The organism is Haloferax sp. Atlit-10N (assembly GCF_003586325.1).
Taxonomy (GTDB): domain Archaea; phylum Halobacteriota; class Halobacteria; order Halobacteriales; family Haloferacaceae; genus Haloferax; species Haloferax prahovense.
Genome location: NZ_PSYX01000003.1, coordinates 380893 through 436297 on the forward strand (window position 1 = coordinate 380893; position 55405 = coordinate 436297).

General features: G+C 66.3%; 58 protein-coding genes, 3 tRNA genes and 1 pseudogene (2 of these 62 running past the window's edge). 30 read left to right on the forward strand and 32 right to left on the reverse strand.

Translation table 11 applies throughout. The annotated features are described in order from the left end of the window. From C5B91_RS12745 to C5B91_RS22120, 3 genes are all read right to left on the reverse strand, one after another. A protein-coding gene (locus C5B91_RS12745) for a hypothetical protein (RefSeq protein WP_008095422.1) crosses the window boundary here: on the reverse strand, positions 1–335 show its 5' portion. Its footprint begins 61 nt before the window's first position; 335 of the gene's 396 nt are visible here — the first part of the coding sequence; it begins with the start codon at positions 333–335; its stop codon lies beyond the left edge, outside the window. Positions 336–425: 90 nt separating this feature from the next. Then, positions 426–1445, reverse strand: coding sequence for a YeiH family protein (locus tag C5B91_RS12750; protein ID WP_008095423.1), 1020 nt, complete (start codon positions 1443–1445; stop codon positions 426–428). Then, on the reverse strand, positions 1442–1588 hold the full coding sequence (locus C5B91_RS22120) for a hypothetical protein (RefSeq protein ID WP_156037881.1): 147 nt from the start codon (positions 1586–1588) through the stop codon (positions 1442–1444). Before C5B91_RS22120 ends, C5B91_RS12750 begins: the two co-directional genes overlap by 4 nt. Positions 1589–1796: 208 nt before the next feature. Between C5B91_RS22120 and C5B91_RS12755 the strand changes: the two genes are divergently transcribed. The 4 genes from C5B91_RS12755 (at position 1797) to C5B91_RS12770 (ending at position 5066) form a co-directional block, all read left to right on the forward strand. Next, entirely contained in the window at positions 1797–2423 is a 627-nt protein-coding gene (locus tag C5B91_RS12755; protein WP_008095425.1) for an adenylate kinase, read from the forward strand. A 121-nt stretch (positions 2424–2544) separates the two neighbouring features. Next, the gene (locus C5B91_RS12760) at positions 2545–3465 is read left to right on the forward strand and encodes a DUF106 domain-containing protein (protein WP_008095426.1); all 921 of its coding nucleotides are present in this window, start codon (positions 2545–2547) and stop codon (positions 3463–3465) included. 150 nt (positions 3466–3615) lie between these two features. Continuing rightward, positions 3616–4194, forward strand: a complete 579-nt coding sequence (cmk, locus tag C5B91_RS12765; RefSeq protein ID WP_008095427.1) for a (d)CMP kinase — start codon at positions 3616–3618, stop codon at positions 4192–4194. Between the two features lie 2 nt (positions 4195–4196). Further along, a complete protein-coding gene (locus C5B91_RS12770) occupies positions 4197–5066 on the forward strand; it encodes an RNA-guided pseudouridylation complex pseudouridine synthase subunit Cbf5 (protein ID WP_115819408.1) in 870 nt (289 codons plus the stop codon). Positions 5067–5078: 12 nt separating this feature from the next. Here C5B91_RS12770 and C5B91_RS12775 read toward each other — a convergent pair whose 3' ends face one another. Further along, positions 5079–5363 carry a hypothetical protein gene (locus C5B91_RS12775; protein ID WP_049967732.1) on the reverse strand — a complete coding sequence of 95 codons (285 nt, stop codon included), beginning with the start codon at positions 5361–5363 and terminating at the stop codon, positions 5079–5081. A gap of 173 nt (positions 5364–5536) precedes the next feature. Here C5B91_RS12775 and C5B91_RS12780 point away from each other — a divergent pair. Continuing rightward, positions 5537–5607, forward strand: a tRNA-Pro gene (locus C5B91_RS12780). Positions 5608–5875: 268 nt separating this feature from the next. Then, positions 5876–6241, forward strand: coding sequence for a hypothetical protein (locus C5B91_RS21930; RefSeq protein ID WP_147298771.1), 366 nt, complete (start codon positions 5876–5878; stop codon positions 6239–6241). Between the two features lie 492 nt (positions 6242–6733). On the opposite strand, the pseudogene C5B91_RS12795 reads toward C5B91_RS21930, so the two are convergent. The 4 genes and pseudogenes from C5B91_RS12795 to C5B91_RS12805 all read right to left on the reverse strand — a co-directional run. Further along, positions 6734–7993, reverse strand: a pseudogene (locus C5B91_RS12795) (RNA-guided endonuclease InsQ/TnpB family protein); the annotation flags it as partial. 81 nt (positions 7994–8074) lie between these two features. Next, on the reverse strand, positions 8075–8200 hold the full coding sequence (locus C5B91_RS22980) for a hypothetical protein (protein ID WP_255409923.1): 126 nt from the start codon (positions 8198–8200) through the stop codon (positions 8075–8077). Positions 8201–8313: 113 nt separating this feature from the next. Beyond that, positions 8314–8583, reverse strand: coding sequence for a hypothetical protein (locus C5B91_RS12800; RefSeq protein WP_004042445.1), 270 nt, complete (start codon positions 8581–8583; stop codon positions 8314–8316). 326 nt (positions 8584–8909) lie between these two features. Beyond that, positions 8910–9431 carry an HPP family protein gene (locus C5B91_RS12805; protein ID WP_008095434.1) on the reverse strand — a complete coding sequence of 174 codons (522 nt, stop codon included), beginning with the start codon at positions 9429–9431 and terminating at the stop codon, positions 8910–8912. A 136-nt stretch (positions 9432–9567) separates the two neighbouring features. On the opposite strand from C5B91_RS12805, the gene C5B91_RS12810 reads away from it, so the two are divergent. Beyond that, on the forward strand, positions 9568–10152 hold the full coding sequence (locus tag C5B91_RS12810; protein WP_049913608.1) for a GNAT family N-acetyltransferase: 585 nt from the start codon (positions 9568–9570) through the stop codon (positions 10150–10152). 1 nt (position 10153) lies between these two features. On the opposite strand, the gene asd is transcribed toward C5B91_RS12810, so the two are convergent. Further along, the gene (gene asd, locus C5B91_RS12815; RefSeq protein WP_008095439.1) at positions 10154–11188 is read right to left on the reverse strand and encodes an aspartate-semialdehyde dehydrogenase; all 1035 of its coding nucleotides are present in this window, start codon (positions 11186–11188) and stop codon (positions 10154–10156) included. 197 nt (positions 11189–11385) lie between these two features. Between asd and pccA the strand changes: the two genes are divergently transcribed. Beyond that, positions 11386–13188: a propionyl-CoA carboxylase biotin carboxylase/biotin-carboxyl carrier subunit gene (gene pccA / locus C5B91_RS12820; RefSeq protein ID WP_049967696.1), complete on the forward strand. Its 1803-nt coding sequence runs from the start codon at positions 11386–11388 to the stop codon at positions 13186–13188. 66 nt (positions 13189–13254) lie between these two features. Beyond that, a complete protein-coding gene (locus tag C5B91_RS12825) occupies positions 13255–14331 on the forward strand; it encodes a biotin--[acetyl-CoA-carboxylase] ligase (RefSeq protein WP_115819410.1) in 1077 nt (358 codons plus the stop codon). Positions 14332–14379: 48 nt separating this feature from the next. On the opposite strand, the gene C5B91_RS12830 is transcribed toward C5B91_RS12825, so the two are convergent. From C5B91_RS12830 to C5B91_RS12850, 5 genes are all read right to left on the reverse strand, one after another. Further along, a complete protein-coding gene (locus C5B91_RS12830) occupies positions 14380–14934 on the reverse strand; it encodes a universal stress protein (protein WP_008095442.1) in 555 nt (184 codons plus the stop codon). 132 nt (positions 14935–15066) lie between these two features. Continuing rightward, on the reverse strand, positions 15067–16080 hold the full coding sequence (locus C5B91_RS12835; RefSeq protein ID WP_008095443.1) for an amidohydrolase family protein: 1014 nt from the start codon (positions 16078–16080) through the stop codon (positions 15067–15069). A gap of 52 nt (positions 16081–16132) precedes the next feature. Continuing rightward, positions 16133–17356: an HD domain-containing protein gene (locus C5B91_RS12840; protein ID WP_049967694.1), complete on the reverse strand. Its 1224-nt coding sequence runs from the start codon at positions 17354–17356 to the stop codon at positions 16133–16135. A gap of 69 nt (positions 17357–17425) precedes the next feature. Beyond that, a complete protein-coding gene (locus C5B91_RS12845; protein ID WP_008095445.1) occupies positions 17426–18598 on the reverse strand; it encodes an HD domain-containing protein in 1173 nt (390 codons plus the stop codon). A 93-nt stretch (positions 18599–18691) separates the two neighbouring features. Further along, positions 18692–19288: a hypothetical protein gene (locus C5B91_RS12850; RefSeq protein WP_115819411.1), complete on the reverse strand. Its 597-nt coding sequence runs from the start codon at positions 19286–19288 to the stop codon at positions 18692–18694. Positions 19289–19482: 194 nt separating this feature from the next. Here C5B91_RS12850 and C5B91_RS12855 point away from each other — a divergent pair, with 194 nt between their 5' ends. The 8 genes from C5B91_RS12855 to C5B91_RS12890 all read left to right on the forward strand — a co-directional run bounded on the left by C5B91_RS12855 (position 19483) and on the right by C5B91_RS12890 (position 24660). Continuing rightward, the gene (locus tag C5B91_RS12855; RefSeq protein WP_115819412.1) at positions 19483–19692 is read left to right on the forward strand and encodes a hypothetical protein; all 210 of its coding nucleotides are present in this window, start codon (positions 19483–19485) and stop codon (positions 19690–19692) included. Between the two features lie 206 nt (positions 19693–19898). After that, the gene (locus tag C5B91_RS12860; protein ID WP_008095449.1) at positions 19899–20159 is read left to right on the forward strand and encodes a hypothetical protein; all 261 of its coding nucleotides are present in this window, start codon (positions 19899–19901) and stop codon (positions 20157–20159) included. 102 nt (positions 20160–20261) lie between these two features. Then, entirely contained in the window at positions 20262–21254 is a 993-nt protein-coding gene (gene cofD / locus C5B91_RS12865; protein ID WP_115819413.1) for a 2-phospho-L-lactate transferase, read from the forward strand. Continuing rightward, positions 21254–22045: a tRNA-dihydrouridine synthase gene (locus tag C5B91_RS12870; RefSeq protein WP_115819414.1), complete on the forward strand. Its 792-nt coding sequence runs from the start codon at positions 21254–21256 to the stop codon at positions 22043–22045. Before cofD ends, C5B91_RS12870 begins: the two co-directional genes overlap by 1 nt. Continuing rightward, positions 22045–22905 (forward strand): triphosphoribosyl-dephospho-CoA synthase, encoded by an 861-nt coding sequence (locus tag C5B91_RS12875; protein ID WP_115819415.1) that lies wholly within the window; start codon positions 22045–22047, stop codon positions 22903–22905. Before C5B91_RS12870 ends, C5B91_RS12875 begins: the two co-directional genes overlap by 1 nt. Beyond that, on the forward strand, positions 22902–23591 hold the full coding sequence (locus C5B91_RS12880) for a DUF447 domain-containing protein (RefSeq protein ID WP_115819416.1): 690 nt from the start codon (positions 22902–22904) through the stop codon (positions 23589–23591). The genes C5B91_RS12875 and C5B91_RS12880 overlap by 4 nt, the downstream gene beginning before the upstream one ends. 24 nt (positions 23592–23615) lie before the next feature. Then, complete coding sequence (locus tag C5B91_RS12885; RefSeq protein WP_004042417.1) at positions 23616–23804, forward strand: 30S ribosomal protein S17e; 189 nt, start codon at positions 23616–23618, stop codon at positions 23802–23804. A 199-nt stretch (positions 23805–24003) separates the two neighbouring features. Next, the gene (locus tag C5B91_RS12890) at positions 24004–24660 is read left to right on the forward strand and encodes a glycerophosphodiester phosphodiesterase family protein (protein WP_008095462.1); all 657 of its coding nucleotides are present in this window, start codon (positions 24004–24006) and stop codon (positions 24658–24660) included. Between the two features lie 36 nt (positions 24661–24696). On the opposite strand, the gene C5B91_RS12895 is transcribed toward C5B91_RS12890, so the two are convergent. From C5B91_RS12895 to C5B91_RS12925, 7 genes are all read right to left on the reverse strand, one after another. Further along, entirely contained in the window at positions 24697–25005 is a 309-nt protein-coding gene (locus C5B91_RS12895) for a hypothetical protein (RefSeq protein WP_115819417.1), read from the reverse strand. 64 nt (positions 25006–25069) lie between these two features. Then, entirely contained in the window at positions 25070–25339 is a 270-nt protein-coding gene (locus tag C5B91_RS12900; RefSeq protein ID WP_008095466.1) for a hypothetical protein, read from the reverse strand. Next, entirely contained in the window at positions 25336–26880 is a 1545-nt protein-coding gene (locus C5B91_RS12905) for an acyl-CoA carboxylase subunit beta (RefSeq protein WP_004975110.1), read from the reverse strand. Before C5B91_RS12905 ends, C5B91_RS12900 begins: the two co-directional genes overlap by 4 nt. A 232-nt stretch (positions 26881–27112) precedes the next feature. Further along, the gene (locus C5B91_RS12910) at positions 27113–28531 is read right to left on the reverse strand and encodes a sodium-dependent transporter (RefSeq protein ID WP_115819418.1); all 1419 of its coding nucleotides are present in this window, start codon (positions 28529–28531) and stop codon (positions 27113–27115) included. Between the two features lie 172 nt (positions 28532–28703). Next, positions 28704–30041, reverse strand: a complete 1338-nt coding sequence (locus C5B91_RS12915; RefSeq protein ID WP_008095471.1) for a sodium-dependent transporter — start codon at positions 30039–30041, stop codon at positions 28704–28706. 251 nt (positions 30042–30292) lie between these two features. Then, on the reverse strand, positions 30293–31000 hold the full coding sequence (locus C5B91_RS12920; protein WP_008095472.1) for an SDR family oxidoreductase: 708 nt from the start codon (positions 30998–31000) through the stop codon (positions 30293–30295). A 90-nt stretch (positions 31001–31090) separates the two neighbouring features. Next, positions 31091–32056, reverse strand: a complete 966-nt coding sequence (locus C5B91_RS12925; RefSeq protein WP_115819419.1) for an NADPH:quinone reductase — start codon at positions 32054–32056, stop codon at positions 31091–31093. 185 nt (positions 32057–32241) lie between these two features. Between C5B91_RS12925 and sucC the strand changes: the two genes are divergently transcribed. Further along, on the forward strand, positions 32242–33387 hold the full coding sequence (gene sucC, locus C5B91_RS12930; protein WP_049968576.1) for an ADP-forming succinate--CoA ligase subunit beta: 1146 nt from the start codon (positions 32242–32244) through the stop codon (positions 33385–33387). After that, positions 33384–34253 (forward strand): succinate--CoA ligase subunit alpha, encoded by an 870-nt coding sequence (sucD, locus tag C5B91_RS12935; protein WP_115819420.1) that lies wholly within the window; start codon positions 33384–33386, stop codon positions 34251–34253. The genes sucC and sucD overlap by 4 nt, the downstream gene beginning before the upstream one ends. A 48-nt stretch (positions 34254–34301) precedes the next feature. Here sucD and C5B91_RS12940 read toward each other — a convergent pair whose 3' ends face one another. Then, positions 34302–34595, reverse strand: coding sequence for a hypothetical protein (locus tag C5B91_RS12940; RefSeq protein ID WP_008095476.1), 294 nt, complete (start codon positions 34593–34595; stop codon positions 34302–34304). 142 nt (positions 34596–34737) lie between these two features. Here C5B91_RS12940 and C5B91_RS12945 point away from each other — a divergent pair, with 142 nt between their 5' ends. The 3 genes from C5B91_RS12945 to C5B91_RS12955 all read left to right on the forward strand — a co-directional run bounded on the left by C5B91_RS12945 (position 34738) and on the right by C5B91_RS12955 (position 38086). Continuing rightward, positions 34738–37044 (forward strand): methyl-accepting chemotaxis protein, encoded by a 2307-nt coding sequence (locus tag C5B91_RS12945; RefSeq protein WP_115819421.1) that lies wholly within the window; start codon positions 34738–34740, stop codon positions 37042–37044. A 1-nt stretch (position 37045) separates the two neighbouring features. Further along, positions 37046–37483 carry a CBS domain-containing protein gene (locus C5B91_RS12950; protein ID WP_008095480.1) on the forward strand — a complete coding sequence of 146 codons (438 nt, stop codon included), beginning with the start codon at positions 37046–37048 and terminating at the stop codon, positions 37481–37483. A gap of 93 nt (positions 37484–37576) precedes the next feature. Further along, the gene (locus C5B91_RS12955; protein WP_008095483.1) at positions 37577–38086 is read left to right on the forward strand and encodes a DUF2062 domain-containing protein; all 510 of its coding nucleotides are present in this window, start codon (positions 37577–37579) and stop codon (positions 38084–38086) included. Positions 38087–38088: 2 nt separating this feature from the next. Here C5B91_RS12955 and C5B91_RS22455 read toward each other — a convergent pair whose 3' ends face one another. The 3 genes from C5B91_RS22455 to C5B91_RS12965 all read right to left on the reverse strand — a co-directional run bounded on the left by C5B91_RS22455 (position 38089) and on the right by C5B91_RS12965 (position 38659). Further along, on the reverse strand, positions 38089–38238 hold the full coding sequence (locus C5B91_RS22455; RefSeq protein ID WP_004975129.1) for a hypothetical protein: 150 nt from the start codon (positions 38236–38238) through the stop codon (positions 38089–38091). Between the two features lie 226 nt (positions 38239–38464). Further along, positions 38465–38539, reverse strand: a tRNA-Val gene (locus C5B91_RS12960). Positions 38540–38584: 45 nt separating this feature from the next. Further along, positions 38585–38659 (reverse strand) — tRNA-Val (locus C5B91_RS12965). 239 nt (positions 38660–38898) lie between these two features. Between C5B91_RS12965 and trpD the strand changes: the two genes are divergently transcribed. The 4 genes from trpD to trpG are packed head-to-tail and all read left to right on the forward strand — an operon-like array spanning position 38899 to position 42743. Further along, positions 38899–39894, forward strand: a complete 996-nt coding sequence (gene trpD / locus C5B91_RS12970) for an anthranilate phosphoribosyltransferase (RefSeq protein WP_049967684.1) — start codon at positions 38899–38901, stop codon at positions 39892–39894. A gap of 1 nt (position 39895) precedes the next feature. Continuing rightward, complete coding sequence (gene trpF, locus C5B91_RS12975; protein ID WP_008095489.1) at positions 39896–40561, forward strand: phosphoribosylanthranilate isomerase; 666 nt, start codon at positions 39896–39898, stop codon at positions 40559–40561. After that, complete coding sequence (trpE, locus tag C5B91_RS12980) at positions 40558–42132, forward strand: anthranilate synthase component I (protein ID WP_008095491.1); 1575 nt, start codon at positions 40558–40560, stop codon at positions 42130–42132. Before trpF ends, trpE begins: the two co-directional genes overlap by 4 nt. After that, positions 42129–42743 carry an anthranilate synthase component II gene (trpG, locus tag C5B91_RS12985; RefSeq protein WP_008095494.1) on the forward strand — a complete coding sequence of 205 codons (615 nt, stop codon included), beginning with the start codon at positions 42129–42131 and terminating at the stop codon, positions 42741–42743. Before trpE ends, trpG begins: the two co-directional genes overlap by 4 nt. Positions 42744–42813: 70 nt before the next feature. Here the strand turns inward: trpG and C5B91_RS12990 are convergent, their stop codons facing one another. Next, positions 42814–43026, reverse strand: coding sequence for a hypothetical protein (locus C5B91_RS12990; RefSeq protein ID WP_004975139.1), 213 nt, complete (start codon positions 43024–43026; stop codon positions 42814–42816). 535 nt (positions 43027–43561) lie between these two features. On the opposite strand from C5B91_RS12990, the gene C5B91_RS12995 reads away from it, so the two are divergent. Next, positions 43562–46663 (forward strand): adenosylcobalamin-dependent ribonucleoside-diphosphate reductase, encoded by a 3102-nt coding sequence (locus C5B91_RS12995; RefSeq protein ID WP_008095496.1) that lies wholly within the window; start codon positions 43562–43564, stop codon positions 46661–46663. 778 nt (positions 46664–47441) lie between these two features. On the opposite strand, the gene C5B91_RS13000 is transcribed toward C5B91_RS12995, so the two are convergent. Further along, positions 47442–50183 (reverse strand): BGTF surface domain-containing protein, encoded by a 2742-nt coding sequence (locus tag C5B91_RS13000; RefSeq protein ID WP_115819422.1) that lies wholly within the window; start codon positions 50181–50183, stop codon positions 47442–47444. 782 nt (positions 50184–50965) lie between these two features. Between C5B91_RS13000 and C5B91_RS13005 the strand changes: the two genes are divergently transcribed. Beyond that, positions 50966–51394, forward strand: a complete 429-nt coding sequence (locus C5B91_RS13005; protein ID WP_008095501.1) for a type IV pilin — start codon at positions 50966–50968, stop codon at positions 51392–51394. Next, a complete protein-coding gene (locus tag C5B91_RS13010; RefSeq protein ID WP_008095502.1) occupies positions 51395–51868 on the forward strand; it encodes a type IV pilin in 474 nt (157 codons plus the stop codon). A 162-nt stretch (positions 51869–52030) separates the two neighbouring features. Here C5B91_RS13010 and C5B91_RS13015 read toward each other — a convergent pair whose 3' ends face one another. The 4 genes from C5B91_RS13015 to C5B91_RS13030 form a co-directional block, all read right to left on the reverse strand. After that, positions 52031–52219 carry a hypothetical protein gene (locus C5B91_RS13015; protein ID WP_004975161.1) on the reverse strand — a complete coding sequence of 63 codons (189 nt, stop codon included), beginning with the start codon at positions 52217–52219 and terminating at the stop codon, positions 52031–52033. A 52-nt stretch (positions 52220–52271) separates the two neighbouring features. Then, positions 52272–52832: a DUF1684 domain-containing protein gene (locus C5B91_RS13020; RefSeq protein ID WP_049967681.1), complete on the reverse strand. Its 561-nt coding sequence runs from the start codon at positions 52830–52832 to the stop codon at positions 52272–52274. Between the two features lie 60 nt (positions 52833–52892). After that, a complete protein-coding gene (locus C5B91_RS13025) occupies positions 52893–53876 on the reverse strand; it encodes an aldo/keto reductase (protein WP_008095505.1) in 984 nt (327 codons plus the stop codon). Between the two features lie 298 nt (positions 53877–54174). After that, positions 54175–54441: a hypothetical protein gene (locus C5B91_RS13030; protein WP_008095506.1), complete on the reverse strand. Its 267-nt coding sequence runs from the start codon at positions 54439–54441 to the stop codon at positions 54175–54177. 351 nt (positions 54442–54792) lie between these two features. Here C5B91_RS13030 and C5B91_RS13035 point away from each other — a divergent pair, with 351 nt between their 5' ends. Continuing rightward, a complete protein-coding gene (locus C5B91_RS13035; RefSeq protein WP_049967680.1) occupies positions 54793–55074 on the forward strand; it encodes a hypothetical protein in 282 nt (93 codons plus the stop codon). A 9-nt stretch (positions 55075–55083) separates the two neighbouring features. Here the strand turns inward: C5B91_RS13035 and C5B91_RS13040 are convergent, their stop codons facing one another. Continuing rightward, positions 55084–55405, reverse strand: partial view of a DMT family transporter gene (locus tag C5B91_RS13040; RefSeq protein ID WP_115819423.1) — the 3' portion only. Its footprint extends 614 nt past the window's final position; the window shows 322 of its 936 coding nt (coding positions 615–936); its start codon lies beyond the right edge, outside the window; its stop codon occupies positions 55084–55086.

Genomic DNA, 55405 nt, shown 5'->3' on the forward strand with positions numbered 1-55405 from the left:
CGGTCTGCGAAGCCGGCGAGGCGGTTCGCGTCCGAGCGGGCGGTGATGCGGACGTTCGTCCCCTCGGCCTCCTCGGGGCTCTCCAGTTGGTCGATTCGGAACTCGGGGAACTCCGTGAGCAGCCCCTTGAGCCGGTCGAGTTCCTCGTCGGTCACGTCCATGTTGAACGTCTGGTCGGCGAACTGAATCCACGGGCCGGGCCCCTCGCCGTCGACGTCGGCGAGGCGTTCGGCCTCGATGGTGAGAAAGGCGCTGCCGCGGTCGCGGTGCGCCGACACGGCGTCGGCGAAGAGCTTTCGGCGCTCGCGCGCGGTGTCGGCCTCGAATCGGGTCATGCGACCTGCTACACCCGCGCGGTACAAAAACGGCCCGCGTCGGGGCGGTGAGTCTCGGACGGCGGAGCGACCGGAACGGCCGTCAGCGCGTCAGAACAGCGCGAGAACCGCGGCGAGCGCGAGCGCGCTGATGGTGAGCAGTTGCAGTCCGAGGACGGCGAGCGGAGCCGCGCCCGTCTGTCGCATCGCGTCGAGCCGAACGTCGAGGCCGAGGCCGACGAACGCGAGCGCGAACAGTGCGTCGCTGGCGGTGCCGACGGTCGCGAGCGTCGCCTCCGAGAGGAGGCCGAGGTTGGCGACGGCGGCGACGGCGACGAAGCCGACGAGGAACCGGGGAACGCCGTCGAAGACGGCGCGCAGACCGGTGGCTGCCTCCTCCGCCCGGCCGGCGTAGCGAACCGCGTAGGCGACGGCGACGAAGCCGAGCATGGAGTTTCGCGCAAGTTTGGTCACGGTCGCCCAGCGACCGGCGACCTCGGAGTGGGCGAAGCCGGCCGCGGTGACGGGGCCGGTGCTGAACATGCTCAGGCCGGCCCAGATACCGAACTGGCGACCGGACAGCGGAAGCAGGTCGCCGGCGATGGGGAACACCGCGAGGGTGAGCGCGTCGAACAGGAGGACCGCGGCGACGACGTGGGTGAGGGACTCACCGTCGGCGTCGATGGTGCCGGCGATGGCGGTGGCCGCGGAGACGCCGCAGACGCTCGCGCCGGCCGCGAGGAGCGACCCGGTCTTGTCGGCGAGGCCGAACACGCGCCCGGCGACGGCCTCGACGAGGAGGACGCCGGCGGCGACGGTGACGACGACGAGCGCGACGAGCACCGGTCCGGAGGCGACGAGTTCGTCGATTGCGATGCGAGCGCCGAGCAGGACGATACCCGTTTCGAGGAGGAGCTTCTGCGTGTCGACGCCGGGGCGCACCCAGTCGGGAACGCCGACCGTGTTGGCGACGACAGCCCCGAAGAGCACGCCGAGCAGGAGCGCGTTGACGCCGGGGACGAAGCCGGCGACGAGCGCCGCCGCCCCCGCGAGGACGACGAGGAGGCCGACGCCCGGTGCGAGTCGCGCGAGCCGGCCGATGCCGGCGTCCGAGCTCTCCCCGGCGCTCACGGCCCGAGCGTCGCGAGGACGGTCACGACGACGAGACCGAGGGCGGTCGCGCGCCAGCCGCGTTCGAGCGTACACCACAGACCGTACGCGCGCTCGACGGTGGCCGCGCCGAACGCGTCGCGCATGAGGGACGAATCGCGCATCTGTCGGTGCCACGAGGGCCGCGCCGTTGAACGTGTCGCTTCCGTCTGCGAAACCGGCAACAAAACCCGCCAACACCGCGGTGGGACGGCCGTGAGAGCTGTAGAACGACGAACAAGGAGCAACATTGTCTCATTCCTCTGACCGCCGCCGTCGCAGAACTCAGTACGTATCTTCAACACTATATGCTCTCGCCGGATGGGGTCAGATATGGGAAAGCGCATCCTCCTGCTCGGAGCGCCGGGCGCAGGTAAGGGCACACAGTCGAAGCGGCTCGCCGAGACCTACGGCGTCGAACACGTCACCACCGGCGACGCGCTGCGCGCGAACAAGGACATGGAGACCGAGTACGGGACGCCCCGCTCGTTCATGGAGAAGGGCGAACTCGTCCCCGACGCGGTCGTCAACGAAATCGTCGAGGCCGCGCTGGAAGACGCCGACGGCTACGTCCTCGACGGCTACCCGCGGAACCTCTCGCAGGCGGAGTACCTCACCGAGATCACCGACCTCGACGCGGTCATCTACCTGAAGGTCGCCGAGTCCGAACTCGTCGAGCGCCTCACCGGCCGCCGCGTCTGCGACGACTGCGGCACGAACTTCCACGTGAAGTTCAACCAGCCCGAAGCGGAGGGCGTCTGCGACGACTGCGGCGGCGAACTCGTCCAGCGCGACGACGACACCGAAGAGACGGTCCGCGAGCGTCTGTCGGTGTTCAAGGAGAACACCGAGCCGGTCATCGAACACTACCGCGACGAGGGCGTCCTCGTCGAGGTCGACGGCGAACAGACCCCCGACGAGGTCTTCGAGGACGTCCGGACCGTCGTCGACGACGCGTAAGCGCGCACACGGAACGACGCTTTTCACCGACTATACTCGGAGCGCCGGCGCTGTCGCCGGCGCGCCCGCTCTCGTCTCCAGAGTAAAACCTTGATAACAGCCGGTTGCTAAAGGGCCGGTAATGGCACGAATCGAATCTCGGGTGCGCGACCTCGTCGGCTCCGACGCCGACATGCGCGCCGCCGTCGAAACCGTCCTCGAACGGGCGGACGACGGAGAAGTCGAGTGGGCCGACGTTCGCGACGAGCTCACGAGCGGCCAGTGGGGTCGCCTCATCGAGAAAGGTATCCTCGTCGACGGCGACGAGGGGTTCCGGCTCGCCGACGCGGCGGAGACCCGCGCCGGCCTCGAAGACGACACGTCCGACTCCGGCGGCTCGTCGTCGTCCTCGTCGGCCGACACCGACACCGGCGACTCCTCGTGGTCGAAGTACGACAAGGGCGCGGCCGTCGTCACGGTCGGCCTGTTCCTCGGCTACTCGGTCGCCGAGGTTCGGAACGTCATCGGCGGCGTGATGGACGTGGCGCTCGGCCCGCTGGCCGACATGCTCCCGTTCTACGCCGTCGTGATGGTCCTCGCGCTCGCGACCGGCCTCTACTCCACGCTCCTGCAGGCGAACCTCATGGACATGGAGAAGATGGGCATGTATCAAGAGCGGATGAAGGACATCCAACAGCGGCAGAAGGACGCCAAGGAGCGCGGCGACGACGCGGCGCTCGAGAAGATTCAAGAAGAGCAGATGGAGGCGATGGGCGACCAGATGGGCATGTTCAAAGAGCAGTTCCGCCCGATGGTCTGGATCATGTTCCTCACCATCCCGGTGTTCCTCTGGATGTACTGGGCCATCGGCGTCGGCGGGGGCTCCGACCCGCACATCGTCACCGAGAACATCGTGCTCCCGCTCGTCGGGTCCGTCGAGTGGAAGCAGGGTGTCATCGGGCCGATGCAGGCGTGGATTGTCTGGTACTTCCTCTGCTCGATGGGCTTCACCCAGATCATCCGCAAGAGCCTGAACATCGACATGTCGCCGTCGGCGTCGTAAGCCGACCCGAGCGACTCGAAACGACTCCGTTTCTCTCTCCGTTTCCGCGTCTCACCACCCTCGGTTCTCTCCCACTCTCCCCCGTGAGAAGCCTCCGCAGGGGCGGTCGGCAACGATAACACCTTTTAGCCGACCGCACCCAGCATGGATATGTTACTGACCGTCTCCGGACCACCGGGCAGCGGGAAAAGCACGACCGCCGCCGCGCTCGCCGAGGCGTTCGACCTCGAACACATAAGCGGCGGGGACATCTTCCGCGAGCTCGCCGCCGAGCGCGACATGACCGCCGTCGAGTTCAACAAACTCGCCGAGGAGGACGACCAAATCGACCGCGACCTCGACCGCCGCCTCCGCGACATCGCCCTCGACCGCGACGACGTGCTCCTCGAATCTCGCCTCGCCGGCTGGCTCGCCGGGGACGCCGCAGACCTCCGCTTTTGGCTCGACGCCCCCGTCGACGTTCGCGCCGAGCGCATCGCCGACCGCGAGGACAAAGCGCCCGATATCGCCCGCGAGGAGACGACGACCCGCGAGGCGAGCGAGGCCAAGCGGTACGACGCCTACTACGACATCGACATCACGGACCTCTCTATCTACGATATCGCGCTCAACACCGCCCGTTGGGGGCCCGACGAGGTGACGGCCGTCTGCATCGCCGCGGTCGACTCCTACGACCCCAAGGCCGACGAGGGCAAGTACCCCGTCGAAGGCGTCCGCTACGACTTCTGACCATGCTCCGAGACCCGCCCGAAGACCGGAGCGTCGACGACCTGCTGTCGTTCGGCGTCGTCAACCTCGACAAGCCGCCGGGGCCGTCGGCCCACCAGGTAACCGGGTGGGTCCGCGATATGGCCGACGTCGACCGCGCCGCTCACTCGGGAACGCTCGACCCGAAGGTGACCGGCTGTCTCCCCACGCTCCTCGGCGACGCGACCCGCATGGCGCAGGTGTTCCTCGAAGGCTCGAAGGAGTACGTCTCCGTGCTCGAACTCCACGGGCCCGCGCCGGCCGACATCGACTCGACCGTCGCCGAGTTCGAATCGAAGCTCTACCAGAAGCCCCCGCGGAAGTCCGCCGTCTCGCGCCGCCTCCGCGTCCGCGAGGTGTACGACCTCGACCTCCTCGAAGTGAAAGACAGACAGGCGCTGTTGCGCATCCGCTGTGAGTCGGGGACGTACATCCGAAAGCTGTGTCACGACCTCGGACTCGCGCTCGGCACCGGCGGCCACATGGGCCACCTCCGCCGGACCGCGACCACTCCCTTCGACGACGCGGACCTCGTGACGCTCCACGACCTCGCAGACGCGCTCGCGTTCGCGGAGGAGGGCGACGAGTCGTGGCTCCGCGACGTGGTCTCGCCCGCCGAGCGGGCGCTGTCGCACCTCCCATCGGTCACCATCGCCAACAGCGCGGCCCGCGAAGTCGTCAACGGCGCACCCGTCTACGCGCCCGGCGTCTTCGACGTCGACGCCGACGCCTCCCGCGGCGACCTCGTCGCCTGTTTCACCGACGACGGTTCGGCCGTCTGTCTGGGCGAACTCGTCGGCGACGCGGACGCCGACGCCGGCGAGGTCGTCTCGCTGGAAGCCGTGTTAGTCTGAGACCGCTTCGCGCTACTTTCTCCGGCGCTTTTTCTCCGCGTCCGCGAGCGTCTCCGCCTGCTCGTTGACCGACGCGACCTCTCGTTTCGCATCCGACTTGTCGAGGTCGTAGACGTAGCGCCACGACGCCAGCGGGTAGCCGTGGGACTCCTCGGGGCGGTCAGCCGACGGTTCGGACTCGGAACCGCGGCGAATCGACCACCACCGGAGGCCTGCGACGCCCAACGCGAGGAGGACGAGGAGCATCGCGACGAAGGGGAGGAGTCCGAGCGGGACGCTCTGGAGGGGCGTGAACATACGTTGTCATTAATCTCGAGGCGGCAAAAGCGTACTCGTGGTCGGGAGTCAGCTTCTCGGCACCGTTCGAACCGCACGACGACGGTGCGATACCGTGGCACGCCAGCCCTTCGCGTCGCCGCGACGAAACGAAGGGCTTAACCGCGAGACACGCATCGCTTTGAATGCACCCCGGGACCGTGGGGTAGTGGTATCCTCTGCCGATGGGGTCGGTAGGACCTGAGTTCGACTCTCAGCGGTCCCATACCACCTTTTTACTTCGTCGACTGTCGCTCACAGAGCGATAGTCTCCTCGCAAGGAGCTGGACGAAAAACGTCCCGCGAGGACTCGCTTCGCCCGCATCGCAGTGCAGTAATCCGGGTGTCCGGGCTCAGTCTGGTCTCGGCTACTCAGGCGGTGCCGTGTCTCCGAGTGACCGGTGTCGTGCAGACCCATGCGTGAGACACTAACTCGGGCTGCCGAAAATAGCTAAATAGAACACTCTACTGCGACGAGGAACCCCTTTCCGAACATGATTAACGCAGAGATAGTCAACAGAGTGGAGAGACCAATCAGAACCGCACCGTCCCGCTGGACGACCGAATTCCCTCGTATCCACTTTTCGTATCCACTCAGAAGCCAATTTTCCACAAACACCTGTGAGTGCTCTTGGGAGGTGAATATCTGGTCAAGTGTGTCACCAGAGATACCGCCAGTATACTCTACGGTCACATACAGATACGTTGCTGAGAAAATTGAAAACGTCAGTAGTCCGCTCCCGACCTGCGTGAACACGTTTACAAAAGAAACTGCGGTAACACAAGAGTCAGAGTCGATGCCAATAGCAATAGCCGAGATGAGGATACTGGCTAGCAGCAGGTTCAATTTGATCAACTGAATCGCGTCTGTTCGCAAGTTCTGGATTGAACTGACCTGATGATCGACTACGGTTCGAGCCTCTTCGAGAAGGGTTGAGAGTTCTTGATCGGAATCTACTGTTGGGACAATTCGGACGTTATCTTGCCCAACTCGCCGGGGTTCCTCGCGAATGAGTGTACTGAATAGAATGAGGAACCCACCCGCAACGATACCCAAGGCGGGCCAATCATACGGGGCAAGTGGGGTGTATACTGGGTGGTTTTGGATGATTCCGGATAGTTGAACGAATATGAGACTGACCAGACCAACAGAGAACAATACCCGCCCAGCCAGCGATGTCCCCGATTTGAATAATTCCTTGAGCCAGGACATGGTATCTGAATGAGCGTATACACAACGTGTGTGAAAACTCTATTCACCCGTCGCCAGACCTCTTTCGTGGTTACATTCCTTTTGTGGCGGAAGCAGCTCGCTGTGTCGATTCTTTCGGCTCAATGTGAACTACCCCGCCCTACTCAGCCGCTGACGCGGCTTCCTTGAGGACGGGGCTTCCTGTTTCTGTGACGCGACTTGCATCCACGACGATGGACGATGAATCGCCACCATCAGTGGACACAGCGGTCGCAGTCTCCACAGGCGTGTCTTCGGAGTGAACCACTCCTAGTTTGTCGAGTCCTCGTGAGAGGACGTTAAGAGCCGCATTCCAATCCCTATCGAGTTCGAACCCACACGACGGGCACGAATGCTCGCGCACCCACAACGGCTTGCCAGTCGAAACGCCACAGCTCGCACACTCTGTGGTCGTCCCGCGCGGGTTAACCTGCACGACGTGACAGCCGTTCTTCTCACCGTGGTGTTCGAGGATGGTGATGAAGTCTCGCCAGCCGACTTCGGCCTTGTTACGAGCGTTTTGCGGGGATTCGAGCATCCCCTTGACATTGAGGTCTTCAACGAATACGGCATCGTACTCAGTGGTGTAGAAGTGTGCTAGCTTGTGTTTGAAATCACGCTTCTTGTTCGACATTCGTGCATGGATTTCCGTGACGCGACGCCGTTGTCTCTCCCAATTGTTGGACTCGTAGTCCTTTCGAGAGAGCGAACGTTGCTCTCGTTCGAGGCGTTCTCGGTCGTTAGACAAGTCGAGTCGCCCTATCGAACGCCCGTCCGAATCGTGGGCGAAGTTGAGAACACCGAGGTCGAGACCCACCGCATCGTCAGAGCCGATGGCTTCGACGGCAGGTTTCTCGGGAGTTTCTGTTTCGATGCAGAATGATACGTACCACGCTCCCGTGGGTTCTTTTTTGAGCGTGACTTCTTTGACTTTCTCGTGGTCTGGAAGGTCACGATGGATGCGAATTGGAATCTCGCGGGTTTCGCCTTTGAGTTTCTTGAGGATGAGGAGTCCGCGACCATTCGGGCCACTCTTCTTGTCGAGTTCGAAGCCCGATTGCCGGTACGTGAAACTCCGGTACTCACGCGGTTTCTTCCAGTTCAACGACCCCACGTCGTATCCTTTCGCTTTGAGCTTCCCGAGGTTCTGGATGTTGTCTCGGATACGCTCGACAGCTTTCTGGAGAACGGTCGAGTAGACCAGTTTGAGGTCGGTCCACCAGCCTTTGAGCGCCGGGAGCGTGTCTCGGACCATCCAGACGCGCTGGCGGAGCGTGCCCGCGTCTTCGGGTATCTGGTCAAACTCGTTGAGAGCGTGGTTGTACAGTTGTCGCACGGTGTTTCGTTGCCAGTCCATCGCTTCGCGTTGCTCCGTGGTGGGGAACTAAAATCGCGGCACTGGATCCGACCGAGCGGGGGCGTTGTTATAGTTGGCTTGTTCTACCAGCAGTCCACGAGGAACTCACTCCCCGTAGAACAGATACGAAAACGCCAGAAACGCCAGCACCGACCCGACGAAGAACGCCAACAGCCCCATCGTTCCGCCTGTCTGAGACCCGACGAGCTCGACCGTACTCTTTTCAGCCATACAACATTTCTCCCGGCGGCGGACAAAAATCTCGTGGTGACTCCGAGCTTGATACGGTGTGACTGTTCGTCACACCCTGCAACAACCACCAAAAAACGGCCGGGAACCGCTACTCAGGTCGAGACGGCATCGCAGGTCCAGCCGGGGTCGCTCCCCGTGCGCCGGATGAGGTCCGCGCGGCACGCCGGACAGTAGTCGGGGACCGTCGTTTCGCCCCGCGGGACATAGACGCCACCGCCGCATTCCACGCACGCATCGGCGACGACTGTCGTGCAGTCAGCACAGAGGTTGAAGTCGTCAACCGTGAGGTCGCGCAGCACTTCGAGCTTTTTGTCCAGGATGTACTCGTCGATAACCGCCTGACAGCTGTGGCACGGCTTCATAGCGATACAGCGTGACAATTGAGACCATGGAACATATACTTGTCGTCGTAGGTGTCTCTTGTCGCGGAATGTCAGTCGGGGCGGAGGCTCACCGATGCCGGATATGCCACGGTTGCACGCGAGCGACCCTAGCGCGGCCGGTGTGAACGTGTTTCACAGAAATCATAAGTTGGATGGTGACGAATTTCGTTTGCTGCTGTCAGAGGCACATCAGGGCGACGAGCGGAATCATTCGCCCTCTATCCATCTATTCTCTCGGCTATCGATTCGAGCCGGCGGTACCGAGAATCGACCGTCTGAGCGGCTTCCGAGGTCCGGACAAGACCTCAACTCCGCGTTCCCGCGTCGGTTGGACTGTCCCCGTACATCTCAGCGAGCAGCGCGTCCGTCGCCCGGTGGGCCCCCACGAGAACGACCACGCTCGCGACGATAGTCGCGACCGACTGCGGCGTCGAGAGCAGGCCGAGCGAGACGATGAGCGTCGTCGCGCAGGCCGGCGGGTGGACCGCGTCGAGTTCGACCATCCCCCAGCCCGTCGCGGCGACCGAGACCGCCCCGCTCGTGACGAGGCGCAGCGTGTCCGTCGACGCGGCCGAGAGCGACGGGTCGAGCGTCACGCCGGGGGCGATGAGCGCGTAGGCCGCGAAGCCGACGACGGCACCGACGGCGTGGCCGCCGACGATGCGAGACGAGCGGGAGCGCCCGCCGCGACGGCGGAAGGCGAGGACGAACGCCGTGGGGCCGAGGCTCGGAAAGACGAACGGCTCGCCGGTCGCCCACGCGATGCCGCCGAGTGCGGCGACGAGCAGGCCGGCGGAGAGTCCCGTTTCGAGACCGCGTCGAGACATGTGACACGCTCTGTCGACGCGGCGTGAAAACGGTGTCTAACTCTGGACGAATCGAACCGGTACCGTGAGACTCGCCGACAGATACCGCGTGCTCCGCACGCCCACGTTGAAGTGCGGCCGCGACGACGGACGAGATATGTGCGGAGCCGCGTTTCTCGAAGGCGACCGCGTCGAACTCAGAACCGTCGAGTCGGAGCACGTCGAGTTCCTCCACGAGACGGTCAACGACCCGCGGGTTCGGCGGGGAATCGCCGCCACCGACCCGGTGACGCGGGCGACAGAGCGCGAGTGGGTCGAGTCGCGCGGCGACGGCGACGACATCAACTTCGTCGTCGCGGTCGACGGCGACCCGGTCGGGACTATCGGACTCAAGCCGCCGAACGTCGTCACCGGCGCGGCCGAGGTCGGCTATCTCGTCGCGCCCGACCACTGGGGCAACGGCTACGCGACAGACGCGCTGCGGACGCTCTGCGGCTACGCCTTCGGCGAGCGCCGACTCAACAAACTGTACGCGAACGCCTACGAGACGAACCCGGCGTCGACCCGCGTGCTGGAGAAAGCCGGCTTCGAACGCGAGGGCGTCCACCGGGAACAGGGATTCGTCGACGGCGACCACGTCGACGTGCTTCGATACGGTCGGCTCGCCGACGAGTGGCGAGACGAAGAGAACGTCGGCGACGCCGAACGCGAGTCCGGGAGCGACGCCGACGGGTGGATATAGCCTAAATCCAGCCCTCTTGGGCGAGGAGTTCGCCGTTGAGGACGGACGCACCGGCCGCGCCGCGAATCGTGTTGTGCGCGAGGCAGTTGTACTTCACGCCGCGCTCGGTGGCCTGGATGCCGCCCGCGGAAATCTGCATGCCGTCGCCGCGCTCGCGGTCGAGGCGGGGCTGCGGGCGGAAGTTGTCCTCGAAGACGTGGATGAGCTGTTCGGGCGCGCTCGGGAGGTCGACGCCGGGGTACTCGCGCATCGCGGCCGCGACGTCCTCGGGGGAGGCGTCGTCGGCGAGGTCGGCGAAGACGCTCTCGAGGTGGCCGTCGAGCGTCGGGATGCGGTTACACGAGGCGTTGACCTCCGCGCCGTGGAGCGCGACTTCCGCGCCGTCGAACGAGCCCAGAAGCTTGCGGGACTCCGTCTCCATCTTCTCTTCTTCGCCGCCGATGTGCGGGATGGCGTTGTCGATTATCTCCATCGAGGTGACGCCGTCGTAGCCCGCGCCGGAGACCGCCTGCAGGGTCGTGACGTCGACGCGTTCGAGGCCGAACTGGTCGAGCGCGGCGAGCGTCGGGACCATCGTGATGGTCGAGCAGTTCGGGTTCTTCACGAGCGCGCCGTCCCAGCCGCGCTCGTCGCGCTGGACCTCGATGAGGTCGAGGTGCTCCGGATTGATCTCCGGAATCGTGAGCGGCACGTCGGGTGCCATGCGGTCGTTCGAGGAGTTCGAAGAGACGACGTAGCCCGCCTCGAGGAACTCGGGTTCGACCTCGGCGGCGACCGACGACGGGAGCGACGAAAACAGGAGGTCGATGTCGTCGGGCACGTCCGCGGGGTCGGTGCTGCCGACTTCCATCGCGGCCACGTCGTCCGGGATGGGAGTGTTGACGCGCCACTTCGCGGCCTCGTCGTATCGCTTGCCCGCGCTCGACTCGCTCGCGGTCAGCGCCGCGAGTTCGAACGTCGGGTGGTCTTCGAGGAGTTGGATGAATCGCTGTCCGACTGCGCCGGTTGCACCGAGGATGCCGACTCGTACTGCCATTACCCGTGTCGTAGTGTGGCACACGCATAAGGCCGTTTGGATTTGAACCAGTATTCGCGGCGTATAGTGCCAGAGAAGTGTAATCTCGGCCGTTCCTTCATGGTCGAACACGTAAATCGTCGTCTGTCGAAGCGGGCACCGACGTGCGTTGGTAAAACCGATAGAATAACGTGCGGTTCCCTGAAAGACTACCGCAAATGTTCAGCAAGGTTCTCGTCGCCAACCGAGGCGAGATCGCGGTGCGCGTCATGCGCGCCTGCGAGGAGTTAGGAGTCCGGACCGTCGCCGTCTACAGCGAGGCGGACAAACACGGCGGGCACGTGCGGTACGCCGACGAGGCGTACAACATCGGTCCCGCCCGCGCGGCCGATTCCTACCTCGACCACGAGTCGGTCATCGAGGCCGCACGGAAGGCCGACGCCGACGCCATCCACCCCGGCTACGGCTTCCTCGCGGAGAACGCCGCGTTCGCCCGGAAGGTCGAGGAGTCCGAGTTCAAGTGGGTCGGCCCGTCGGCCGACGCGATGGAGCGCCTCGGCGAGAAGACGAAGGCCCGCGCGCTCATGCAGGACGCCGACGTGCCGGTCGTCCCCGGCACGACCGAGCCCGCCGACTCCGCCGACGACGTCAAGGCCGTCGCCGACGAGTTCGGCTACCCGGTCGCCATCAAGGCCGAAGGCGGCGGCGGCGGCCGCGGCCTGAAGGTCGTCCACTCCGAGGACGAGGTCGACGAGCAGTTCGAGACGGCAAAGCGCGAGGGCGAGGCGTACTTCGACAACGCCTCCGTCTACGTCGAGAAGTACCTCGAAGCGCCGCGCCACATCGAGGTGCAAATTCTCGCCGACGAGCACGGCAACGTCCGCCACCTCGGCGAGCGCGACTGCTCGCTCCAGCGCCGCCACCAGAAGGTCATCGAGGAGGCCCCGTCGCCCGCGCTCTCCGACGACCTGCGCGAGCGCATCGGCGAGGCCGCCCGCCGCGGCGTTCGCGCCGCCGACTACACCAACGCCGGCACCGTGGAGTTCCTCGTCGAGGACAGCGAGTTCTACTTCATGGAGGTCAACACGCGCATCCAGGTCGAACACACCGTCACCGAGGAAGTGACTGGCCTCGACGTGGTGAAGTGGCAACTGCGCGTCGCCGCCGGCGAGGAACTCGACTTCTCGCAGGACGACGTGGAAATCGAGGGCCACTCGATGGAGTTCCGCATCAACGCGGAGGCCCCCGAAAAGGAGTTTGCGCCCGCGACGGGCACGCTCGCGACCTACGACCCGCCGGGCGGTATCGGCGTCCGCATGGACGACGCCGTCCGTCAGGGCGACGAAATCGGCGGCGACTACGACTCGATGATCGCCAAGCTCATCGTCACCGCCTCGGACCGCGAGGAGGTCCTCGCCCGCGCCGAGCGCGCGCTCGCCGAGTTCGACATCGAGGGACTCCGCACGGTCATCCCGTTCCACCGCCTCATGCTCACCGACGAGGCGTTCCGCGAGGGGAGCCACACGACGAAGTACCTCGACGAGGTGCTCGACCCCGACCGCATCCAGGCCGCCGTCGAGCGCTGGTCGCCCGAGGCCGTCGCCGACGATGACGACGACGACGAGGTCACGGAACGCACCTTCACCGTCGAGGTAAACGGCAAGCGCTTCGAGGTCAGCCTCGAAGAGCGCGGCGCGCCCGCCATCCCGGTCGGTAACGCGTCCGCGGGCAAATCCAACTCCTCCGGCCCGCGCAAGCGCCGCGACGACGGCGGAAGCGACGACTCCCAGCAGATTATCGAGGGCGACGGCGAGTCCGTCACCGCCGAGATGCAGGGGACCATCCTCTCTGTCGAAGTCGAGGAGGGCGACGAGGTCGAACCCGGCGACACCGTCTGCATCCTCGAAGCCATGAAGATGGAAAACGACGTGGTCGCCGAGCGCGGCGGCACCGTCTCGCAGGTCCTCGTCTCCGAGGGCGACAGCGTCGACATGGGCGACGTGCTGCTCGTCCTCGAATAGTCCCGAGACCTCGGGACCGACGTCCGAACCGCGAACCTCTTTTCCCGTGCGCCGGTATCCACCCGCATGAGCGACACGCGACGCGCCCTCCTCGACGCACTCGCCGAGGGTCCCGTCTCCGGGCCCGACCTCGCCGACCGACTGGGCGTCTCCCGCGCCGCCGTCTGGAAGCACGTCGAGTCACTCCGCGACGAGGGGTTCGGCGTCGAGAGCGCCGGCGACGGCTACGTCGTCACCGACGTGCCGGAGTACGGCGGCCCGGCAATCGAGTACGGCCTCGGCGTCGACTACGACGTTGAGTTCCACGAGACGCTCGACTCCTCGAACGTCCGTGCCCGCGAGCTCGCCGCCGAGGGCGCGAGGGACGTGGTCGTCGTCGCCCGCAAGCAGACCGCCAGCCGGGGAAGAAAGAACCGCGAGTGGTCCGCGCCCGACGGCGGCGTCTGGATGAGCCTGCTCGTGCGTCCCGACGAACCGCCGGCATACGCCCCGCTGTACACGCTGGCGATGGCCGTCGCCGTCTGCGACGCGGCGCGCGAGGCCGGGGTGGGCGCGAGCATCAAGTGGCCGAACGACGTTATCGTGAGCGAAGCGAGTGGCAGTTCGTCTGCGAATGCAGACGGTGTTTCCGCGAACGAAGTGAGCGGAAGCTCACCGAGTCACGTCGGTGGCGTTTCCGCGAGCGAAGCGAGTGGTGGTTCGAAGGACTCCGACACGCCCGCCGACCGCGGCTACCGAAAGCTCTGCGGCATCCTCACCGAGATGGAAGGCGAGGCCGACCGCGTCTCGTGGCTCGTCATCGGCCCCGGAATCAACGTCAACCTCGACCCCGCGGACCTCCCCGAAGGCGCGACGAGCGTCGCCGCCGAGGCCGGCCCCGTCGAGCGCCGCGTGTTCGTCCAGCGGGTGCTCGAACGATTCGACGAACTACGCGGCGACCTCGACGCCGTCCTGCCGGCGTGGCGCGAGCGGGCGGACACGCTCGGCAGGCGGGTCCGCGTCCACACCGCGAACGGCGTCATCGAGGGGGAGGCGGTCGATATCGAACACCCCGGCACGCTCGTCGTTCGAACCGACGAGGGCGAAAAACGAGTCCACGCCGGTGACTGCGAACACCTGCGCCCGGCCGACGGCGGGCGCTGAAACCGCGACCGAACCCGCGCACCGCCGGTCGGCTAGTTCACTAGCCCGCTATTCTCCGCCGTCCGCCGTCGCCGTCGAGTCGGCGACCGCGTCCGCCTCGGCGGGCGACTCGGGCGCGGCGTCGTCCGGTACCTCGACGGCGAACTCGTCCGCGTCGTCGCCACCGCCTTCGATGCGGACGGTCAGGACGGGGACTTTCGACGCCCGGACGACCTTTTCCGCGACCGACCCGAGGAGGAGGCGGTCGATACCGCCGCGCCCGTGGGTCCCCATCACGATGAGGTCGCACCCGCCGCGCTCGGCGAACTCGACGATTTCCCGGCTCGGCGTCCCCTCGAGGACGTGCGTCTCGACGGGGACGCCCTGCGACTCGGCCGCGCGCTCGACCTGGTCGAGCGCCGACTCGGCGTCGGCGCGCAGCATGTCGTCGAGCCCCTCCCACGACGATTCCATCGGGAGCCCCGCGAAGCTCCCGGCGTTCACCACGTACACCCCGTGGAGTTCCGCATCGTGGACGGCCGCTAACGCCGCCGCGTGGACCGCGACGCGCTCGGAGCCGGCGGAGCCGTCGATGGGAACGATGATTCGGTCGTACAACACCATGACACTTGATAACATTTTCTCGGGGTCGGTAATAACCCTTTGCTACGGGAGGAGTACTGCGAGAATAGGTCGGCTCCACGGGAGTTCTGGGCCGCTTCGGTCGGAAGCCGAAGGCGGGGGCGTCGCCCGAACTCAGAGGTACACGTCTTTCACGTCCGCCTGCCCGGCGCGGCGGACGACGGCGCGGACCACATCCTCGACGCCCGCGAGGTTGTCCGTGTCGCCGTCGAGGACCAGCAGCTTGGCGTCGCGGCCCTCCTCGACGAGACCGTAGTTCAGCCCGGCGATGTCGGCCCCGTTGACGGTCGCCATGCGGAGGACCTCGGCGGCAGAAACGTCCGCCAGCTTGGAGGTGAACTCCATCTCGCGGAACATCGAGGGGCTGTTGAGCATCACGTTGTCCGTGCCGAGCGCGACGGTGGTGCGGTCGACCAGTTCGCGAATCGGCGCGACGCCCGCGTCGGTGACGAGGTTCGACCGCGGGCAGATGACGACCGGAATCTCGCTGTCCTCGACGCGTTCGAGGTGGAGCGCCTCGGGGTGGACCATGTGGACGAGGAAGTCCGGTTCGAGGTCCAACGCGGCGTTGATGTCGTGGGCGTCGCGCTCGCCCGCGTGGATGCCGAACAGCTTTCCGGCGGCCGCGGTCGCGTTCCGGAGCGCGCCGAACTCGCCGTCCCGCGCGCCCGACGCGCCGAAGCCGTCGGCGACTGCCATCGCGTCGGCCGTCTCGCGCCCGAAGACGACCGCCTCGATGTCGCGGCCGTCGAGCGCCCGCCGGATGACGTCGACGCCCTCGACGCCGCCCTCGCGGAACTCCAGACAGGCCGCGGTGCCGCCGGCCTCCATCATCCGGAGCGACCGGTGCATCGCGGCGGCTTTCTCCTCGGTGCTCGCGGCCCGGAGGAGTCGGTGTTTCAGGCCGTCCGGCGGTGCGACGAGGTCGTCGAGCGACAGTCCCTCGCCGGCCTCCTTGGCGATGGAGTCGCCGAGGTGGGTGTGGGCGTTGACGAACGCGGGCAAGATGATGTCCGTCGAATCCGTCGCCGTCTCCTCGATTGCGGTTATCGTGCCGTCTTCGACGACGACCCGCCCCTCGACCGGGTCGAAGTCGCGGCCGCGGAGTATCGTACCCTCGAGTTGCATCGCTCTCGAATGCGTCTCGGCGGTGCTTGAACCTCCCGTCTCGGGACGGCGGCTACTCGAACTCGTCGAGCGTCGCGTTGAGGCCGCTTCTGACCTCGGCGACGAGCGCGCCGTCGACGTCGAGGCCGAGCACGTCCGCGGCAGCGCGGCCGACGCGCTCCGTCTCCTCGCGCGGGGCGTAGACGCCGAGTCGCCACTGCTGTTCCTGTGCGGTCCGAAGCGCCTGCACGAGCGGCGATTCGCGCTCTAACTGCCGAATCTCGCCGTTGACCATCACCCGCGACGACGACTCGGTCATCGACGGGCGCGAGGGCACGTCGAGGATGACCGACTCGGGCGACACGTCGGCGGCGTCGGCGATGTCCCGCTCGAACGTCGCGAGCGCGTCGTGCCCGGCGTCGATAATCGAGTCGGGGACGTTCGGTAACTCCGCCCAGACGGCCCGCTTGTAGAGGTCGCGGGTGGCCAGTCGCTCGGCGAAGGCGCTCGTCGAGTCGGTGAGTTTGAGCGCGACGAGCAGGTCGGGGTCGTCCATCCGCCGAAGCTCCTCGGCGTCGATGTCCGGCTCGGCGAGCAGTCGCTCCGACGCGCGCCGGAGCATCGCCTTCGAGATGCGCGCGACGTGGTGCTGGTAGACGGTCGGGTTCATGAGCGCCCGAGCGAGGAGGAGCGACTCGGCGGTCTGGACGTTCCCCTCCGCGAGGACCAACTCGCCGTCGACGAACGTCAGTTCCCGAATCAGGCGCTCGTGGTCGATGGTGCCGTAGGGAACGCCGGTGTGGTGGGCGTCGCGGACGAGGTAGTCCATCCGGTCGACGTCCAACTCACCGGAGACCAACTGGCCGAACTCGCCGTTGCCCTCGACTAAGGCGGCGACGCGCTCGGGGTCCAGTCCCTCGTCCTCAAGCGTCTCGCCGACGGTCCCGCGGGCGACGAGCTCCTCCACGTCGTCGTGGTACTTGCCGGTGTGGCGGTGGGTCACGTCCTCGATGTTGTGGCTGTAGGGCCCGTGGCCCACGTCGTGGAGGAGCGCCGCGGCCTCGACGTGGGCGGCGGCGTCGCCCTCGATGCCGAGGTGCGAGAGGGCGCGGGAGGCGAGGTGGTAGACGCCGAGGCTGTGTTCGAACCGCGTGTGGTTCGCGGAGGGGTAGACCAGTTGGACGGTTCCCAACTGCTTGATGCGCCGGAGCCGCTGCATCTCCGGCGTATCGAGGAGGGCTTCGGCCGCGCCCTCGACCTCGATGTGGTCGTGGACGCTGTCCTTGATGGTCGTCATTGTGGGTGAATCGGCCGCCATCGGTGAAAAAGGGTCGGACGACCGTGTGTCTCCGGCTTTCCCCGCGCCTCAGACCGGGGTCGTCACGCGAACCGGAAGTCCGAGCACGTCCACGGCGGCCGCGGCCACTTCGTCGCGGACCGCCTCGGGCGCGTAGACGCCGAGTCGCCACTGCGTCCGCTCGGCCGACCGGAGCGCGCCCACGAGTTCCGAGGCGTCTTCGAGCCGCCGGACGACGCCGTTGACGACGACGCGCGACCGTGACTCCTTGATTCGCGGCCGCGACGGGGCGTCCACGATAACCGACTCGGGCGACACGTCGGCGGCGTCGGCGATGTCCCGCTCGGCCGCCCGCGTCGCCTCGAAGTCGAGTTCGACCACGTCGGTCGGCACGGCGTCGATGGGGGCCCAGACGGCCCGCTTGTAGAGGTCGCGGCGCTCGATTCGGCGGCCGAGGTCGGGCACGCGCTCGCCGAGGGCGACGAGCAGGTCGTGGTCGGCCATCCGGACGAACGCCTCGATTGGCACGCCGTCGTCGACGAGGCGCTCGGAGGCGCGTTCGAGCATCGCGCCCGCGATGCGGGAGACGTGGTGGCGGTAGACGGTCGCGTTCATCAGCGCCCGGGCGAGAAGCAGGGATTCGGCGGTCTGGACGTTCCCCTCGGCCAACACGAGTTCGCCGTCCCGGTACCGGAGTTCGCGGACGAGGCGGCCGTGGTCGATGGTACCGTAGGGGACGCCCGTGTGGTGGGCGTCGCGCACGAGGTAGTCCATCCGGTCCACGTCCAACTCGCCGGAGACCAACTGTCCGAGACCGCCCGCGCCGTCGACCATGTCGGCGACGCGCTCGGGGTCGAGGCCGTGGTCGGTCAGGACCTCGCCGACCTCGGTCCCGTCGAGCAAGTGGTGAATCTCGTCGTGGTCGCGCCCGGTGCGCCGGCGGATGAGGTCCTCGGTCTGGTGCCCGTAGGGGCCGTGGCCCACGTCGTGGAGGAGGGCGGCGGCGCGGACGTGGGCGGCGCGGTCGCCGTCGACGCCGAGATGCGAGAGGGCGCGGGAGGCGAGGTGATAGACGCCGAGGCTGTGTTCGAACCGCGTGTGGCTCGCGGAGGGGTAGACGAGCCGGACCGTCGAGAGCTGTTTGATGTGTCGAAGCCGCTGGAAGGCGGGCGTATCGACGAGTTCGGCGGCCACGGGGTCGAGCGAGATGTAGTCGTGGACGCTGTCCTTGACGGCGGTCATAACGGGTGTTGCACGAGAGGAGTCAAATAGCCGAGCATTCGGGTCGTCGCGGAGGCGGGGTGGCCGCCCGTACGGCCGCCCGTGCCGCCCGCCTCACCGCTCGGGGAACTGCCCGACGACCTGTTCCGCGGTCGCATCGGCGGCGACGCCGACGAGGTGGTCGCGGTAGGCGGGTCGGCTGACGACCCCGGTCCCGGCGCTCTCGACCGACGCTTCGACCGACCCCGCGAGGTCGGGACCGTCGGTTGATTCAAAGACAAGTGGACCGCCCGACAGCGCCGCGTCGACGTGTCTCTCGTGACCGCCCGCGTCGAACGCCGCGCGCCACGCCACCGACCCCGAAGGAGCGACCGGGTTCCAGCGCGAGTCCCACTCGTCCACGACGACGACCACGACCGGACCCTCAGCGTCTTCGTCGCGGATGTCGGTCGGTTCGAGCGTCACGCCCCGCTCCGCGAACGACTCGACGAGTGCCGCCGTCAGGTCGTCGCGGACGGCCTCGGGCGCGTCAACCACGAGGGTCCCGTCGGTAACCGGCGGGAGCGAATCGAGGTTCGTCCCGCCCGACGAGGCAGTCGCGGAGGCCGTCGTCTCGTAGTTCGCCGCCTCGAAATCGAGGGCGAGCAGGCCACCGGAGACGGTGGCGACGACAAGAACGACCGCGACCGTGGTTCGAGGGGACAATTCCATGGATGGTATATTCGTCTCGCGGCGGCCATAGCCGTTCTGTGACGCGTGTTGTCTGTAGTCCGCCCCGTCGGGTTCTTCAATCGCTGATAGTTTGCTGAGACCGTGCTGAATACAGGGCGCATAGTCAGCATCCAGAGTGTGGGTGTGGTGTGCCGAAGGACAACCTCTAAAAACGTACTCTCCGCTTTTTGATTATGCCCTCCGAAACGGCTGAAAAACTCCAGACAATCCGCACCCAGACAGACCTACAGACGTTGATTCATGCCCTCGCACTGATTGTACTTGCCGATATTGGTTACTTCGTTTCTGATGGTAACGAACACTTCTTCCTGTTTGCCACAGTCGGGATTATTGGCGGTATCATCGCCTTTAGTGCCGCTATCTCTGTCATACGTCGATTCTGATTCCACCCGACCGTGGTTTGCAATGATACGCGAACCGTGCCCGTCGGGTCGAATTGACATCCCTTGGTGGTGCTGAACTCATCCTCTCTATTCAGCACGCCGGTTCTGTCAGACTCTGCGGATTTCAAGGAAGCTCCTGTCGCACGATGGTAGCGGTGGTTCGACCGCCCACAAACCGTTTCACTCGGGAGCGACGAGACGCCGACATGAGCCTCCGCTCGGCCCTCGGAAGCGCCATCGGCTACGCCCTCCTCGGCCTCGCGTGTCTCTTCGTGGCCTTCGCGGGCTACTGGGCTGCCATGAGCGCACTGACCGGCGTGACCGCCGGGCGCGTGATGTTCGTCATGTCCGGCCTCGGGGCGGCGCTGATAACCGGCTTCTCGGGCTACTTCGTCAGGAAGGCGGTCGCCGGACAGGTGATGCCGTCGGAGTTCGACGTGTCGGTGGCCTATCGCGGCAGTCGCTGAGGAGGACTTCGTCGGTCTGCGCGACTTATCGACATCCACCGGCGACCGGCCGGCGTCTCCGGTGAAGGAACTTTCAAACGGACACTCGCCCTACGGCGCATCATGGTTACCTTCCTCGCCGGGGGTACGGGCACCCCCAAACTCCTCGACGGGGCCGCCGGGGTGTTCGACCCCGCCGAGACGACCGTCGTCGCCAACACCGGCGACGACGTGGAACTCGGCGGTCACCTCGTCTGTCCCGACGTGGACACCGTCCTCTTCGCCGGCGGCGGCGTCCTCGACACCGACCGCTGGTGGGGCGTCGCCGGCGACACCACCGCGACCGACGACGAACTCCACCGACTCGCCGACGCGGCCGGCCTCGAACCCGGCCCGCGCTATCTCCCCGAATCGGCCCAGACCGCCGGCCGCGACATCGCCCGCTGGCGGCGCTTCTCCGGCGTCGCAGAGTTCATGGAGATTGGCGACCGCGACCGCGCGGTCCACATCACCCGAACCTCGCTTCTCGACGAAGGAGACACGCTGACCGAGGTCACAGAAACTCTCGCCGAGGCGTTCGACCTCGACGTGTCGCTCCTCCCGATGAGCGACGACCCCGTGGCGACGCTAATTCACACCGACGAGGGGACGATGCACTTCCAGGAGTACTGGGTCCACCGCCGGGCCGACCCCGCCGTCCGCGACGTGGAGTTCCGCGGTGCTGCCGACGCGACCGTCACCGACGACGTCGCCGACGCCCTCGCGGACCCCGTCGTCGTCGGTCCCTCGAACCCAATCACGAGCATCGGACCGATGCTCGCCATCGACGGCTTCGCGGACGCCCTCGCCGACACGCCCGTCGTCGCCGTCTCGCCGTTCGTCGAGGACACCGTGTTCTCCGGCCCCGCCGCCGACCTCATGGCGGGCGTCGGCTACGACCCCTCGACCGCGGGCGTCGCCGAGGCCTACCCCTTCGCCGACGCGTTCGTCCTCGACGCGGACGACGGCACCGACCTCGACCGCCCGGTGGGTAGAACCGACACCCGAATCGACGGCCCGGAAGACGCCGAGCGCGTCGCCCGCGCCGTCGCCGAGGCGCTCGCGGAGGTGTCGTGATGTTCGAACCGCGGGTCGCCGTCGCGAGCCTCAGCGGCGAGTCAGACGCCTCGTGGGCGGACGCTGCGGCACCCCACGTCGGCGCGGCGTTCCTCGGCGGCGTCGCGCTCGACGACGCCTCGCAGGCGGCGGCTCGCGAACTCGTCGCCCGCGGGCGCTCGGAGTTCCTCGCCGACGACCCGGTCGCCTTCGTCTCCGACCAGCTCGACTCCCTCGCCGGATTCGACGGCGAGGACCGCTTCGCCGCGGTCAACGTCAGAGCGACCTCGTCGGCCCCGATTCGGGAGGTTGCGGCCGTCTGCGCCGACCGCAGTGCGGGCGTGGAGATAAACGCCCACTGCCGACAGGACGAACTCTGCGCCGTCGGCTGCGGCGAGACGCTCCTGCGCGACACCGACCGACTGGCCGCGTACGTCGCCGCGGCCGCCGAGTCGGGCGCGCCGGTCGGCGCGAAAGTCCGCGCCGAAATCGACGGCGTTGACCTCCCGAGCCTCACGGTCGCGCTCGCCGACGCCGGGGCCGACTGGCTCCACGTCGACGCGATGGACTCCGAGGCCGCGGTTGCCGACGTGGCCGCCGCCGCACCCGACCTCTTCGTCGTCGCCAACAACGGCGTCCGCGACCGCGAGACGGCGACCGAGTACCTCGACTACGGGGCCGACGCGGTGAGCGTCGGGCGGCCGAGCGACAACCCGGCAGTCCTCCGCCGGGTCCGAACCGCCGTGGACGACTGGTTCGTTGGCCGCGAGGACGCGGGCGAGTCGGGCGACGAGAGCGGGGTGTCCGCCTGATGGCCGCGCCCGTCTCCGACCGCGGGTTCGGCCCCGCGCGACACGCCGAACTCGCGCTCCTGCTCGAAGTCGCCGGCACGCCCAAACCGGGGAACGTCGACCGCCGCCGCGACCTCTCGGACCTGCACTTCGAGCACTTCCTGACGGGCGCGGTCGGCTCCGCGGCCGGCCTCGAACTCGCCGCGTCGGGCGCGCCCGTCGGCGAGGCGTTCGAGGAGGCGGTCGCCGGCATGAGCCGACAGGGCGGCGGGAACACGCAGTTCGGCTGTCTCCTGCTTCTCGCCCCGCTCGTCCGGGCCGCGGCCGACGACGACCGAGACCTCTCGCCCGCCGGGGCGGCCGACGTGGTCGAGTCGACCACCGTCGCCGACGCGGTCGACTTCTACCGGGCTTTCGAACACGTCGACGTGGCCGTCGGCGACGTGCCCGAGGACGCCCCCGACCTCGACGTTCGGCGCGGCGGCCACGCGGCCGACGCGCTCCGGGACCGCGATTTCACGCTCTACGACGTGATGGACCTCAGCGCCGAGCGCGACGCCAACGCCCGCGAGTGGACCGGCGGCTTCGCCCGCACGTTCCGCGCGGCCGAGGCCGTCCTCGCGGACGACGGCCCCGTCACCGACCGCGTCGCTCGCGCGTTTCTCGACCTGCTCGCGGAGGAACCGGACACGCTCGTCGCGACGAACCACGGCGAGGCCGTCGCCCGCGACGTGATGGACCGCGCGGCCGCGGTCTCGGACCTCGCCGAGGCCGAGGAACTGGCCGACGAGTTCGTCGCCGAGGGAATCAACCCCGGCACGACCGCCGACATCGTCTGCGCGGCGACGTTCGTCGCGCTGGAGCGGGGGGTCCCGCTGTGAGCGACGACGAGACGACAGACGCGGGGCGTCGCGTCGGCGACCGCGACGGCGACGACTGGCCCGTCGAACTCCGCGGCGTCACCGAGACGGTCGTCGCCACGCTCGGGCCGAACGACCGGTGGAACTTCGCGGCGCTCGGCGTCCACGCACCGGAGACCGACGTCGACCCCCCTGCCAGCACGCCCTCGCCGCCGCCCGCCACCGCCACGACGTGGGGAAACACTCGAACCCGTCGGAACTTCCACCGACAGGGGGGCGGCGTCGTCCAGTTCGTCTCCGACCCGCGGGCGTTCGTCGAGGCCGCGATGACTATCTACGAGCGTGACTCGCCGCTCCTCGACTCGGCCGACGCGTGGGTCGAAGTCGAGGCGACTGCGGTCGATTCCGGCCAAGACGGCGGGACCGAATGGGAGGAATGGGAACTCCGGCCCGTCGATGCCGCGGTCGAGCAGCGCCGACCGTTCACTATCAATCGGGGCTTCGGCGCGGTCATCGACGCGACGGTGGCGGCCTCGCGCCTCGACGTGCCCGCCTTCGACACCGACGCCCTGCTGGATCGGCTCGCGTACTTCGCCGAGACGGTCGAGAAATGCGGCGGGGAAAGAGAGCGCGAGGCGTTCGCGCGAATCGACGAGTTGACGGGCTGGCGCGAGCGGGCGGCCGCGAGACGGAACGAATCGTTTTAGTGTTCGTCCGGGGAATCTTCCGACATGGCAATCAAGCCCAAGTACGTCAAGCAGCTTGGTAACATCCTGCTGGAGCGATACCCGCAGGCGTTCAACACGGACTTCGAGACGAACAAGGACAGCGTCGAAGAACTGACCACGGTCGAGTCGAAGGGCGTCCGCAACCGCATCGCCGGCTACATCACGCGCAAGAAGGGCGGCCAGGGCGCGTAAGTTCGAGTCAGTCGATTCTCTCTGCGAACACATCTTCTCCAGCCCGCGCGGAGCGGCCGCTCCGGTCCGCGCGCGGCCCGTGACGCCCGCACGACGGTCCCCAGTAAACGATTCCCGTACAAACTGCTCCCCACCGCTCCCCATCGCTTTCGACCGGTCCGGAGGAAGCGTTTAGTCCGCCCTCCCGCGATGCACCGACATGCGCATCATCGGTCACCGCGGCTGTCCCGCCCTCGCGCCGGAAAACACGCTCGCCGCCTTCGAAGCGGCCGCGGCGCGACTCGACTGGGTCGAACTCGACGTCCGACGCTGCGGCTCCGGCGAACTCGTCGTCTTCCACGACGAGACGCTCGACCGCCTGACCGGTGCGACCGGTCGCGTCGCCGACACGAGTCTCACGGACCTACAGGAACTCACAATCGGTGACTCAGACGAGTCGATTCCGACGCTCGCCGCGGTGTTCGACGCCCTGCCGGACCGCGTCGCGGTCAACGTCGAACTGAAGGTGGCCGGCCTCGCCGACGACCTCGCCGCCGTCGTCGGCGACGCGGGAAACGAAGTGCTCGTCTCGTCGTTCGACCCGGTCGCACTCCGCGAGGTGCGCGAGACGACCGCGCTCCCGCTCGCCTTCCTCTTCGCGGCCGACTGGGCGGAGTCGCTGTCGGTCGCCGCCGACGTCGACTGCGCGGCCGTCCACCCGCACTACGACCTGCTCTCGTCGGCGCGGGTGGACGAGGCGCACGACCGAGGCTTCGAGGTCAACGCGTGGACGGTCCCCGACCGCGAGGTCACGCGACGACTCCGGGAGTACGGCGTCGACGGCGTCGTCGTCGACGACCCGGCACTCGCGGTGTGAACTACCGACCATCGACTGTCGGCTACTGACCGCCGGCTACCGAGATCGAGTCCGAGCGTCGCCGCGAAACGCCTGAAACGCCGTCTGGTCCCGTTTCACACCGAACGCGAGCGAGACCAGGGCGGCGACGATGCAGACCCCGACCGCGACAGTCGGGAAGACGCTATCGGGAATGTAGCCGTTCGCCATTCCGAGTTCGACGCAGGTCCCGGCGAAGACGGCGGCGAGCGCCGCGGAGACGAAGTCGGGCTCGCCCTCGTCGGCGTAGTGTGCGGCGACCGCGACGGCGGCGAACCCGGCGAGGCCGGCGTTGAGAAACAGCCAGACGAGCGCGGTTTGGACCATGTCGGGCGAACTGCTGTCGGGAGAAGATGTAAGCGTTCTGGAGTGAATTTGCGGACGCCCCGACTCAGAACCGGTCGACGCGGCCCGAGGCGGCCCACGCGTCGGTCGGCGCGCCGGAGGGGACGCGACGGCCGCAGCCGGTGACCGATTCGAGGCGGCCGGCGTAGCGCCAGCGCTCCTCGTTCCACGTCTCCTCGCCGTCCGCTGCGGCCGCGGCGGCCGCGGCGACCGACTGGTCGTGGAGGTGCGCGCCGACGGCGGCGGCGATGGCCGCGGCCTCCTCGGCGTCGGCGTCGTCCGGAATCGACAGCCCCGACAGCAGCTCCCCGCTCATAGCGGGATATTGCCGTGTTTCTTGTCGGGTTGGGACTTGCGCTTGGAGTTCAGCATCCGGAGGTCCGAGATGAGGCGCTCGCGGGTCTCGCCGGGTTCGATGACGTCGTCGATGAAGCCGCGGTCCGCGGCGGTGTAGGGGTTGGCGAACTCCTCGCGGTACTCCTCGATGAGTTCGTCGCGGCGGGCGTCGGGGTCGTCCGCGGCGTCGAGTTCGTCGCGGTAGAGGATGTTGACCGCGCCCTGCGGGCCCATCACGGCGATTTCGGCGGTCGGCCACGCGTAGTTCACGTCCGCGCCGAGGTGCTTCGAGGCCATCACGTCGTACGCGCCGCCGTAGGCCTTGCGCGTGATGACGGTCATGAGCGGCACCGTCGCCTCGGAGTAGGCGTACAGGAGCTTCGCGCCGTGGCGGATGATGCCGTTGTGCTCTTGGTCCGTGCCGGGCAGGAAGCCGGGCACGTCCACGAAGGTGAGGATGGGAATGTTGAACGAGTCGCAAAAGCGGATGAAGCGCGCGCCCTTCTCGGAGGCCTCGATGTCGAGGGTGCCGGCGTTCACGCGGGGCTGGTTGGCGACGATGCCGACCGAGCGGCCGTCGAGGCGGCCGAAGCCGACGACGATGTTCTTGGCGAAGTCCTCCTGGACGCCGAAGAACGAGCCCTCGTCGAGGACGCCGTCGAGCACGTCGTGGATGTCGTAGGGCTTGCGGGGCTGGTCGGGGACGACCTCGGCGAGGTCGTCGTCGACGCGTTCGGGGTCGTCCCACGGCTCGACGCGCGGGGGGTCTTCGACGTTGTTCTGCGGGAGGTACGAAAGCAGGTGGCGGATGTCGTCGAGCGCCTGCTCTTCGGTGTCGGTGGCGAAGTGGGCGACCCCGCTTGTCGAGGTGTGCGTCGTCGCACCGCCGAGTTCGTCGAAGGTGACCTCCTCGCCCGTGACCGTCTTGATGACGTCCGGGCCGGTGATGAACATGTGGCTCGTGTCGCGGACCATGAACGTGAAGTCCGTCAGCGCGGGGGAGTACACCGCGCCACCCGCGCAGGGGCCCATGATGGCCGAAATCTGCGGGATAACGCCCGACGCCTCGGTGTTGCGGCGGAAGATTTCGCCGAAGCCGCCGAGCGACTGGACGCCCTCCTGAATCCGCGCGCCGGCGGAGTCGTTGAGACCGACGACGGGCGCGCCGACCTCCATCGCCTTGTCCATCACCTTACAGACCTTCTCGGCGAACACCTCGCCGAGCGAGCCGCCGAAGACGGTGAAGTCGTGGGCGAAGACGAAGACGGTCCGGCCGTCGACCTCGCCGTAGCCGGTGATGACGCCGTCGCCGGGCAGTTTCGTCTCCTCCATCCCGAACTTGTGGTTGCGGTGGGTCCGAAACTGGTCGAACTCGCGGAAGGTGCCGTCGTCGAGGAAGTAGTCGATGCGCTCGCGGGCGGTCATCTTGCCCTTGTCGTGCTGGGAGGCGATTCGGTCCTCGCCGCCGCCCTTCAGGGCTTCCTCGCGCTTCTCGCGGAGTTCGTCGATCCGGTCTTCCATCGTCATGCCAGACCACCTTCGCTCATTGGAGCAACGGTCCGCAGTCCTCGGTCAAAGGAGTTCCGCAATCCGGCAACCCTTACTTCGACAGTTGTCGAAGAATAGGTGGAACAATCATCATGGTTAGCGACGCGAACGCGAAGTACTCCCCGCGGTCGAGTCGGTCGAAAACGGAGCAAACAGAGCAGTCGGAGTCGAGTCAGCGCGCCGAACGCGGCGGGGAGAGCCCCACTCAGACGACTGAGTTGGGCTGTCGCAGGCCCAAGAAGGCGGCGGCGGACGCGACGACGGCGACGCCGACGGTCGGCCAGAAGCCGATGGTCGTGTCCACGCCGAAGTGCGTGAGGAGCGTGAAGACGAGGAACAGCGGGAGGACGACGCCGACGGCGAAGAGCCACGGCGTGCCGAGAGGCTTCGAGAACTCGCCCGCGCCGGCGGAGAACTCCTCGAGCGCCTCGCGGCCCATGACCCAGCCGACGAACAGGAGGAACGCGGCGAGGCCGGCGGTCAGGAGGACGTTCACGAGCGGTCCGGCGACGAAGCCGAAGATGCCCGGATTGAACGCGCAGACGGTGCCGGTGACGGCGACGAGCGCGGTCATCCGGGTGACGGCGCGCCTTCGCGAGACGCCGTACTCGTCGACGAGGAACGCGACGGGGATCTCGAGCATGCTGATGGAACTCGACAGCGCCGCGAGCGTCACGACGGCGAAGAACGCGGTGGCGATGAGCGTCCCCGCGGGGAGCTGCGAGAACGCCCCCGCGAGGCCGACGAACAGTGCGCCCGGTCCGGTCCCGGTCTCGGTCGGGTTGACGCCCTGCGAGAACAGGAGCGGGAAGACGACGAGACCCGTGATGACGCCGACGCTCGTGTTGAGGACGGCGATGGCGCTGCCGTCGAAGGGAAGCGAGCGGTCCTCGTCGAGATACGAGGAGTACGTTATCATCGTGCCCGCGCCGAGCGAGAGCGTAAACAGCGCCTGTCCGGCGGCGGGGCCGAGGATGGCGAAGAAGTTCTCGGTGATGACCGAGGGGTCGAAGCGGAGGAAGAAGGCGTAACCGGCGGCCGCGTTAGGCTGGGTCGCGGCCCAGGCGGCGAGACCGGCGAGCAGGACGAGCACGGCAGGCATCATGATTTTCGTGCCGAGTTCGATGCCCTTGCGGACGCCCGCGAAGACGATGAGCGCGGTCAGTCCGAGAAACAGGAGGTGATAGAGCGCCGCGTCGACGCCGGCGGAGACGCCGCCGAAGTACTGGCCCGGGTTCGTGAAGTACGCGGGGCTGCCGCCGACGACCGCGGCCCCGCTTTCGAGGAGATACCGGATAATCCACCCGCCGACGACGCTGTAGAACGAGAGCAGCGAGATGCCGGTGACGACCGAGAACGCACCGACGACGCCCCACGTTTTCGACCCCGAGAGGTCCCGGAGCGCGCCGACCGGCGACTTCTTCGCCCGGCGACCGATGACGAACTCGCCGAGCAGACCGGGGACGCCGACGAGGAGGACGATGCCGAGATACACGACGAGGAACGCGCTGCCGCCGTTTTCGGCGGTCTGCCACGGGAATCGCCAGATGTTCCCGAGGCCGACCGCGCTGCCGACGGCCGCGAGGATGAACCCGAGCCGTGTTGCCCATGTTTCTCGTGTCATTGACACCCATTGCCAGTCCACCGGTAAAAGGGCTTTCGAACCAACGATACGTCATCGGAGAAATTTAACGGTTTTGAGTAGTCTACGCGTGAAAATCGCCGTCGAATAGTCGAGAAAAACGCACCGCTACCGACGATTCCTAGGCGCGATGAAAGCGGGACCGGTCGCCGCCTCAGAGGGGCGGAACGATGGCCGGGCTCTCGCCGAGGAACAGCGTCTGGAGCCCGAGGGCGAGCGTCGCCACGACGGCGACGATAACGAGCGTGCGGACCAGCCAGAGCCACGTCAGGCCGACGCCGTCACCGAGTCCGCTGCCCTTCATTAGCTCGTCGATGGCGGGCGCGCCGTAGACCCACGCCGCGAAGACGAGGATGCCGAGGACCGAAAGCGGGAGCAGCAGTTTGTAGGCGAGCGTGTCGAACCAGCCGAGCCACGCGGTGTCGATGGCCGACGGGACGCCGAGCAGGAAGATGGCGCCGCCGAGGCCGACGGCCATCTGCGGACGGGAGACGTCGTAGTTGTCGATGGCCCACGAGACGACGACTTCGAGGAGGCTAATCGCAGACGAGAGCGCCGCGATGAGCACGACCACGAAGAAGACGAGGCCGATTATCTGGCCGCCGGGGATGTCGCCGAACGCGCCGGCGACGCTGATGAACACCGCGCCCGCGCCGCTCGTGTTGGGGTCGATTCCCTGAGCGAACAGGAGCGGGAGGACGACGAGACCGGCGAGGATGCCGACGAAACTGTTCAGGAAGACGATGGTGATACCGTCGCCGAACAGACTCTGGTCGCCGTCGATGTAGGAGGCGTAGGTTATCATCGCGCCCATGCCGAGCGACAGCGAGAAGAACGCCTGCCCGACCGCGAAGGGGACGATGTCGGCGAAGTTCTCTGCGAGCGCGTTGAAGTCGGGCGAGAGGAAGTACGCGTAGCCCGCGGACGCGCCGGGGAGCGTGAAGGCAAAGGCCGCGAGCACGCCGAGGATGACGACGATGCTCGGAACCATCAGTTTCGTCGCCTTCTCGATGCCGTCTTCGATGCCGGCGGCGACGATGCCGACGACGAGCGCCATGAACACGGCGTGGAGCGCGAGCGCGTCCATCCCGGCAGACACCTGGCCGAAGTACTCGGCCGGGGCGGCGAAGTACGCGCCGGTCAGGCTGCCGCCGATGTACCGGAGGACCCAGCCGCCGACGACGCTGTAGTACGACAGAATCCAGAAGCCGGTGAACAGGCCGATAGCGCCGACGACGCGCCACTCCTTGTAGCCGAGCTTTTCGAAGGCGTTGATCGTGTTCAGGTTGGTCTTGCGTCCGATGACGAACTCGGCGAGGATGGCCGGGAGGCCGATGCCGAGCGCCGCGATGATGTAGACGATCAGGAAGGAGGCACCGCCGAACTGAGCGGTCTTGAACGGGAACTGCCAGATGTTCCCGAGGCCGACCGCGCTGCCGACGGCCGCGAGGATGAACCCTGCCCTGGTTGCCCACGTTTCACGTTCGGTCATGTCTATCACCCTGTTGCCGATGTGGGTGTGATAAATGACGCGGTATGCCGTCGCATATCGGAGCGAAAATCAACATAATTCTCCAACCAACTATAGTATGTGGCACGTTCGTCCGAATTTAGACCTCGATTAGCCTCATTTTTCTAACGAGTGTCGTGTTCGTGAATCCCTTGCGCACCGCGTAAAAATTCGTGCGCACCACAACGAATGTTATGTCTCCTCGTGGCGAATGGTGCCACGAAATAGGGCAATCAGGCCTCGCCGTACACCGGGACGGCCGCGCCGCTCGTCACGGGGGTCGCGTCCGAACAGAGCGCGAGGACGGTCCGGGCGATTTCCTCGGGTTTCACCCACTTCTCGAAGTCGGCGTCGGCCATCATCTCGCGGTTCATCGGCGTGTCGATGACGCTCGGCATGACTGCGTTCGCGCGCACGACGCCGCGGTTCTCCTCGGCGATGGTCTCCGTGAGTAGACGGACGCCCGCCTTCGACGCCCGGTAGACGCCGTCGCCCTCGCCACCCTCCAGCGACGAGCGAGCCGAGACGCTCACGACGGACCCCTCGGTCTCCCGGAGGTGCGGAATCACGTGTTTCGACGCGAGGAACATCGTCTTGAGGTTTACGTCGAACAGGAAGTCGAACGTGTCCGCCTCCGTCTCGTCGATTGGCGTCCCGCCCCGCCACGTCCCGGCGATGTTGGCGAGGTGGTCGAGGCGGCCGAAGTCGGAGGCGACCTCGCCGACGACGCGCGCCACGTCGTCCTCGTCGGTGAAATCACCCTCGTAGAATCGGACACCCTCGGACTCGAAAAAGCCGTCCTCGTCGTCGGGTTCGACCACGTCCGCGGCCGCGACCGACGCGCCCGCCTCGTGGAACGCGCGAGCGATTGCGCCGCCGAGCGCGCCGCTCGCGCCGGTCACGAGAGCCACGGTTCCGTCGAAATCGAATGTCACGTCCATGTGCGTGCAATAGGTGCGCACGGGACATAATTCGGTCGCGGCTGTGTGCTCACCGGTGACCGGCCGCGTCCTCACCCCTCCGCGTCGCCCTCAGGGCGTGATGACCAGTTTGCCGAGGAAACTGTCTTCCATGACGGCGCGGTGGGCCTCGGCGGCCTCGTCGAGGTCGTAGGTCCGCGCTACGTCGATTTCGAACTCGCCCGCGCCCATCTGGCCGGCGAGTTCGCGCAGGGGAGCCGACAGGTCGGGCGTGTTGAACATGCTCATCATCGTGAGCGAGAGGTCCTTGCCGCGGGCCGACGACGACAGGTCGAAGCCGACTTCCGGGTCGTTCTCGCCGATGCCGACGACGCGACCGCCGTGGGCGGCCACGTCGGCGTCGAACTGGAGGTAGTCGTCGAGCCGGTGGTCGAGCGTCAGGTCCACGCCGTCGCCCGTCGCCGCGTCAACGACGGCGTCGGCGAGGTCGTCGCGGGCGTAGTCGAGAACCACGTCCGCGCCGAGTTCGGCCACGCGGCCGTGGTAGTCGGGCGCGGCGGTGGCGACGACGCGAGCGCCGGACGCGGCGGCGAGCTGGACCGCAGCGTGACCGACGCCGCCGGACCCACCGTGAATCAGGACCGTGTCGCCGAGTTGCATCCCGCCGTGGTCGACGAGGGCGCGCCACGCCGTGACGCCGGCGACGCCCGCGCCGCCGGCCGCGACGAGGTCCACGTCGTCCGAGAGGACCGCGAGCCGGTCGGTTGGGACGGCCGCGAACTCGGCGTAGCCGCCGTAGTGGTCCTTGCCGATGCCGGTGCCGACGACGTGGTTGCCCTCGGCGAAGCCGGTGACGTCGGCCCCGACCGCCGCGACCGTTCCGGCCACGTCGACGCCGGGGATCATCGGCATCGCGAAGGGCTGGTACGAGCCCTCGCGGAAGTACGTGTCGACGGGGTTGACGCCCGCGGCCGCGACTTCGACGAGGACCTCGTCCGCCGCCGGGTCGGGGGTGTCGATGTCGTCTACCTGAAGCACGTCGCGTCCGCCGTGGTCGTGGAATCTGACAGCGCGCATGCCGAACGATGGGGTCGGACGGGTGATAAATTCGGACGACTCGGAGCGAATCGCAGCGGTTCGATTGGCGGCCGCACCGACCGTTATCTCGGCGGCGAGTAAACGCCCTGCGGCAATTCTCTCGGTCGTGCCTGAACGGAGATGAATGGGATTTAAGCGCGTGCCTTTCCCTCCCACGCATGGTAATGAAGCTTCACGAATACCAGGCGAAGGATATCTTCGCAGAGGCTGGGATTCCGGTGCCAGAGTCCCGTCTCGCGTCGTCGGTAGAGGAGGTCATGGAGGCGGTCGAGGAGATCGGATACCCCGCCGCCATCAAGGCGCAGGTACACGTCGGTGGGCGTGGCAAGGCCGGTGGCATCAAAATCGCCATGGACGAAGACGAAGCTCGACAGGCCGCAGAGGACATCCTCGGGATGGACCTCAAGGGCTACACGGTCGACCGGGTGCTCGTCGAGGCCGGCGTCGACTTCGAAAACGAACTGTACGTCGGTATCACGATGGACCGCAGCGAGGGCAAGCCCGTCGCGATGGTCTCGACGGAAGGCGGCGTCAACATCGAGGAAGTCGCGGAGGAGAACCCGGACGCAATCGCCCGCGAGCACATCGACCCCGCGTTCGGCCTGCACCCCTATCAGGCCCGCAAGGTCGTCTTCGAGGCGGGCATCCCCCGTGACGTCGCATTCGACGTCGCCTCGTTCCTCACGACGCTGTACGACCTCTACGAGTCGAACGACGCTTCGGACATCGAAATCAACCCCGTCATGATTACGTCCGACCGCGACATCGTCGCCGCGGACGCCGTCATGAACATCGACGACGACGCCCTGTTCCGTCACGAGGACCTCGCGGCGATGGAAGAGGACGCCTACGAGAACGACCTCGAAGCCAAGGCCGGCGAGTACGGCTTCGACTACGTCCGTCTCTCGGGTAACGTCGGCATCATCGGCAACGGCGCCGGTCTCGTCATGACGACGCTCGACCTCGTGGACTACTTCGGCGGCGAGCCCGCCAACTTCCTCGACATCGGCGGCGGCGCGAAGGCCGAGCGCGTGGCGAACGCGCTGGACATGGTCTTCTCCGACGAGAACGTCGACTCCGTCGTGTTCAACATCTTCGGCGGTATCACCCGCGGCGACGAGGTCGCCAAGGGTATCAACGAGGCCCTGGAGAGCTTCGACGAGATTCCCAAGCCGGTCGTCGTCCGCCTCGCGGGCACGAACGCCGAGGAGGGCATGGAGATTCTGAACACGGACCTCGTACAGGTCGAAGGGACGCTGGAGGACGCCGTCCAGCGTGCCGTCAAGAACGCACAGGAGGTGTCCCAATGAGCATTTTCGTCGACGACGACACGCGAGTAGTTGTACAGGGTATCACCGGTGGGGAAGGTAAGTTCCACACCCGGCAGATGGTGGAGTACGGCACGAACGTCGTCGCCGGGACCTCCCCCGGTAAGGGCGGTCAGGACGTCGACGGCATCCCCGTCTACGACACCGTCGAAGAGGCAGTCGACGAGGAAGACGCCAACGCCTCCGTCGTGTTCGTCCCGCCGGCGTTCGCCGGCGACGCCATCTTCGAGGCGCTCGACACGGACCTCGACCTCGTCGTCGCCATCACCGAGGGCGTCCCGACGCAGGACATGGCCAAGGTCAACAAGCGCCTGTCGGAGACCGACACGCGCCTCATCGGTCCCAACTGCCCGGGTATCATCACGCCCGGCGAGGCCAAACTCGGCATCCCCCCCGGCAACATCTTCGAGGAGGGTAACGTCGGTCTCGTCTCCCGCTCCGGCACGCTCACCTACCAGGTCGTCTCGAACCTGACCGAGCGTGGCATCGGCCAGACCACCGCCATCGGCATCGGCGGCGACCCCATCATCGGCACGTCGTTCGTCGACGCCCTCGAAGCGTTCGAGAACGACCCCGACACCCACGCCGTCGTCATGTGCGGCGAAATCGGCGGCGAGGACGAAGAGCAGGCCGCGAAGTACATCGCGGAGAACATGGACACGCCGGTCGCCGGCTTCATCGCGGGCCGCACGGCACCGCCGGGCAAGCGCATGGGTCACGCCGGCGCTATCGTCTCCGGTTCGGGCACGGGCACCGCGGAGTCCAAGATTTCCGCCCTCAACGACGCGGGCGTCCCCGTCGGCGACACCCCCAACGAAGTCGCCGACCACATCGAAGACTTCCTCTAACCCCGCTCGAACGCGGTTTTTCGGTTCTCGTCGATTCTTTTTCGCGCCCTATCGCAACGTCGCGCCGCACATTCCACAGCGTCCGCCGTCGGCCGCGTTCGGCACGCCGCACTCCCGGCAGACCGCCGTCCGCCGGCGCGATTTCTCCCGTGCGGACCGCAGGAACGCCGTCGGGTCGACCGCCGTCCCGGTCGGCCCGCCGCCCTCGTCGACCCTGTCGAGGACGCGCTCGACGAGGTCGTCCTCGCGCATGGCGTCGAGCAGTCTGACGAACCCGACGAACAGGAGCGACGGCGCGACGATACAGAAGCCCGCCACGAGCAGGCGGAACTCGGTTTCCATGTGGTTTGCTAGCGCCCGGCAGACGTATGGTTGACGCTCGTGTCGCCCGCGAGCACTCGCGCACGCCGTCACCATCGACGATATTATCTAGATTGATATTCAAGTGCGCGGATTTATGCACCGCATTCCGGTCGGTACGGTAATGGCCGAGAATCTCGTTTTGGAAGCCGAATCACGGCTTCCTGATGCGATTACGGAGAGCTACACGCGGCGGCTCGTCGCCGCGATGCTGCTCGTTTCAGTCCTCGTCGCCGGCGTCGGAGTCGTCCAGTATCAACAGACGGCATCCACGATAGACGAGGACGCCCGCGCCGACCTCCTCACCGAGGCCGAACGCGAGGCCCTGCAGGTGAACACGTGGTTCGACGAGCGGACCCGCCTCGCGACCATCGTCGCCGACGACCCCTCCGCCGGGAGCACTCTCGACGGGCGGTCCTCGGCGACCCTGACGGCCGCAAAAGAGGACATGCCCGCCGACGTGGCCGCGCTCCACTTCGTCGACATCGAGACGACGACCGTCCTCGGCTCGTCCGAGGAGGGCGCGGTCGGGACGACGCTGTTCGAAAGCGGGTCGCTTCCGCTCCCCGCGAGCGCCGACCTCTCGGACGACGGCGTCGAGCGGACCACCGTCTACGTCGAAGACGGCGTCGCCTACATGGGTTTCGTCGCGCCGCTTCCGTCCATCGAGCCCCGCGCAATCGTCCTCGTCGCCGAGGCGTCCTCGCTCGGGACCGCGCTCGACGGCAACCACATCGACGGCGGTTTCACCCAACTCGTCACGAGCGACGGAACCGTCCTCTACGACGGCGGCGGCGGCCAGTCGAACGTCGCCTACCCCGCCGCCGAGGCGTCCGAACTCGACGCTGCCTTCGCCGGCGAGACGGGGGTCAGCCGCCTCGCTCCCGTCGAGGGCTTCGTCTCCTCGCCGCACGTCGTCGCGCACGTCCCCGTCTCCGGCGGCGTGCTCCTCCTGCACGCGCCGGCCAGTAGCGTCTTCGCGCTCTCCCGGAGCGTCGGCCTCCAGATTGCGACGCTGCTCGCGCTTTCGATGTTCGGCTTCGTCGCCTTCGCGCTCATCGTCCGCGGGAACACCGCGCTCCCGCTCGTCGACCTCGCGTCGACCGTCTCCGCGCTCCGCGACGGCGACCTCGACGTGGAGCTCGAAACCGACCGGCGAGACGAGTTCGGGCAGGTCGTCCGCGGCGTCGATAACCTCCGCGACGACCTCCGCGACCAGCGCGCAGACGCCCGCGCCTACAGCGAGGCGATGACCCGCGCGGCCGACGGCGACCTCCGCGTCCGCCTCCCGACCGACTCCGAGAGCCGCGACATGGCGACGGTCGCCGCCGCGTACAACGAGATGATGGACGACATCGAACGGACCGTCGGCACGGTCAAGACCTTCGGCGAGGACGTGGCGACGCTCGCCGACCGCGTGGCCGACCGCGCCGACGGCGTGTCCGCCGCGAGCGAGGAGGTGTCCGCGTCGGTCCAGCAGATTTCCGAGGGCGCGAGCGAGCAGACCGACAGCCTCGTCGCCGCCGCCGACGAGATAAACGACCTCTCCGCGTCCATCCAGCAGATTGCCTCGTCGGCCGACGAACTCGTCCGGCTCACCGAAGAGGCCGAGGCGCGCTCGCTCGACGGCCAGACCGCCGCCACCGACGCCCTCGACGATATCGACGCCGTGCGCGCCGAGACGGAGGCGACCGTCAGCGAGGTTCACGAACTCGACGACCGGCTCGCCCAAATCGAGGACATCGTCGAGGTCATCACCGACATCGCGGAACAGACCGACATCCTCGCGCTCAACGCGAACATCGAGGCCGCCCGCGCGGGCGAGGCCGGCGAGGGCTTCGCCGTCGTCTCCAACGAGGTCAAACAGCTCGCACAGGAGACCAAGTCGTCGGCGGGCGACATCGAGTCGCTCGTCGCCGAAATCGAGACCCAGCGCGACGCCGTCGTCTCCCGCATCGAACGCATGCGGGCGCAGGTCGAAGAGAGCGCGACCTCGGTCGACGAGGCGCTTTCGTCTTTCGACGGTATCGTCGAGCGCGTCGAGGAGACGACCGCGAGCGTCCACGAGATTTCGGACGCGACGGGCAGTCAGGCCGACTCCTCCCAAGAGGTGCTCTCGATGACCGACGAAATCGCAGGTATCTCCGAGGAGACCGCCGCGGAGGCCGAGAACGTCTCCGCGACCGCACAAGAACAGAGCGCCGCGCTCGTCGACGTCAACGGCGACGTGCGCGAGCTCTCGTCGCACGTGAGCCACCTCGACGACCTCCTCGAGGCCTTCGAGGTCGACGACGTGGGCGAAGTCTCGTCGACCATCGACGACGTGCTCGGCGACGCGGCCGCCGGCTCCGGCGCGAGCACCGACCCGACCCAGTCGCGCGCTGCATCGGACTCCCACCACGAGCGAGAACCCTCGCCTGCGGACGACTAACATGCGCGTCGACGAAATCATGACCGAGGAGGTGGCGACCGTCGGACTGGGATCGAGCGTCGCCGATTGCGCGCGAACCATGCTCCGCGAGGGCGCGGGAAGCGTCGTCGTGATGGCCGACGGCGGCCCCGCGGGCATCGTCACCGAGTCGGACGCGCTCCGTGCCGGCGTGGCGAGCGGCAAGCCCCTCGCCGCGGTCCCGGCCCGCGCGGTCATGTCGAACCCAATCAAGTGGGTCCGACCGGACTCGACCACGCGCGTGGCCGCCGAGAAGATGCGCGACCAGCGGGTGAAGAAACTCGTCGTCGTCGACGGCGCGGAGATGGTCGGCATCGTGACCGCGACGGACATCGCCCTCCACCTCTCGGACGTGGCCCGCGGGGTGGGCCAGATGATAGAACTCAAGGACAAGTGGGAGTCGGACCGCCGGTTCCGCTGACCGCCGCCTCGACGCATCGACACGTCGACTGCTACCACCCGACCGATTCTCGGCGAAGCGTTGATAACGACGTCTCGCCTCTAGTCTCGACGAGTGTACGACCGTCTCGCGTCGATTCGTCCCCGCGTCCGGTCCGGCCTCGAACGAGCGTTCGCGGCGGACCACACCCCTCACGAGGTCGCCGCCAGCTTCGCGTTCGGCGTCTTCTTTGTGGCCATGCCGACCGCAGGGACCGCCCTCGCGCTGTTCGCCCTCATCGCCTACTTCGTCGAGCGGGCGAGCCGACTCGCGCTCGTCGCCACGCTCGTCGTCTTCAATCCGCCCGTCAAGTGGGCGGTCTACGGCGCGAGCTTCTGGCTCGGCTCGCACCTGCTCGGCCCGGTTCCGGGGGCGTCCGTCGCCGACGTGTCGCTCAGCGCCGGTCTCGACCTCCTCTTCCGACAGCTCCTCGGCAACACGATTCTCGCCGTCGCCCTCGCCGTCGTCGGCTACGCGGTGGCGCTCCAACTGGCGCGCCTGCACCACCGACGACAGCGGTCGGAGACGCCGACCCGCGGCACGGACGCCCGGAACGACGACGCCCGGTCCGACGTGTCGTCGTGACGCTACCGCTGTGACCGTTCTTCTCTGCCCTCTTCGAACGCCCGGAGCGACTGGATGAGTTTGTATCCGAGGTAGACGACCGCGAGCGGGATGAGGAGCAACAGCGCCAAGATGACGAGTTCGGGACCGCCGGGGATTTGCAGGAGGGTCATGGGCGGGATTCGCGGGCGGCAGACATAGTGGTTGGGTGGGTGGGATGTCGAAATACATAGGGAGGGGTCGCTAGACGTGATTCACGCTCGCTCGCTCGCGTGTACCTCACTCGCTCACTGCGTTCGCTCGCTGGTTCAAATCTGCCCGTGACACGATTGCACGCGACTCGCGGCACCGAGCACACGCTACGCGGTGCTCGGGAGGCAATTCGTCGCGAGAAAGTAGTGGGTTGGGGCAGATTTGAACTGCCGGCCTCCTCCATGTCAAGGAGGTGTCATAACCAGACTAGACCACCAACCCGGTGTGTTGCGAACATCGCCGAACGCCGAAACGCGGGAAGAGGAGTGGGTTGGGGCAGATTTGAACTGCCGGCCTCCTCCATGTCAAGGAGGTGTCATAACCAGACTAGACCACCAACCCGGTTACGGTGCTTCCCGCGCCCGTTCGGACGCATCTCTCCGTTGTCCGGGGTTACAATTTAAGCTTTCGAATCGGACTACGTGCGGCGATTCGGGTCACAGCGCGCTCCCACCGTTCGAGACGGGCGATTCGCTCCGAGTCCCGACCGTCGGAGCCGGCGATTTTCGCCAGCCCGACACGCTTAAGCCGATGTACTGATTTGTACATCATAACCCGAAGAAGTACATCGGTGATTACCAATGCAGGATTATATCGAACGTGTGACCGGCGGTGCGGACCTGACTGTCGAGGAGGCGCGCGACGCCGCGCGGGCGGTCTTCGAGGACGCGACCGAGGCGCAAATCGGCGCGCTCCTCGCCGCGCTCCGGGCGAAAGGCGAGACCGAGGCCGAAATCGCGGGGTTCGCACAGGGGATGCGCGACGCCGCCTTGACCATCGACCCCGACCGCGGCCCGCTCGTCGACACCTGCGGCACCGGCGGCGACGACTACAACACCATCAACGTCTCGACCACGAGCGCGCTCGTCGCGGCCGGCGCGGGCGCGGCGGTGGCCAAGCACGGCAACTACTCCGTCTCTTCGTCTTCTGGGAGCGCCGACGTGCTGGAGGTCGCCGGCGTGAACGTCGAGGCCGAACCCGAGTCCGTCGAGGCGTGCATCGAAGACAACGGCGTCGGCTTCATGCTCGCGCCCGTGTTCCACCCCGCGATGAAGGCCGTCATCGGCCCGCGGAAGGAGCTCGGCATGCGGACCATCTTCAACGTCCTCGGCCCGCTGACGAACCCCGCCGGGGCCGACGCGCAGGTCCTCGGCGTCTACGACTCCGACCTCGTCCCCGTCATCGCCGAGTCGCTGTCGCACATGCCCGTCGAGCGCGCCCTCGTCGTCCACGGCTCCGGCATGGACGAAATCGCGCTCCACGACGCGACCACGGTCGCCGAAATCGACGGCGACGAGATTACCGAGTACACCCTCACGCCCGCCGACCTCGGCCTCGAACAGGCCCCCATCGAGGCGGTTGCCGGCGGCACTCCGCAGGAGAACGCCGACGACCTCGAAGGCATCCTCACCGGCGACGTGACCGGTCCCAAGCGCGACCTCATCCTCGCCAACGCCGGCGCGGCCGTCTACGTCGCCGACCTCGCGGACTCCCTGGAGGAGGGCGTCGAGGTCGCCCGCGACGCCATCGAGTCCGGTGCCGCGAAAGCCAAACTCGACGCGCTCCGGGAGGCGTGAGATGACCCGCGTCAAAGTGTGCGGCGTCACCGACGAAGCCGACCTCGAAGCGGTCGACGCGGCCGGTGCCGACGCGGTCGGTGCCATCTGCGACGTGCCCGTGGACACGCCCCGCGAGATTCCTCGCGAGCGCGCCCGCGAGCTGTTCGCCGCCGCGCCGCCGTTCCTCACGACCGTCCTCGTGACGATGCCCGACTCCATCGACCACGCCCGCGACCTCGCCCGCGAGGTCCAACCCGATGTACTCCAACTCCACGGCGACTTCGCGGCCGACCACCTCGACTCGCTCCGCGCGACGGGCGTCCGCGTCGTCCCCGTCGTCGATGCCATCGACCTCGACCGCGCGCGCGCCCTCGCGCCCGTGGTGGACGCCATCCTCGTCGACACGCCCTCCGCGTCCGGCGCGGGCGGCACCGGCGAGACCCACGACTGGGACGCCTCGCGCGAACTCGTCGAGGCGGTCGACGTGCCCGTGGTTCTCGCGGGCGGCCTGACCCCCGACAACGTCGCCGAGGCGGTTCGGACGGTCGAACCCTACGGCGTCGACGTCGCGAGCGGCGTCGAGGCCGCCGGCGGCGTGAAGGACCACGACGCGGTCCGCGCGTTCGTCGCCGCGGCGAAGGCGGCCCGCGGGGAGTCCGGCGACCACGAGGAGGTCGTCGCGTGACGGCTCCCGACACCGACCGCGACGAGTTCGTCGACCTCGTCGGCGACGCGGACGAACCGGTCGTGACCCACCTCGTGACCGACCTCGACGTGTCCGTGGACCCGCTGGCCGCGTACACGACGCTCGCCGACCGCAGCGACTACGGCTTCCTCTTGGAGAGCGCCGAAAAGGTCTCCTCCAGCAACCCGCAGGGCGCGTTCTCCGCGCCCGCGACGGTCGCCGACTCGCACGCGCGCTTCTCGTTCGTGGGCTACGACCCCGAGGCTGTCGTGACGGTCGGTCCCGGCGGCGTGGACGTGACCGACCTCGGCGGTCCCGCCGCCGAGTTCGTCGGCGCGGGCGACGGCGACGTACTCGATTCCCTGCGCGGCGCGCTCCCCGACCTCCCGCGCGTCAACTTCCCCGAGACGGACCGCCAGACGCTCACCGGCGGTCTGGTCGGCTTCCTCGCCTACGAGGCCGTCTACGACCTCTGGCTCGACGAGGTCGGCCGCGAGCGCCCCGACACCGACGACCCGGACGCCGAGTTCGTCCTCACGACCCGGACGCTCTCGTTCGACCACCGCGAGGACGCCGTCCGCCTCGTCTGTACGCCCGTCGTCTCGCCCGACGACGACCCCGGCGAAGTCTACGACGGCGTCGTCGCCGAGGCCGAACGCGTCGCCGAGAAGCTCCGGGCGGCTGACGACCCCTCTCCCGGCGGCTTCGAGCGGACCGGCGAGGAGGCCGGCTCACGCGAGGACTACGAGGCCGCGGTCAGGAAGACGAAAGACCACGTCCGCGACGGCGACATCTATCAGGGCGTCATCTCGCGCACCCGGAAGCTCCACGGACAGGTCGACCCCGTCGGCCTGTACGCTTCGCTGCGCGAGGTGAACCCCTCGCCGTACATGTACCTGCTCCGGCACGGCGACCGGCGCGTCGTCGGCGCGAGCCCCGAGACGCTCGTCTCGGTCAGGGGCGACCGCGTCGTCGTCAACCCCATCGCGGGGACGTGCCAGCGCGGCTCCGGCCCGGTCGAGGACCGCCGCCTCGCCGGTGAACTCCTCGCGGACGGAAAGGAGCGCGCAGAGCACACGATGCTCGTCGACCTCGGCCGCAACGACGTGCGCCGGGTCTCGACGCCCGGCAGCGTCCGCGTCGAGGACTTCATGAGCATCATCAAGTACAGCCACGTCCAGCACATCGAATCGACCGTCTCGGGGACGCTCGACCCCGACTCGGACGCCTTCGACGCCACGAGAGCGACGTTCCCCGCGGGGACGCTCACCGGCGCGCCGAAGGTCCGCGCGATGGAGATTATCGACGACCTCGAAGACGAGCCCCGGGGCGTCTACGGCGGCGGCGTCGGCTACTACTCGTGGACCGGCGACGCCGACATGGCCATCGTCATCCGGACCGCGACGGTCGAATCCGACGGCTCGGAAGACACCATCACCGTCCGCGCGGGAGCCGGCATCGTCGCCGACTCCGACCCGACCTCGGAGTACGAGGAGACGGAACAGAAGATGGGCGGGGTGCTCGACGCCGTCCGCCGCATCGAGTACGGGACCGAGGAGGTGTCGCAATGATTCGACTCGTCGTCGTCGACAACTTCGACTCCTTCACGTACAACCTCGTGGAGTACTTCTCCGAGCAGACCGTCGAGGGCGAACCGCTCGACATCGAGGTGCGCAAGAACACCGCCTCGCTCGACGAGATACGCGACCTCGACCCCGACGCCATCGTCATCTCGCCGGGGCCGGGCCACCCGAAGAACGACCGCGACGTGGGCGTGACGAACGACGTGCTCACGGAGCTATCGACCGAGATTCCGACGCTCGGGGTCTGTCTCGGCCTCGAAGCCGCGGTGTACGCCTACGGCGGGACCATCGGCCACGCGCCGGAGCCGATTCACGGCAAGGCGTTCCCGGTCGACCACGACGGCGAGGGCGTCTTCGCCGGCCTCGAAGACGGCTTCCCGGCCGGCCGCTACCACTCGCTCGTCGCCACCGAGGTCCCCGACTGCTTCGACGTCTCGGCGACGACCGACCACGACGGCGCGGCGCTCGTGATGGGCGTCCGCCACCGCGAGTACCCCATCGAGTGCGTCCAGTTCCACCCGGAAAGCGTGCTCACGGGGTCGGGACACGGCGTCGTCAGAAACTTTCTCACGGCGGTCGCCGGCCTCGACGTGGCCTGAGTCGGATCAGACACGCCGAGGTGCGGGCGCGGTTTTGCCGTTCTCTTCCCCCGATGGCCGTGCAGCCACCTCAGAGGACGTTGATGCCAAAGAACGAAAGCAGCAGCAGCGCCCCGACGACGATGGCGGCGATAGTGACCAGTCGCCACGCGACTTTGAGGAACAGTCGCCCGACGAGGATGACGACGGCGACGGCCACGAGCACCACGAGCATCTGACCGAGCGGCCCGGAGAGCAGGCCGCCGAGCTGTAACGGTGTGAGCGCGAGGGGAGTCAGTACCATACCCCGATATGACTCCCGTAGAGCGGATAAGCTTGTGGGCGGTCTCGTCTCGCGGTTCCGGTGCGATTCCGCCGTCGAAACGACCGATTTCGGCACCCCTGAGCGGTTGGCTGATTTGAACGTACGAATTCTGATACTTATCTGAATGTCGACTGTCCGGCCTCCCTTTATATCCTCTCCGGTGATGCGGCACTGTTCACCATGTGACCGATTCAGACGGCTCGTCTCCCCCCTCACGTTCTACTGGATATCACCGTTACGTCTGTCGATTTTCTCCGCCGAGATTTCACTTCCGCTCCGCTCTAACTACGGTTATGTGGCTTCCGTCCGTTCTATGAATCCGTGCACTTCGGACCCGGTCGTCGGCCGCCGACGTAATTGCACTAATTATGATACGTTCGGCGGTGGAACCTCCGAGTTCGAAGCCCTTAACCAACCACGCAACACACACCAATATCGTCACCAATGAGCGGAATTTCCGGACACTATCGACGCGACCTCGCCCGAACGCGGCTCGGGCGGGAGGAACAGTAAGATGAGCGACGCGAACCTCTCGACGGACGAAATCGTGCTTCCGGTCAAGCGGACCGAAGGCGAGACCCTCGAAGAGCGGATGACGGGCAACGCCTACAACAATATTCTCCCCGCCCGTTACCTCCGCAAGGACGCCGACGGCGACCTCGTCGAGACGCAGGAGGACCTGTTCCCCCGCGTCGCGAAGAACATCGCGCTCGCCGAGGCCGTCTTCGAGGCCGAACAGCGCGACATCGAAATCACGGTCACTCCCGACCTCATCAAGCCGGACCACCCGCGCCGCGACGAACTCGCCGAGGAGGTCTTCGGCAAGGGCGTCACGGCCGACGACGACGAGGCCGAGACGACGCTTTCGGTCTACAACGTCAACAAGTTCGCCTACGACACCCTCGTCTCCGAACTTCCGGAGGGCGTCCGCGAGGTCGTCGTCGAGAAGCGCGAGACGTTCGAAGAGATGATGGGACAGCTCTCGTTCATGCCGAACTCGCCGACGCTCATGAACGCCGGCGACGAACTCCAGCAGCTTTCCGCCTGTTTCGTCGACTCCCCCGGCGACGACATCACGGATATCCACCAGACGGCCAAGGAGGCCGCCGAGGTGTTCCAGTCCGGCGGCGGCATGGGCTACGCCTTCTGGAAGCTCCGCCCCTACGGCGACGCGGTCGGTTCGACCGGCGGCATCGCCTCCGGCCCCATCACGTTCATGCGGACGTTCGACCAGATGTGCGAGACCATCGCACAGGGCGGCGCGCGCCGCGGCGCGCAGATGGGCGTCATGCGCGTCAGCCACCCCGACGTCATCCAGTTCCTCCACGCGAAGAACAAGGACGTCTCGCTCGCGCACACGCTCCGCCTGAACGACCCCGACGACTTCACCCACACCAAGTTCGTCGACGCGCTCGACGAGGCGCGCGAACTCATCGACGAGGACGGTCGCGTCCCCAAGCACCTCCGTAACGCCGTCGAAGGCCACCTCTCGAACTTCAATATCTCGGTCGGTATCACCGACGGCTTCATGGAGGCGCTGTACAACGACGAGGAGTTCGTCTTCACGAACCCCCGCACCGAAGAGCCGCACGTCGCCACGCCCCAGACGAAGGAAATCTACGACATGTTCGGTCTCGGCGAGCACGTCGAGGTCGGCGAGGTCCTCTCGGTCCCCGCGAAGAAACTCTGGAACCAGATCATCGAGGGCGCGTGGGAGAACGGCGAACCCGGCGTCGTCTACCTCGAACGCGCGAACAAGCAGCACTCCTTCGACGTCGAAAAGCACCCCGACCACCGCATCCTCGCGACCAACCCCTGCGGCGAACAGCCGCTCGAGGAGTACGAGGCGTGTAACCTCGGACACATCAACCTCTCGACGCTCGTCGCGGAGGACTCGCCCGACTGGCGCGTCTGGTACGACGCCCACGGCGACGAGTACGACTCGCTTGAGGCCGCGACGGACGCCTTCCTAGAAGATGCCGTCGACTGGGAGGAGTTCGACCACCGCATCGAAAACGGCACGCGCTTCCTCGAAAACGTCGTCACGATGTCGGACTTCCCGGTCGAGAAGATCGAACAGAAGGTCCGCGAACTCCGCAAAATCGGGCTCGGTATCATGGGGCTCGCCCAGATGTACATCCAACTCGGCGTCCGCTACGGCTCCGACGAGGGCAACGAAATCGCCCAACAGCTCATGACCCACATCAACCACGGGTCCAAGCGGGCGTCCCACGAACTCGCCGAAGAACGCGGCCCGTTCGAGGCGTGGGAGGACTCGAAGTACGCGAACCCGACCGAGTACCGCGAGTGGTTCGAACACCACACCGGCGAGTCCGCCGACGATTGGGAAGACGGCTACCCCATCCGCAACCACAACACGACGACCATCGCCCCGACGGGCACCACGTCGATGGTGTCGAACACCACCGGCGGCTGTGAGCCCATCTACAACGTCGCCTACTACAAGAACGTCTCCGACGACGTGCAGGGCGACGAGATGCTCGTCGAGTTCGACGACTACTTCCTCCGCGTGCTGGAGGCCAACGACATCGACGTCGAGGCCGTCAAGCGCGAGGCCCAAGAGCAGATGGCCAACAACGAGTTCGACGGCGTCTCCTCGCTGTCGACCGTCCCGGACGCCATCTCCGAACTGTTCGTCGTGACCTCCGACCTCGCGGGCATCGAGCACGCGGGCGTCCAGTGCGCCCTCCAGAGCGGCGTCGACTCCGCTATCTCGAAGACCTGTAACTTCCCGAACAGCGCGTCGAAGGAGGACATGGACGAGGTCTACCGCTACATCTACGACCACGGCGGCAAGGGCGTCACCGTCTACCGCGACGGCACCCGCTCGAAGCAGGTGCTCACCACGCGCGCGAAGAACACCGAGTTCTCCGACGACGAAGAGGCCGCCGAGGCCATCGTCTCGCAGATTCGCGACGTGTTCGGCGACGTGGAGGCGTTCCTCGAATCCGAGGAGGTTTCGGACCTCATCGGCAGCGAACTCGAACTCGCCTTCGCCGATTCGCCGAGTGACGTCGGTAAGAAGCGCCCCCGTCCGGACGTGCTGTACGGTGTTACCCAGCGCATCGACACCGGCTACGGGAAGCTATACGTCAACATCAACGAGGACGAACACGGCGAGCCGTTCGAGCTGTTCGCCAACATCGGTAACTCCGGCGGCTTCACCGCGTCCTTCACCGAGGCGCTCGCCAAGACCGTCTCCACGTCCCTCCGCTCGGGCGTCGACCCCGAGGAGATTGCGAACGAACTGAAGGGTATCCGGAGCCCGAAGGTCGCCTGGGACAAAGGCGAGCAGATTAACTCCATCCCGGACGCCATCGGCACCGCGATGCGCCGGTATCTCGACGGCGACATCGACAAGGGCTACCCGCAACAGCAGAACCTGACCGAGGTCGAAGCCGAGGCCGCCGCGGCCGAGGACACGGACACCGACGGCGGCGTCGCTGTCGACGAGAGCCCCGGTGGCAGTTCCGACGCCGTTGCGGACCTGCTCGCGGCGGGCGAGAGCCCCGAGTGTCCCGAGTGCGGTGAGATGGACCTCTACTACTCCGAAGGCTGTAAGACCTGCCAGAACTGCGGCTGGTCCGAGTGCTGAACGCGAGACGGTAACTCGCCACCGTCGCTGTCTCGTCCGTCACTCGATTTCCGCTCTTTTCTTTTGCGCTCCCCGACCTCACGAGCCTGTACTATCCAGTCTCGCTGGCGTGTTCGACACGAAGGTCTCGTCGAGGCCGACGGGAGAGACACGCCGATAGCGGACTCTGTCGCTCGCCCAATAACCCTCTCTGCTCGGGAACAGCCATCGCTCCCTTCTGCTGGACCACCCGTCGACGACGGGAGAGATGTGGTGAAATAGAGTGCGACTGTGGAGCCCGCGGTCGTATCGCTCCTGTGATTCCACGCTGTTCGAGACGAGGTGTATCGGACGACGACACGAGAGACGCACTCGCTCGACCGTTAACCTCGACTGCGTAGTACGGTACGTCGTGAACTGCGGGCGCGTCGGCCCACGTAGTCGGTCACGACTGCCATCGGTCTCGGCTCACTCACGGCGGTCGACCGGCCATCGCCCGATGCAATTCGTTCTCATACGTCGCCAACGGAACGCGAAGACCGGCCTTCGACGAACCCAAACCACGCACAGCGGCTGGAAGGACAAGGACCACCTCGGTACGACCGCGCGTCTCGGTTCTGTATCGTCGTCTGGTCGTCAAGCGGAGTCGTCGCTCATAGCTTTCTGACTTCGAGGTCTGCACGTCGCGACGTTACTCGCCGTTTGAGTGCGTGACGACTGTCGACCCGAGTGCTGCGGCTGTCGGGTCAGCGTCGAAAGAAAGGAAAAACGCCGGGAAGATCCCGGTGGTTAGCTGTCGTTAGTTGTCGCGGCGGACCGCGAGGAGCGCAGCGGCGACGAGCGCGACGAGGGCGACAACGACACCGAAGCCGGGCGTCTGGGACGACGTGGTGGTCGTCTCGTCAGCCGTCGTGGTGGCGGCGGTGGTCGTCGTAGCCGCAGTCGTGGTCGTCGTGTCTGCGGTCGTCGTGGTGTCAGCCGTCGTCGTGGTGTCCTCAGCCGTCGTGGTGGAGGTTTCCACGGACTCGACGACGTTGCCGTCGACTTCCTCGTCGGACGCGACGCCACCGTCAGCCGTCACGGTGAACGTGTCGCCGACGCTCTGCTCGGAGAAGTCGAAGCTACCGGAGAACGAGCCGTCTGCCTGAACGTAGACCGTAGCGGTCTTCAGGAAGCGCGGCTGCGTGTCACCGTCGGACTCAACGCGGAGCGTGAGTTCCGTACCGGGCGCGACGTTCGAGGAGCCAGAGATCATCTGGTCCGCAGCGTTCGTCACGTTAACCGGGTCAGCGTCGAACGTGTGTTCGGCTTCGACGTGCTCGTAGGAGTCAGTCTGCGACGAGTTGTCGTCAACGAGCGCAAGGTTGGAGGAAGAGACCTCGTCTTCCTCGATCATCTTGAACTGGACGTTGAACGAGTCGTCGTCGTCGACGTCAACAGTACCGGCGTTCTTCTCAGAGGTCTGGAGAACACCGTCGTCGTTCTCGTCGCGGTACGCGTCAATTTCGTCCGAGTCGAACACGACGAAGTACGTGTCGTTGTCGCCGTCTGCGACAACAGAGGCGTTAGCGACGTCGAGGATCTTCGGGTCGCGGTTCGGGTCGGGGTTCGTCTGGTTGATCGTCAGACGGTAGGAGTCGTCGTAACCGTTGCCGGTCGCGAAGAAGTTAGGCGTCTCGTCGTCCTGGGCACCCGTCGTGCCCTCGAGACCGGAGGCCTCGATCTGGACGACAACCTGGTCTTCGAACGCGATCTGGCTGTCTTCAGTGATGTTGCCGTTCTCGAGCGCCTCGGAGACCTCGTCGAGGTCCGTCAGCGACTCGCCGGCCGGAGCGGTCCACGTGCGGACCGCGGAGACGCCGCCTTCCTCGAGGACGAGGGTCGCGACGTTCTCGCTGTCAGAGACTGCGCTGCCCGTGCGGACTTCGAGGTCGTAGTCGCCAGCGTCGATGAGGTTGCTGGTCGCGAGGCCGACTTCGGCCACGCCGTCGTTACCAGACAGGACGTCATCGTCGCCGTCTTCGACGTCGAAGACGCTGCTCGGGTTGTTGTTACCGGTGGCGGTGGACTTCGAGGAGTCCCAGAGGAGGATGACTTCGCCGTCGTCGTTACCGTCTTCGACGGTGACGTTAGCGGCGTAGCCCTGCTCCCAGCTACCGATGGAGACCGTTGCGGTGTCAGTGTTTTCGACGGTCACCGGGATGGAGACAACGTCGCCGCGCTGCTCGGTGATGACGGACTCGCCGAAGTCGGCGGAGCCCTCACCGGCGTCTTCCACGGTGATGGTGTCGGATTCGACGGAGACACCGGAGGCCGTGTCGGTCACTTCGACCGTGTAGTCGCCGGTGTCGAGGTCGAGTTCGCTCGCGTTGAACTCGAAGTCGTATTCACCCTGACCGTTGAGGTTGACAGTCATGCTCCCGTCGTCGACTTCGTCGCCGTCGTCGTCGAGGAGAGCGATCTTGACGTTCTCGCGGTCGGAGTTCGCACTGACCGTACCTTCGATGAGGTCCTCGTCGGTGACGTTCAGGTCGTCGATGGAGACCTCGAGACCGAGGTCACGGACCTGAATCTTCTCGTCGAGGGAGCTACCGATGGTGATGTTGTAGCGCTGGAGTTCGCGGTTGGACGTGTCGAACGTGTAGACCGCGGAGGTCGAGCCGGTCGAACCGGAGCGGAAGAAGCTCTCGACGTCGTCCTGACTGTCGTCAGATTCGACTTCGACAGCCGTGCCGAGGTTACCGTTCGTCGCTGCAACGGTCTCGCCCTTGTAGGCGTCGGTGACGGAGACAGCGTTGTCGTCCGTGACCGTGACCGTCGCGACGGTGACCGTCGAGTTGTAGTCGTCGTCGAGACCCTCTTCGAGCTCGTTGCCCTCGGTGTCTTCGACACCTTCGAGGTTCACGACGATGTCACCGGTGTAGAGGTCGTTCGTCTGGATGACGAGCTGACCGGGGTTGTTCTGGGTCGGACCAGAGGAGACAACCGCGGAGGTGACCTCTTCGCCGTCCTGGTACACTTCGATGTTGCCAGCGAAGTTCTGGACTTCCTCGTTGAACGAGAGTTCGAGGAGGTCGTTGCTGCCGTCGTTGTAGTGGACGGCGGAGATGAGCTCAGGCTCGTCGTTGTTCGTGACTGTGACCGTGGAGCTCACGTCTTCGGACGTCGTGCCCGTGACGGGAGCGCCGGCGGTCTCAGCCGCGGCCAGCTCGTACTGACCGGGCGTCAGGTCAGAGACGTCGAGGCCACTGACGAGAACGTCCATGGCCGAGCCCGCGGTATAGGAGTCGTTAGTTGCGACCGGTTCGCCAGAGTCGAGTGTACCGTCGTCGTCAAGGTCGATCCAGACGGTGGTGTTGTTGTCACCAGCCGTGGCGTCAACCGTGACGTCGACAGTTGCGCTGCTTCCACTCACCGTCGTGGTGTTGATGGAAGTAGCGGCAGCAGCAGCACTACCCGTAAACGCGATGGACCCGGCGAAAACCGAGAAGACCATCAGCGCAGCGAGGAGTACCGCGCGGATTTGCTTATTGCGTGTCATTGTTGATGGTGTTGCAGTCGGGGACATCGTTTTCGTCGGCCCTCGGACGGAACCAAGCCGGGCAGAACCCGGGCCGAGGCGAGGTACTCACAGATGCCTCCGTGGGCAGGGGTACAGTTTGCTCTGTTGACCGTTCGCGGTAAATACTTTGTGTGATTGAATGGTCTCTGAAACGTTACCAATCGTGTCACACAGGCCTCGAAACCCGATTCTACCCCACAAAGCATATGTACGTCTGTTGAAAATATATCTAGCGCGTGCGCACGCCACCTTGGGTAGGAACGGCGTCCCCGGTTCGCCGGGGGCGTACTCGTTCTCGATAACTATTCGTCGAGCCTTGGCTGTCGAAGCCACTCGACGTCGGCACTTCTCACAGATTTGGATTGTCGACCGCGTCTGCGGACGTACGTCCCTCGCGTGTACTATGGGACTCCACGCGTACGTGCGAAAGACACATTTTTTGGTACGTTTATCGTCACCAGCCGACAGCCATACCGAGTAGTGGAGAAGAACGACCGGGAACGTGTCAGACATTCTTTAAACTGATTCGACGACGGAGTACCATCACCCTCTTAAACGACATATAAACACTATATTAATGCCCGAATTGTTTCGAGAAACCATCCATTAATCTGGCACGTACATTTAAGTTACCCCGGGGATACGAGTCGGTTGGACACACCGCGACGGGTGCCGGGCAGGGATGACGGTTGCGCAGCGATGAACGCGTGCGCACCGGCGTCTTCGGCGAGCGATACCGTCCCGGGTGTCGGACACAACGCATGCAACTCAAACATCTCTTCACGGAAGACCGTGCAGTCAGTCCCGTCATCGGGGTTATCCTGATGGTGGCGATTACAGTTATCCTCGCGGCCGTTATCGGTACTTTTGTCCTTGGTCTCGGCGATCAAGTGAGCGAGACGTCCCCGCAGGCGAGCTTTAGTTTCGATTACGACGGGTCTAGTGCGCTGACGATTACCCACGAGAGCGGTGAGCAGATTCCGGCGAATCAAGTCACTGTGACGGGTGACTTCAACGACTCTGGTAGTGCTTGGACTGCACTTGGTGGCTCAGACCCAATCACAGCAGGTGGCTCCGCAGTTGTAAACGACTCTAGTGGGTTCAGCGACGGAGACACCATCCGCGTCGTCTGGACCTCCGAAAGTGGAAGTAGTTCCTCCACGCTTCAAAAGTGGACCTACAACGGATAGATGAATTTCAAGCAACTCCTCGCTGAGGACGACGCGGTATCACCGGTTATCGGTGTTATCCTCATGGTCGCGATTACCGTTATCCTCGCGGCCGTCATCGGCACGTTCGTCCTCGGTCTCGGCGACCAGGTTGGCGATACTGCTCCGCAGGCCAGCTTCAGCTTCGACTATCAGGACGAGTCGTCACTAGATAACCTCACCGTCACCCACGACAGCGGGACAGCAATCGACGCTGAAAACGTCAACCTGACCGCCGATACGTCGTTCCAAACGGTTGCATCAGACGGCAGCCTCGGCACATCTGAAACTACCCAGTCCTTCGCAGACATGGGCGTCTCTGACGACGTGACAGCCGGAACGTCCGTCCAAGTCGGTAACAACGATTTCAACAGCGCAACGTTCCGCATCGTCTGGACCTCCGAGAGTGGCAGTAACTCCGCCACGCTCCAGAAGTGGTCCGGCCCCGACGCCTAAAGGCGACACAACCTTCGCGGCAACGTTTTCTTCGGACCGCCTGACTGCGTAGCGTTGCGGCTGGCACGCTCACGGAACGCGTCGCTACCACGGCTGCGGCGAACGAAACGTGCTCTCACGAGAAAAGACGGTTTTAGTCGGTACGACGGGCGAGTGCCGGACTCAGACCGGACGGCCGCCCTCGGACGTGCCGACCAGCCACGTCCCGAGCGTGAGCGCGCCGGCACCGACGGCGAGCGCGTAGGACATCACCTGTGCGGCGTTCGGCAGCATTCCCGGCAGCATCGCGAGCGTCCCGACGATCATCAGCGCCATCCCGATGACGGCTTGCTTCGAACTGAGCAGTCCCATGTCCGTCTCTCCGGAAGCGTCCGATATGGAACTTGCGCTTTTGCTTCGCCGGTTACTCGTAGTCTCGCTCCCCGGCGGGGACGACTACGTCGAGCCAGTTCTCCTCGGGGGGAAGCGGACACTCGAAGGTGTCGGTGAACGCGCAAAACGGGTTGTACGCGAGGTTGAAGTCCACGACGACTTCGTCCAACTCGTCGAGGGGCGCGTCGGGAGTGAGTTCCATGTACCGACCGCCGTTGTAGGTCTGCTGACCCGTCGTCTTGTCGCGGAAGGGAACGAACAGTGTCGGCGAGTCGTCGTGTTCCTGACGATACGCGCCGAGGGTGAGTTCCGCGTCGCGGAGTTCGAAGTGGAACGTGGCGACGCGGAGATACCGGACCTCGCCGTCGGTCGAGGTGTCCATCGCCACCGGCTCGGGGTCGTCGTGCGTCTCGACCGACGCGGTCACCCGGTAGTCGGGGTCGGGGTCGAAGTAATCGAGGCCGTCGAAGTCGTCCCGTTCTTCGGGCGGAATCGGCGACTGGGGATGCGACCCGAAGAAGTCGTCTTTCTCCTCGCGCTTCGCCCGGAGTTCGGAGACGTAGGCGTCGGCGTCAAACGCGTCGGCGGTCATACGCGGCGATACCCACCGGCGACACCTACACCTGACGGTTCGGGGGCGCTTCCGAAGCTGTTACGCGGACAGGTGACGCTTGGCGGCAGAGATGCGTTTGAACTGCTCGTTCGTGAGTTCGATGTCTGCGGCCACGACGTTCTCGCCGAGCTGGTCGACGGTTCGTGCCCCGATAATCGGCGCGGTGACCTGCGGGTGGTGCATGAGCCACGCGAGGCTGACCTGTGCGGGCGACGCACCGACAGCCTCGGCGACCTCCTCGATAACCTCGAGCGCGTCGAAGTTCGACGGCGTGAGGTAGGAGTCGGCGAACCGCTGGTCGTTCGCCGCGCGAGAGTCCGCAGGCGGGCGCTCGTCGCGGGCGTATTTCCCCGTGAGAAAGCCGCCAGCCAGCGGCGACCACGGGACGACGCCGATGTCGTAGTCGGCGCACATGTCGAGGTAGTTTCCCTCTATCTCGCGGTTGACGGCGTTGTACCGCGGCTGGGCGACTTTGAACGGTTCGTAGCCGCGCTTGTCGGCGAGTTCGTTCGCCTTGACGACTTTCCAGGCGTTGGGTTCGAGCGTCGAGGTGCCGAGGTAGTTCACCTTCCCGTCGCGCACGAACCCGTCGAGCGTCCGCATGAACTCGTCGACCGGCGTCTCGTCGTCCCATCGGTGGATGTACAGCAGGTCGACGTAGTCGGTGCCGAGTCGGTCGAGGATGCGGTCCATCTGACGGCGGAGGTGTTTCCGGTTGAGCCCGCGGCCGTTGGCGTCTTCGCGCGTGGGCCAGAAAATCTTGGACGCGACGACGAAGTCCTCGCGGTCGCGCGCTTCGAGCCACTCGCCGATGTACGTCTCGCTCGCGCCGTCGCCGTACATGTCGGCGGTGTCGATGAAGTTCCCGCCGGCGGCGGCGTAAGCGTTGAGCAACTCGTGGGCGCGGTCGCGGCCGACCTCGACCTCGCCGTCGTCGGCCTGTCGACCGAACCGCCACGTCCCGAACGCGAGTTCGGAGACCGTCGTTCCGGTCCGTCCTAGTGGAACCATCGCGAGCGACATACCGAACCCGAAGACCGGACCGCGGTAAAGCCACCCGATTCCCGATGGTCGAAGATGAGAAACGTGAGGCCGTGGCAGGTCGGCGCATCGAGCGTCTGAGGAGCGATCGAGAACCTCGATGGAGGCGCGTGGCGGGCGCTCGCGAGGCCGAGAAATGGAGAGCGGGAAGTGGAGGAGCGGGAAGTGGAAGCGGGAAGTGGAGGGAGAACACCGCGTCTGTTTGATTCGCCGTGTCCGGCAACGCACGCACGATTACGAACAGGCGTGTCGGCGCAGGCGTATCGGTGCGACCGGGAGACTACGACCGGGCGTAGTTGTGCCCGAGCACGAGCGCGAGCGCGTTGAGCGCGAGAAGCGCTCCGAAGACGGTGAACTCGCCCGCTTCGAGGCCGCCGAAGAGCAAGGGAACATACAGGAACGGGAGGGCGACCGCGGCCCAGAAACCGACGAACCGGAGCGGTGCGGCGACGAGTTCGAAGCCGAGGCGGAGCGGTTGCTCTTCCGTTACGACGTCGCGGAGTTGGGAGAGGCGTTCGCGGGGGACCGTGGATGGGGAGTTCGACATTGGTTGGGGGGCACCTACGACTACATCATGGAGTGGAGGGGTCATAATTACGTGCGAGAATTCCATTCGTTTCATACTCGTTTACTGGTGACTATTCGATAAATGTGAAGTTTCATAGAGTTACGAGCGGCGCCCTAACACTTCATAACCGCCTCTAATTCTTTTATTCGCACAACAGTCAGGCGTTCTTGAATAGTCGCAGAACCCTGAATTTCCACGGGGGTCGACCGAACGGATTCGAACCTCGGTGCGCTCGGTGGCCCCCCGCGTGGACCGTCGAGCGGGCGACGTTTCGACCGGCAGCGTCCGCAGGGAGCAGGGATTTAGCCCGCCGGGACGACTGTCGATGCGATGCCAGAGCTCAATCGCGTCGCAAAGCGCATGTACAACATCCACCCGAACGCCATGCACCTCACCGTCGGCGAGGAGATAGACGGCACGTTCACGCTGGAAAGCGCGGAGTTCTTCCAGACGGACTTTCAGGCCGAGGGCCGACGCGACGGCGACGACGCAGTCTACCGGTTTGCGACGACTGAGGACAACGACGCTGTCGTCGTCGGTCAACAGCGACCCGGTCAAAACGGGTGGAGGATGGTCGGCGAAGTGGACTCAGTCGAGCGGGCGGACGCGTAGCCGCGCTTTTCAGTCGGTCGCGCGGACGCCGTCGCCGAACCGATAGCGGAGTTCGCGTCGAATCGCCCCGCGCTTCAGAAGGAGGAACCCGAGAAAGATGAGCGCGAACCCGCCGACCGTCGACGGGGTCGGAACTTCGCTCAGGAACGCCCACCCCGAAAGCGCCGCGAAGACGGGCGCGACGTACGAGACGAGGTTGATTTCGATGGGGCCGAGGCGGTCGAGCAGGTCGAAGTAGATGAGGAAGCCGAGCGCGCTCGCCGCGAGCGAGAGGTACCCGAGCGCGGCGACGGACTGGACGTTGAAGACGACCGAGCCGAGGCGCTCGCCG

Excerpts from the sequence above, each read along its gene's own strand:
- C5B91_RS22455 (WP_004975129.1), bottom strand. The coding sequence starts at position 38,238 with ATGACCCTCCTGCAAATCCCCGGCGGTCCCGAACTCGTCATCTTGGCG.
- C5B91_RS22980 (WP_255409923.1), bottom strand. The coding sequence starts at position 8,200 with ATGGCTGAAAAGAGTACGGTCGAGCTCGTCGGGTCTCAGACAGGCGGA.
- C5B91_RS12770 (WP_115819408.1), top strand. The coding sequence starts at position 4,197 with ATGCTCCGAGACCCGCCCGAAGACCGGAGCGTCGACGACCTGCTGTCG.
- C5B91_RS12830 (WP_008095442.1), bottom strand. The coding sequence starts at position 14,934 with ATGGTGTTGTACGACCGAATCATCGTTCCCATCGACGGCTCCGCCGGC.
- sucC (WP_049968576.1), top strand. The coding sequence starts at position 32,242 with ATGAAGCTTCACGAATACCAGGCGAAGGATATCTTCGCAGAGGCTGGG.
- C5B91_RS13035 (WP_049967680.1), top strand. The coding sequence starts at position 54,793 with ATGCCAGAGCTCAATCGCGTCGCAAAGCGCATGTACAACATCCACCCG.
- C5B91_RS13010 (WP_008095502.1), top strand. The coding sequence starts at position 51,395 with ATGAATTTCAAGCAACTCCTCGCTGAGGACGACGCGGTATCACCGGTT.
- C5B91_RS13005 (WP_008095501.1), top strand. The coding sequence starts at position 50,966 with ATGCAACTCAAACATCTCTTCACGGAAGACCGTGCAGTCAGTCCCGTC.
- C5B91_RS12760 (WP_008095426.1), top strand. The coding sequence starts at position 2,545 with ATGGCACGAATCGAATCTCGGGTGCGCGACCTCGTCGGCTCCGACGCC.
- asd (WP_008095439.1), bottom strand. The coding sequence starts at position 11,188 with ATGGCAGTACGAGTCGGCATCCTCGGTGCAACCGGCGCAGTCGGACAG.
- C5B91_RS13025 (WP_008095505.1), bottom strand. The coding sequence starts at position 53,876 with ATGTCGCTCGCGATGGTTCCACTAGGACGGACCGGAACGACGGTCTCC.
- trpF (WP_008095489.1), top strand. The coding sequence starts at position 39,896 with ATGACCCGCGTCAAAGTGTGCGGCGTCACCGACGAAGCCGACCTCGAA.
- pccA (WP_049967696.1), top strand. The coding sequence starts at position 11,386 with ATGTTCAGCAAGGTTCTCGTCGCCAACCGAGGCGAGATCGCGGTGCGC.
- trpD (WP_049967684.1), top strand. The coding sequence starts at position 38,899 with ATGCAGGATTATATCGAACGTGTGACCGGCGGTGCGGACCTGACTGTC.
- C5B91_RS12995 (WP_008095496.1), top strand. The coding sequence starts at position 43,562 with ATGAGCGACGCGAACCTCTCGACGGACGAAATCGTGCTTCCGGTCAAG.
- C5B91_RS12860 (WP_008095449.1), top strand. The coding sequence starts at position 19,899 with ATGAGCCTCCGCTCGGCCCTCGGAAGCGCCATCGGCTACGCCCTCCTC.
- C5B91_RS21930 (WP_147298771.1), top strand. The coding sequence starts at position 5,876 with ATGATTAACGCAGAGATAGTCAACAGAGTGGAGAGACCAATCAGAACC.
- C5B91_RS12890 (WP_008095462.1), top strand. The coding sequence starts at position 24,004 with ATGCGCATCATCGGTCACCGCGGCTGTCCCGCCCTCGCGCCGGAAAAC.
- C5B91_RS12800 (WP_004042445.1), bottom strand. The coding sequence starts at position 8,583 with ATGAAGCCGTGCCACAGCTGTCAGGCGGTTATCGACGAGTACATCCTG.
- trpG (WP_008095494.1), top strand. The coding sequence starts at position 42,129 with ATGATTCGACTCGTCGTCGTCGACAACTTCGACTCCTTCACGTACAAC.
- C5B91_RS13000 (WP_115819422.1), bottom strand. The coding sequence starts at position 50,183 with ATGACACGCAATAAGCAAATCCGCGCGGTACTCCTCGCTGCGCTGATG.
- C5B91_RS22120 (WP_156037881.1), bottom strand. The coding sequence starts at position 1,588 with ATGCGCGATTCGTCCCTCATGCGCGACGCGTTCGGCGCGGCCACCGTC.
- C5B91_RS12845 (WP_008095445.1), bottom strand. The coding sequence starts at position 18,598 with ATGACCGCCGTCAAGGACAGCGTCCACGACTACATCTCGCTCGACCCC.
- C5B91_RS12940 (WP_008095476.1), bottom strand. The coding sequence starts at position 34,595 with ATGGAAACCGAGTTCCGCCTGCTCGTGGCGGGCTTCTGTATCGTCGCG.
- C5B91_RS12805 (WP_008095434.1), bottom strand. The coding sequence starts at position 9,431 with ATGTCTCGACGCGGTCTCGAAACGGGACTCTCCGCCGGCCTGCTCGTC.
- C5B91_RS12950 (WP_008095480.1), top strand. The coding sequence starts at position 37,046 with ATGCGCGTCGACGAAATCATGACCGAGGAGGTGGCGACCGTCGGACTG.
- C5B91_RS12835 (WP_008095443.1), bottom strand. The coding sequence starts at position 16,080 with ATGCAACTCGAGGGTACGATACTCCGCGGCCGCGACTTCGACCCGGTC.
- C5B91_RS12945 (WP_115819421.1), top strand. The coding sequence starts at position 34,738 with ATGGCCGAGAATCTCGTTTTGGAAGCCGAATCACGGCTTCCTGATGCG.
- C5B91_RS13030 (WP_008095506.1), bottom strand. The coding sequence starts at position 54,441 with ATGTCGAACTCCCCATCCACGGTCCCCCGCGAACGCCTCTCCCAACTC.
- C5B91_RS12825 (WP_115819410.1), top strand. The coding sequence starts at position 13,255 with ATGAGCGACACGCGACGCGCCCTCCTCGACGCACTCGCCGAGGGTCCC.
- C5B91_RS12910 (WP_115819418.1), bottom strand. The coding sequence starts at position 28,531 with ATGACACGAGAAACATGGGCAACACGGCTCGGGTTCATCCTCGCGGCC.
- C5B91_RS12870 (WP_115819414.1), top strand. The coding sequence starts at position 21,254 with ATGTTCGAACCGCGGGTCGCCGTCGCGAGCCTCAGCGGCGAGTCAGAC.
- C5B91_RS12850 (WP_115819411.1), bottom strand. The coding sequence starts at position 19,288 with ATGGAATTGTCCCCTCGAACCACGGTCGCGGTCGTTCTTGTCGTCGCC.
- C5B91_RS12925 (WP_115819419.1), bottom strand. The coding sequence starts at position 32,056 with ATGCGCGCTGTCAGATTCCACGACCACGGCGGACGCGACGTGCTTCAG.
- C5B91_RS12900 (WP_008095466.1), bottom strand. The coding sequence starts at position 25,339 with ATGAGCGGGGAGCTGCTGTCGGGGCTGTCGATTCCGGACGACGCCGAC.
- C5B91_RS12855 (WP_115819412.1), top strand. The coding sequence starts at position 19,483 with ATGCCCTCCGAAACGGCTGAAAAACTCCAGACAATCCGCACCCAGACA.
- C5B91_RS12755 (WP_008095425.1), top strand. The coding sequence starts at position 1,797 with ATGGGAAAGCGCATCCTCCTGCTCGGAGCGCCGGGCGCAGGTAAGGGC.
- C5B91_RS12775 (WP_049967732.1), bottom strand. The coding sequence starts at position 5,363 with ATGTTCACGCCCCTCCAGAGCGTCCCGCTCGGACTCCTCCCCTTCGTC.
- C5B91_RS12875 (WP_115819415.1), top strand. The coding sequence starts at position 22,045 with ATGGCCGCGCCCGTCTCCGACCGCGGGTTCGGCCCCGCGCGACACGCC.
- C5B91_RS12895 (WP_115819417.1), bottom strand. The coding sequence starts at position 25,005 with ATGGTCCAAACCGCGCTCGTCTGGCTGTTTCTCAACGCCGGCCTCGCC.
- C5B91_RS12905 (WP_004975110.1), bottom strand. The coding sequence starts at position 26,880 with ATGGAAGACCGGATCGACGAACTCCGCGAGAAGCGCGAGGAAGCCCTG.
- C5B91_RS12885 (WP_004042417.1), top strand. The coding sequence starts at position 23,616 with ATGGCAATCAAGCCCAAGTACGTCAAGCAGCTTGGTAACATCCTGCTG.
- C5B91_RS12990 (WP_004975139.1), bottom strand. The coding sequence starts at position 43,026 with ATGGTACTGACTCCCCTCGCGCTCACACCGTTACAGCTCGGCGGCCTG.
- C5B91_RS12915 (WP_008095471.1), bottom strand. The coding sequence starts at position 30,041 with ATGACCGAACGTGAAACGTGGGCAACCAGGGCAGGGTTCATCCTCGCG.
- C5B91_RS12920 (WP_008095472.1), bottom strand. The coding sequence starts at position 31,000 with ATGGACGTGACATTCGATTTCGACGGAACCGTGGCTCTCGTGACCGGC.
- C5B91_RS12810 (WP_049913608.1), top strand. The coding sequence starts at position 9,568 with ATGTGCGGAGCCGCGTTTCTCGAAGGCGACCGCGTCGAACTCAGAACC.
- cofD (WP_115819413.1), top strand. The coding sequence starts at position 20,262 with ATGGTTACCTTCCTCGCCGGGGGTACGGGCACCCCCAAACTCCTCGAC.
- C5B91_RS13015 (WP_004975161.1), bottom strand. The coding sequence starts at position 52,219 with ATGGGACTGCTCAGTTCGAAGCAAGCCGTCATCGGGATGGCGCTGATG.
- sucD (WP_115819420.1), top strand. The coding sequence starts at position 33,384 with ATGAGCATTTTCGTCGACGACGACACGCGAGTAGTTGTACAGGGTATC.
- C5B91_RS12840 (WP_049967694.1), bottom strand. The coding sequence starts at position 17,356 with ATGACGACCATCAAGGACAGCGTCCACGACCACATCGAGGTCGAGGGC.
- C5B91_RS13020 (WP_049967681.1), bottom strand. The coding sequence starts at position 52,832 with ATGACCGCCGACGCGTTTGACGCCGACGCCTACGTCTCCGAACTCCGG.
- cmk (WP_008095427.1), top strand. The coding sequence starts at position 3,616 with ATGTTACTGACCGTCTCCGGACCACCGGGCAGCGGGAAAAGCACGACC.